Here is a 44,237-nt window from a genome sequence, read left to right as displayed (position 1 = left end):
TAGTGATTGAACTTCTGGAGCGACTCGATCATGAGATAATTGACCGGGTACCAGATGGGCCCCCGCCAATTGGAGTTGCCGCCAAAGAGATAGGTTTTTGATTCTGCCGGCTCATATTCTACTGAGTGAACATTGCCGTCAATATTTATCACAAACGGATTGTCTTCGTGCTCTTTCGAGAGCCCCCGGAGGCCGTAGTCTGAGAGGAATTGGTCCTCGTCTAGCATACGCTTTAGAATGCGCCGCAGCTGTTTCTCATTTACAAGCGAGAGCAGGCACCGCCCTTCATTTTTATGCGGATTCAGCAGAGTCAGGTTTTTCATCAGGTGCTTGCGGTGCTTGATGAACCACTCCATACGCCGGCGGAATCGTGGCAAGCGTTCGAGCACTTCCGGCTCGATGGTCTCAACTGCAAACAGCGGAATGAGGCCCACAAATGAATGAATCATGAGCGGGATGTGCTGGCCATTCGGGGTTTTCAGGGCGTCATAATAGAAGCCGTTTTCTTCGTGCCAGAGCCCGTTTTCTTCGTACTGGGCGTTGATAGCGTTGGCTATGTAGACAAAGTGTTCGAAGAACTTGGTTGCTACATCTTCATACGCCGGCCGGGTTTTGGCCAGTTCAAGTGATATCGTTAACATATTCAGGCAAAACATGCCCATCCATGCAGTGCCATCCGCCTGTTCGAGGTATCCGCCAGATGGTAGCGACGCGCTTCTGTCAAATACACCGATGTTATCCAGGCCGAGAAAACCACCCTGGAAAATGTTATTACCACTGTCATCTTTTCTGTTAATCCACCACGTAAAGTTGAGTAACATTTTGTGGAAGATCTTTTCCAGAAAGACCGTGTCGGCATGCCCCGTTGCTTTTTCTGTAATTTTATAGACGCGCCAGGCGGCCCATGCATGTACAGGTGGATTTACATCACCAAATGCCCACTCGTAAGCCGGCAGCTGCCCGTTGGGGTGCATGTACCATTCCCGTGTCATGAGAATCAACTGCCGCTTGGCCCATTCAGGGTCAATCATCGCAACCGGAATCATGTGGAATGCCAGGTCCCATGCCGCGTACCAGGGGTATTCCCACTTGTCAGGCATCGAGATGACGTCGAGGTTGTACAGGTGCTGCCAATCCGAATTACGGCCGCGTTTGCGGGCATCGGGCGGTTGCGGGAAGTTCTTGTCTCCTTCAAGCCATTTCTCAAGGCTGTAATGGTAGAATTGTTTACTCCACATCAGGCCGGCAAAAGCCTGGCGCTGGACCCGTAACTCATCTTCGTTCAAATTAGGACTCTGAACAGCGTGGTAAAACGCATTGGCTTCATCAATGCGTTTTTCCAGAATGTCGTCAAAATCGTCAAACGGGTTGGTGAGTCGCTTGCTGGCAAAGCGAACTGAAACGGTATAAGAGGCGCCTGGCTCAATTACCGTGGCCAGGTGCGCTGCTGCTTTGGTCCCGACACCGGCCTCGTTGGTTACGCCTTCTGCTTGTTCAATGACTGCGCTATGAAACGCATCTTTTACATAAGGCGAAGGATTGGTCGCACCAAACAGGCGTTCGGCGTTTGTGTCGTTTTCCGTAAACAGGAGGCGCGGTTTAGTGGTATCGCTTGCTTCCGCATACCACCACCGTTCACCCAGATGTCTGTGTGTAGCGCGGATACCCGAATTCCGCTTTGTTGACCGGTCTTCCAGTGTAGGCTTGGTGTCATTGTGACCCCAGGACCACGTATTTCTAAACCAAACATGGGGCAGAATGTGCAACTCAGCTGCTTCTGGTCCGCGATTTATTGCGGTTATTTTGCAGATAATGTCTTCCTCATCTGCTTTGGCGTACTCGATGTAAATATCAAAGTAGCGTTGCGCTTCAAAAGCCTCTTGCAATGCATCAATCAGCTCGTATTCACGGTCCGTTTTGCCGAGCGCATTGTTGGCTGCAATCAAATGCTCATAGGGGAATGCCACCTGCGGATACTTGTAGAGCATCTTTGCATAAGAATGCGTCGGCGTTGAGTCCAGGTAGAAGTAGTACTCTTTTACGTCTTCACCGTGGTTACCTTCGTTGCCATTGAGGCCAAAGAGGCGCTCTTTCAGGATGGGATCGTGCCCATTCCAGAATGCAACCCCAAGGCAAAGATTCTGCATGCGGTTGCAAAATCCGCCTATACCGTCTTCGTTCCAGCGATAGGCACGGCTTCTTGCGTGCTCATGCGGGAAAAAATCCCATGCCTTACCATCAGGGCTGTAGTCTTCCCTGACCGTTCCCCAGGCCCTGTCACTTACATACGGGCCCCAGTTCTTCCAGTCGGCTTTTCGCTTTTCGGAATCTGAAAGTCTTTTGTGTTCAGCTGTATTGAAGTCTGTCATTTTCTGCCCTGAATAGATCTTCCTGGTATCGACGCATATTATCAAATTGTAAAGCAGTATCCATGTGGAGATATGTCTGGGCCGAAATGGTACCGCTGCCCGCAATTACAAGCAGCTACCCGCTCAAAGGGCGCATGTTTCGTAGTGCGTTTTGGCGCGAGGTGGGGAGCTGAGAAAAAAACTATAAGCTTTGCAACATTAATGCACTTTGTGATGTAAAGTACTTTGATTATTGCCTCCATTCTTGAACTCATCACAGCACATCATCATGACGATCAAAAAATCTGAACTTGGAATTGAGGTATTTCTAGGCGCCCTTTTGCTGGGCATTATTGGCGAAAGGCTGCTTTTTGAAACCGGTTGGGGTGTTGGTGCCATGCTTTGGGTCGGGGCGGTGGCTGCGCTTGGTGTCTGGCTTGTAGCGCGCTGGGATGCTCCGCTGTTGAAATTTGAACGTTGGTTACTATTGCCGCTCGGGATGCTTGCGCTGTCGTTTATAGGCCGCGATGCAAGCATGTTGAAATTTGCTACAACAATGGGATTGTTTGCTGTGCTTGGGCTTTCCATGCAATCCAGGCAACTGCACAGGGTAGCCGGCCGCGTTCCAGGCTTGCTCTCAACAGGCTTTCATTCCTTGCTTGGCTACCCGCGCTTTTTGAGGAATACCGTACGCTGGGAGGTACTCTTTGCCGGCCTTGACAAAGAAACTGCACGGTCAATTGTCCGCGGCGTTTTGCTTGTTATGCCTGTACTGCTGGTGTTTGGATTGTTACTTTCTGCCGCAGATGCCGGGTTTGGCGACCTGATGTACAATTTGATTTCCGTTGATATGGGTTCGTTGCCAACGCGGCTGCTGGTTATTGGGGTGTATACTTTACTAGCTGGCGCGTACCTGCGTGGTATTATTACAGATGTTGTGACTGATCAGCGGAGTAAGCAGGCGAAAGGTAAAAAGCTCAAGTTGCTTATGCTGGAGGTAGGCATTGTTCTGGGGCTGGTCAATCTGATGTTTGCCACCTTCGTTATTATGCAACTTGGCTATCTGTTTGGCGGCGCTGAATACATCCAGGCCGCCAGCGGCATAACGCTTTCAAGCTATGCGCGCCACGGATTCTTTGAACTGATTGCAGTTGCCGCTATTTCTTTGGGTATGACGTTGATTTTGAAGCGGTGTTTTAAACCCACCCATCAGGGGCACACGGCTATATTCAACGCCCTGGTTGTAATTCAAGTGGGCTTATTGTTGGTGATGCTGGTATCAGCAGCGCAGCGCATGTGGTTGTATGCCGGGGCGTATGGGCTTACTGAACTAAGACTTTATGCAAGCGCATTTATAGTATGGCTCGCGTTTGTGCTGGGTTGGTTTAGCTGGTCTACAATCAAAAATGACACCCTAAACTTCATGCGCGGTGCAGTGGTGGCGGGTGCGGTTGTAGTGTTAGGGTTACACATAGTAAATCCCGAAGCACTCATTGTTAAAACAAATATGCAGCGCGCGATTGCTGGCGCCGAATTGGACCATGAATACCTGTTAACCCTGAGTGCAGACGCTGTCCCTGCAATGCTGGAGTTGCTACCAGAACTAAATATGGCAGATCAGCGCAAGCTTGCGGGAAGTCTGTATGCAGCCTGGCAGACGCAGCCGGAAAATGACTGGCGTTCCTGGAATTTATCACACTACCGGGCACGCGTGGCGATGGAAAAAAGCATGAGCCAGGGCGGTTTGATTGTCAGTCAATTGCCCTTGCCACTACAGCCGGCTGATCTTCCATAAATTAATCCGCCACGCTATTTGATAAACTCTGCTTTTAACGTACTCCACGAATCTGAGCTGCCCACTTCCCGGTCGGTCCATTCCGCAAGGCTCCAAAGTCCGTCTTCTCCCTGGCGGATGACCCAGACAAGCCGGCCCTGGACCGTTGTCGGGACATTGGGACGGTTGTGGTTGATCGTCAAGGTGTACGACGCGTCGAGGTCGAACCGATCTTCTGAAATAATCGAAAGGGTCTCGTCGTTCAGTTGGAGGTTGTGCCCGATACCAAATTCCGCTGCTGCAGCCATCGTACTGAAATACTGCTGTTCTTCAGTCTGGCTCCAGTTCTGCCAGATCGTGGGGTCCTGGGCTGTTGCGGTTGCGGTAGGCGTAAAGGCAATTTCCAGGTTAATGGAGCGGCCGTAGTTCGGGGTATTCAATTCTGCAATAGCAGCTTGAATGTTTTCAACCACCTGCTCGGGAGTGTCGGGTTGCAAAAAGGTACCGGCTTCGTCAACCGGTTCTTCAGGATCCCGGGTGGAAAACAGGCTACATGCCTGCAGCACCAGCAACAAGAGCAACAAGCCGGCGCTACGTAAACGGCCCGCGGATGCGATCATCTGTTGATCTGGATGTGGTGGGTTTGTTTGAACCGCATGCCCCACTGCTGCATTTCTATAAGCATGGGCAGCAGGGTCATGCCCTCTGGTGTAAGAGAGTATTCAACCTTGGGAGGCACAACCGGATAAACTTCGCGGTGCACAACACCATCTGCTTCAAGTTCTTTCAACTGTTGTGAAAGCATTTTATGCGTGATTCTGGGGAGCGCTTTGCGCAACTCGCTGTAGCGTAATGTATCGCCTCGCAGGTGCCAAAGTATCAAAATTTTCCACTTCCCTTGAATTACGCTGAGTGATAACTCTACCGGGCAAGAAAAAGACTTGCCGTTATGCGCAAATGTGGCCATATCTAACTAAAAGTATAGTATGCTACTTTTGGGTGTGTTCTTGACTAATATATACAATTGACCGAAAATTAAGCAACCCTAAAAAAACGGTCAATTATGAGTGCATCAATAGACATTTTACAGCCACGTCGCATCCTGATGGTTGCGTCTAATCCTGCTACATCTGCACAAACGGGATGGCTCATTGGATTCTGGTGGGCAGAATTAACGCATCCCTATTGGGTGTTTTCTGAAAACGGATATACGGTAGACATAGCCAGTCCCGAAGGGGGTGCTTTACGCGGTGATTCCTGGAGTGATCCACGCGATGATAGTGGGTATTCTGCTGATGATCTGATCAGTCTCGGATTTATCCATTCACCCGAACATATGGCACGCGTCGAGCAGTCCTTAAAACTCGCTACGGTTAATCTTGACGATTATGATGCCATTTTCATTTGTGGCGGTCAGGCGCCAATGTACACGTTCTACGACAACCAGGAACTGGCCGGCATGGTGGCGCGGTGTTACGAAGCCGGCAAGGTTGTCGCAGTAGTTTGTCATGCAACCTGCATTCTGCTGCACACGTACCTTTCAAATGGCTCATTACTGGTTGAGGGCAAAACATGGACGGGCTTCGCAGATGCAGAAGAGGCTTTTGCTGATCAGTATGTCGGCCAGAAAATCCAGCCCTTTTGGATTGAGACTGAAGCGAAAAAACTGGCCGACACCAATTTTATTGTGAACAGCGCTTTCAAGCCTCATGCTATACGTGACGGCAATTTGATTACGGGACAGCAGCAGTATTCAGGTACGGCTGCTGCTACCCTTATCGTTGAAGCGCTTGGGGTATAACTATGGAAATTGCAATTCTTGGTACTGGAAGAGTTGGCCGTGTGCTGGGCCGACGTTGGGCTGCTGCCGGGCATACGGTAGCTTTTGGGTCGCGTACCCCGGGTACAGCAGGAAATGCCGAGCTTGGTGCGCTAGAGGGTGTGTCGGTAATGACACCTCTAGAAGCTGTTGCGGGCGCTGACATCGCTGTACTTGCTACACCCTGGTCAGCAGCAGAAGATGTAATTGCATCGCTTGATTCACTGGATGGTAAAATTCTGATTGACTGTACCAATCCTGTTGGTCCAAATTTTACATTTGAAGGAAAGCTCGGTGCATCAGGTGCTGAGCGTATCGCTGCAAAGGCTACTGGTGCGCGGGTTGTCAAAGCGTTGAACACAACAGGTGCTCAAAATATGGCTGCCCCAATTGTTGTAGGTAAAAATCGACTCGTCATGTTCATTTGTGGTGACGATGATCATGCTAAACAGGTTGTTGCGGGCCTGGTAGAGCAACTCGGCTTTGAAGTTGCAGATGCTGGTGGGTTGGCACAGGCGTACTATCTGGAAACACTGGCCATGTTATGGATCTCCCAGGCTTTTGGCAGAGGTTGGGGATCTGATTTTGGATTTTCAATTTTGCGACGAGCCTGACTTCATGCTTTCATTATTGCAGCTATTCATTTTGCTGAGATAAAGTCTTCACCAGGTTGAATCTCGCGTGCATGGCCGCCGGGTGTTTTTAAAACGCAATTTAGTCAGTAGCGTTCACAAACGGTTGCAAGACTTCTGCTTCGCTACGTGCGTTTGGGAACCATGAGAGCAGTTTTCGCATGACTTCATCGAGCACGGCATCCGGGCAGGAGGCGCCGGCTGTTAGCACAATGTCTACCGGTTGTTTTTCTGGCAGCCAGTCTTGGGTTGCTACTACTTGTTTTCGATGGAGATCAAAGTGGGAGATCTCTTGTGGCGAACCAATGGCCTCCGCACCATTTACAAAATAGGCCGGCATATGCAGTTCTGCCAATTCCACAAGGTGGCTGGTGTTAGATGAGTTGTAGCCGCCAACAATAATTGCCAGATCACCGCCGGCTTCTATTAGCGCCTGGGTTGCCTGCTGGTTTTCGTTGGTTGCATAACAAAGCGTATCGCTTGTGTCTGCAAAGTGGTCTTTCAGGTTGTCTTCGCCGTACCTGTCGATGATGGCCCTGCGTAACAGGGCCGCAATGGCTGCAGTCTCCGAGGCGAGCATCGTCGTCTGATTTACCACGCCAATACGAGACAGGTGTAAATCGGGATCAAAGCCTTCAGAATATCTGTCAGCAAACCGGGTGTAGAAAAACGCACGATCCTTTTTGCCTGTGATTACGTCTGCAAGATCCTGCGCTTCTTCCATATTTAGCACCACAACAACCGGCGCTTTTTGTCGCGCATGCGAAAACGTTGCGCGTGTTTCTTCGTGGTACCGCTTGCCGTGCACAACAATTGCGTAGTCCTTGTTGCCGAGTTGGTCGCTTCGTTTCCAAACCTTCTCGACAAACGGACACGTCGTGTTGTAGCTGATTGTATCAATCCCGCGCGCCCTCAAATCCGCTTCAATCTCGACCGACGCGCCGAAGGCAGGAATGAGGACAACATCTTCCGGCGTGAGCGTGTCGAATGGAATCAATTGCTCACCGGACGTTGTGCGGAGAAATTGCATCCCCCGATCTTGTAAATCCCGGTTTACATGTGGGTTATGAATCATCTCGGAAAGCAGGAAAATTCGCTTGCCTTCGTTTTCCTCAAGTGCCCTGTATGCAATATCTACAGCTTGCTCTACGCCATAGCAAAAGCCAAAATGGCGTGCAATGTGGAATCGTATCGGTCCAAAATCGAGTGTGGAAGGAGTAAAATCTTTCTTCCGAGGATCCTGTATGCGCCGGGCTTCTTTTACCTTGGTAATGAAAGGGCTCCGGTAAAAAACAGGGACATCAAACTTACGCGCCATGGGTGGGGAATTTTGCTGAGGTTCAGCGGCTAATACGACGCGCAGCAGTATCGGTTCAGATGATTACCGGGGTAAATAGTGCCCACCTGCAGCCGTTCATTTGCTGCAGGTGGGGCAAACATATGTACGGTAGGGGTTGCGCCCCGTTTTACTGTTCGTAAACAATGTCGACCGGTATGCCGGCTTCCTGGGGGCGTGCCAGATCAGCTTTCAGGTCGTCGCCTTCTACTGCGTATTCTGCAACAAAAGCCGCTACGGCACAAAACATAAAAAAAGCACACCCGCCAGTGACACAGATGTGCTTTTTAAAGAAGACAAGTTGAAAGGGGATGCCTAACCCGTTGATCAGGTCAGGGCCGGGGCTTCAATTTTAAGGTCATGCATCACGCAGCCTGCAGTGGCTTCTGCAGACAGAATGACCCCGGGCACCCCAGCGCCTGGATGTGTGCCAGCGCCTACAAAGTAGAGGCCGTCAACATCTTCACTGCGGTTATGCGGCCTGAAATAAGCAGTCTGGGTTAGCTTGGGTTCGATGGCAAAAGCATTGCCTTGATAAGCATTCAGCTCGCTTTCAAATTCCAGCGGGGTGAAGATTTTCAACACTTCCAGATTCTCTTTTAGCCCATCCATGCCCCAGGCCTCGAGGAAATTGAGCACTTTGTCGGTAAACGCTGTGCGCTCCTTGTTCCAGTCCGTTTCTGAAGTAAGGTTGGAGACCGGGATCAGGATGTAGATACTCTCACATCCCGGAGGCGCCATATCCGGATCACTTTTGGTTGGCGCATGCACATACATGCTAAAGTCATCCGGGAGGGGGGCGTTGTCGAAAATATCGTCGACCAGCCCTTTGTATCGTTCACTGAGAATGAGGGTATGGTGCTCAAGCTCGGGGAATTGTTTTTTGACGCCAAGGTACAGCAGGAAGCAACTCATGCTGTACTTGATTTTATCCAGCTTTTTGTCGGTCCATTTCTTTCGCCAACGCGCGTCGATCAGATGTTTGTAGGTGTGGGCAAAGTCTGCATTGGAGACCACTACATCTGCCGGCATGTATTCGTTGTTAACTTTGACGCCAGATGTTTTACCGTTTTCAACCACAATTTCCGATACTTCAGCATCGGTTTGTAGTTTGCCGCCTTGCTCAATGAAAAGCCGCTTCAGCGCATCGACTACGGTATACATGCCGCCTTTGGTAAACCATACGCCTTCAACCCTTTCCAGGAAAGGAATCATCAAGTAGATGGAGGGAGCCCTGAACGGGTGTCCACCGATAAAGAGCGGGTGGAAGCTGAACATAAACCGGTGCCGAAAATCTTTGAAGTACCGGTTTACGTAAGCCGTTACAGGCAGGAATGCTTTAAGCTGGAGGGCGCGGGGAGTAAAACGCAGCATAGAACCCGGCGTATCAAAAGGTTGAGCGCCGAGTTTTTTGGTGATGACCTCGTCATAAATCGGGGCGATGGCAGCCATAAAATCATCGTAGCGATCTGCATCACCTGGATTGAATTTTCGCATTTGCGCCTTCATTTTCTCGGTATCACCCGAGTAATCGAAGTACGTGCCATCGTGGAAATAGACGCGGTAGTAAGGGTCAAGTGGGATGAGGCTGAAGAATTCAGATGCTGAACGCCCGGCTTGCTGGAAAATATCATCAATGAGGGCCGGCGCGGTAATAAGGCTGGGGCCCATGTCAAACAGATATCCTTTTTCTTCAAACTGGTAGGCGCGGCCCCCTACTTTAGGGCGTTTTTCCAGCAGGGTTACCTGCATGCCGGCTGATTGAAGTCGGTTAGCAATGGCAAGCCCGCCAAAGCCGGCGCCGATTACAACAGCATGCTTGTCTGCACCTTTATCTATATCATGGGAAGCAATCATGGGTATGTACGTGCTTAATCATTAACAGTAACAGCCACCTGGTAAGGCGTACCGTTAGCGAAGTTACCGTGAGGCAGTCGACATCCTGGGGGCTTCTTGCAAGATCACATGGAGTGATGATCGCTCTTCCTGGCTTAAATTGCTGTTGGATGCGACAAACTCAACCATATCGTAATACAGTTGTGAAGGGTAGGATGCGCGTGCGTCGGGTAACAGGTAGGCCAATGCTTTAAAATCCTGGGTTACTGTGTCGCTGCGGCCAAGGAAACGTGGCAGGTAATAGCAGCTCAGTAATCGCAGGTAGCGGATTTCAACTTCAACCGGATGCCTTGCAACCAATGCATCAAGCCTGGGCAAACCGTTCCGGAGGTGTTTCATTTTCTTTAGCGGCCAGAATGCGTGTTTTGCGCGGAGTACATCAAATGCGGCGGCATAAGCTTGAATGGCCGGCGTTTTGTCGTCGACCTTTTCAATAAGCGTCATGGCCTGAACAATCATCGCCTCGTTTTCGACGGCCGCAATATATTTTGCACGTAACTCCTCAATGACAGACTCGTGCATCAAAACCACCTGCTGTTGTAAAACTGTTAGGTTAGCGGTGTGGGTTCGACCGTGCGTGGCAAACGTAGCCTGGTTTATAAACAAGCTCTGGATAAATACCAGCAGGACAACAATAATCGAGAAAGGGATCTGCTTACCGTTTCCCATATTTTTGTCTGCTACGGGCAAAGACTGGTTTGCTGGTATAAACGGTCTTTTCTGCGTTTTTCTGAGCCGGTTGAGTGCGCGCGCGGCAAGGTAAATTTTCTCATACCACCGGGTGTAGGCCCTGCGCTGGAAATTATTGTATTTGTTACGTCGAATGGAGCGATGAATACCTTTGTACACCTCGGATGCAACAGCAGCTGCCCTGGCAAAAGAGGGTGGAATGGCAGAAAGGCCGCGGAAGGCAAAGTTGTAATCTGCCTCTGCGCGTTCGAGGAGGTCTTCAACAAGAATTTTGTAGGCTTCAGTTGGGCGGAGCGTGCCGGCTTCCATGGCCAGTAGTTCGTCTTTCGTTACGCCATGTCGCTTCATTAATTCGGCCGGCAAGTAGAGGCGGTGCATTCGCAAGTCCTCTCCTACGTCTCGCATGATGTTGGAAACCTGCATTGCACGACCAAGCGCAGCAGCCCGGTCGAGTACTTCTTGTTCACGTACACCAAACAGGTAGCACAACCAGATCCCAACAACAGAAGCTACGCAGTACGTATAGCGATCTAGCTGCGCCATGGTCTGCAGTTCTACTTTGTCGAGGTCTGAACGTACCCCTTCGATCAGGTCGCTGATAATTTGGTAAGGCACGCCCGATTGCACGGAGCGTGTCATCAATTCATCCAGCCAGGTGATATTGGATGGAATACCCTGGTAAGAAAGGTGCACCCGCCGTTCCCATTCTTCCAGTTGTTTCAGGGCCTCCTCTTTTCCATTGCGAACACCATAGATATCTGCAATATCATCTGTAGTCCGGCAAAAAGCATAGAGCCTCGTTACCAGGCGGTGTTGTTCAGGGGAGAAAAAGCGCGCTGCAAAAGAAAAGGAGCGGGAGTGGTGCATGAAATAATCGTTCAGCTCTTCCGTTTCGAGCGCTTCGTGTAATGGCTTGGGGCCATCGTTGTCGGCGCCGGGGAAACGCACCGCTTTGTGATTGATGTAAAGCGCACAAAGCCCCATTGAAACGACGGTAAGCCCAACGCTCCACCACAGGCCGGCCACAACCACCATAACCATCGGCATCATCAGCACGAGCAGGTAATACTTGACCATCCATGAAGCAGAAAGCCTGGAGATCCAATTGTCGACCTTTAACAAATAAAGTGCTGCCATGAGCACGATACCGGTGAGTAGCCAGCCGGCAAGATTGATCCACGGCATACCATAATAGGTGCCGGTTTCACCCCATTGCCAGTATGGGGTCAGGTAACTCATTGCCGGGTCGAGGGCGAGGTCCCATAACATGAGCAATAAGCCACCGAAGCCAATGCGCTGCAAAAATTGTTTGCTGTTCGGGAATGTGATGTAGGCCAGAAAATACGACGGCAACGCCATGGTGAACCAACTCAACGGAATGAGTACCGGGACAAGGTCGAGCCATTTGGGGCCAAGCAAGGAAGTATACGAATAAGGGCCAAAAGGCAGACCCGTTGCCGTGCCTGTAAGCTCACTGCCAAGGCTGATAAGATAAACTGCTGCAAATCCGCCCAACCACCGCAATTGCACGCGGTACGTCAGATAGATGCAAAGGCAAAGCGCCGTTAACAGAATGTGCGTCTGCGCAAAAAAGGTGAACGATATACTGAAAAATTCGGCAAACTGCGGGGTGTGTTGTAACAGCTGTGGGTGCCGGCCAAACGTCGCGTATCCGATGCCTGCAATGGCAGTAAATACGAAAAGAATGGCAAGGGGCCACCTGGTGGCCCAGGCGCTGCCAGAAATAGATCTTGGGGATTGCTTCATAAAAAAAGGGCTACCTGAATAACGCTATACAGTTACTGATTTCGCGTATTGATCGAGCCATTGCGTAAATGCATTGGTGGATCGATAGGTGTTGATTTCTATGAAAGGAGGCCGCTCCAACTGTAATCCGGCATTGGGAGGGAAATCGTATCCGCCAATGGCCAGGTGGTAAGGATGGCTTGGGTTGTAGAATCGACTCAATATCTCAATAAATCTTTCTGCTTCATTGATCATGCTAGCCGAGACAAACGAGATACACACCAAAGATGCATTATGCCTAGCCTGCAACTTTGCCAAATCGTCTGCCGGCACATTTGCGCCAACATAGATTGCTCTCCAGCCTCTTTCTTCGAGTATAATCCGAATGGCATGGGCGCCAAGGTCGTGCAAGTTGCCTGCGTTGCATCCAACCACTGCTACGGGTTGCGGATCGATCGTTTGTCTGCTTCTGCCGCCTTTCTTGCTACCAACACGTAGTTCAACAGGATTCAGACGAATCTCATGCAAAATATCACGGACAATTTCCGTCATATGGTGCTCAGTCCCGATATCAAGCACGTTCGACTGCCAGTCAACACCCATTTGTCTTAACGCCCGAGAAATCAACTCATCAAACAGCTCACTGAAAGAGATGCCCTGCTCCAGGCAAAATTTAACTAAATGTGTGAACAATTGCTGGTTCTCCTGGCGGAGCCACGTGTATCCCTTATTGAAGAGGATGTCATAATTCTTCTTATTTTGCGCATTCCTTAACCCACGCCACACAAGCTGTATTTCTGGAAGGAAATGGCTGAGTGAACAATGCAAGTTGCGGGTATCTGCAAATTCAAGCAGTTCGTGCAGGCTAATTCTGCGATGTCCGCCCTCGGTGACATCGCACGGAATTTTACCTTCTTTGCACCAACGCTTGACAGAAGACTCATGCACATCGATAAGTTGTGCAGCCTGCTTTGTGGTTAACAGGTTCTGTTCGGCTATTTTAGGCATGTGATCGAAAATTTATTTCCATTTATATGTGTGGCAGAAATAAAAAGTTCACTTTGCTATTTTGGTCGTAACGTGTGTTTTTTTGTAAAAATCTCAATGGAGCGGAAAAGAGGACGATATGGACTTTGATGTGATTGTTGTTGGGGCAGGACATAATGCCCTGATTACTGCAGCATATCTGGCAAAAACAGGTTATAGAGTGGGGGTATTTGAGCGACGGGATATTATTGGTGGCGCAGTGTCTACCAAAGAGCTTGTATCGGGCTATCAGTTTGATTTGGGAGGAAGTGCGCACATTCTAATCCGCCTCACGCCCATTATTGAAGAGCTAGAGCTGGAGAAATACGGCCTCAATTATCTCGAACTTGATCCCTTGTTTTTTGCGCCTTTCCCGGATGACGATGCCCTGTTTATTTATCGGGATGTCGACAAGACAGCCGCCGGCATTGATGCGAAGTTTCCGGGAGAAGGATCGGCATATCGTCATTTTGTTGATGAGTGGCGGCCTTTTGGTGAATCGGTGCGAGAGATGTTTTTGAGTGCGCCTGGACCCTTACAAATGGGGCGCATGATGATGAAAGGGCGGACCCCCAACTCTACGTGGCAGGAGGCCTTGCAGAAAATTCTGAAACCGTACGGCGATGTAGTCGATGACTATTTCAGCGAAGAAAAGCTGAAAGCAATGCTGGTATGGATGGCTGCCCAGTCTGGGCCGCCGCCAACGGAACCCATCACCGGTCCATTTGTGTTGTGGCAGGCGCTGTACCACGTGGGCGGCATTGCTCGGCCACGCGGTGGTTCGGGAATGTTAACACAAGCGCTTGGGAAGTTTATAGAGGCACATGGCGGTCAAATTTTTGTGAATGCGCCGGTTGATGAGATCCTGGTAAAGCATAGCCGTGCCGCCGGCATTCGGGTGAATAAACAGGTCTACACATCGCGTGCAATTGTGTCGGGAACCCACATTCTCGAAACCTTTGGCAAATTGCTCGATACCGCCCACCACCCTAAAGGTATAAATCGGTTACGGGTTGGGAATGGATTTGGCGCGATTCTGCGCCTGGCGCTGGATAAACCGGTCAGCTATAAAGCGAGTCCGGGTATTGAAGCACGCACGGCCTTGCAGCTAATTTGCCGCGATCGGCAGCAAATTAACGCCGCATACGGTGATTACCTCGCCGGGAAACCTGCATCCGATCCACCCATTGTAGCCATGACCTTTAGTGCGGTAGATGATACATTGGCACCACCAGGAGGAGAAGTGCTGTGGCTTTGGGGACAGTATTACCCATACGAATTGGCAGAAGGCGACTGGGATACGCGCGGGGATGCTGTGGCTGATCGGTTGCTGGATACTTTTGAGGCCTATGCACCGGGCACACGCGATTCGGTGGTAGGCTCTCTCTTTCAGCATCCCCTGTACCTCGAACGCGAGTTGGGCTTGTTTAAGGGCAATGTGATGCATCTTGAAATGAGTATAGACCAGATGTTTGCGTTGCGTCCACAACTTGGCATGGCCGGCTACAAGTCAAACATCAAAGGCCTTTACCTCACGGGGGCCAGTACCCATCCGGGTGGCGGCATCATGGGCGCTTCCGGCCGTAATGCCGCCACGGTAGTTTTAAAAGACCTCGAGAAAAAACGTGTTTAGCACCCTTTTACCCACCCAATTTTCGACAACATGACGTACCTCCAGTTTCACTTTGTATTTATTTTGCCGGTCATTTTTCTGCTGGCGCTAGTTTACCGCCGAACTGTTGCTGCTGCAATGAAGTCTTACTCACTAAAGTGGATGTTTGCGGTTGCCGGCATTGCACTTATATACACCACAGCGTGGGACAACTACCTGGTATATCGGGGTGTCTGGGGATATGGACCCGAACGCGTGATGGCTACCATCGGGTATGTACCCATCGAGGAATACATGTTTTTCCTCTTGCAGCCCCTACTGACGGGTTTATTCTTTTATATCCTCGTGTTGTGACGCCAGGAATCATTCACCGCCGGCCCTTCCAATATGCCTCGTATTGTCGGCGCCTTGATTTATCTCCTACTTGCTATTGCTGGTATCTTTCATTTCGCCCATGATTCGGGTTTGTACATGGGGTTGATTCTGGTGTGGGCGCTTCCTGTACTGGCCGGACAGTGGGCTTATGCGGGCAACTGGATTTGGGCAGAACGCAAGCTATGGTTCTGGAGCACTATCATCCCAACCATTTATTTATGGATAGCTGATCGGGTAGCGCTCGAACTGGGCATTTGGTATATCGCTGAGGAATACACCACCGGTTGGCACTTGTTTGGGTTGCCTATTGAAGAAGCCACTTTTTTTCTGGTTACCAACCTGCTCGTTACGCAGGGATTGTTTCTTTTTCTGCATATCGGTGATCCGGCAAGGAAGTCGGCTGAACCCGTTGCTCAGGTATGATTATGCGTAGCTATTTAAGGTTTGGTTTAGGCTGATGTATGTAAAGCCGTCTCTTTACTGAATACGGTGAGCCCCTGGGTGTCAGGTAGTGTTTTTGCAGGAAATATCAGGCTGCTGATCCAGCCGGCGATAAAACATATAAGCGTACCTACAGCGCCAAAAAGCAGGCCGTTTATCGATGTGGCAAAAGTCAGGTATCCGAGGCAGGCCACAGAAAATGCGGCTCCAATCCATGCATGCCGAGCGGTTGTTCTTGCGGTGAAAATACCGAGCGAAAACAAGCCTCCCAGGGTGCCTAGAAAGAGTCCGGTAATATCGAGGAAAATCCGCCACATCAAACCGAGGTCCCAGGTTGCAATTAGCATGGCACTGGCGGTGCCAAGTACGCCGAGCAGCACGGTGATCCAGCGCGCGAGGGTTAACCAGTTGATATTGTTATCAACTGGTTTAAATCGCTGAATGAAGTCGGTTGTAACTGCTGTCGAGATTGCATGCATGGACGAGTCGAGGCTGGACATCGCCGCGGCAAATACGCCGGCGATTACGAGCCCGCCAAGTCCTGCCGGCATTTCCTGCACAATAAACCACGGCAGCAGTTGATCTATTTTTTCGATGGGGGCAAGACTGGCTGGAAAGTCGATATAAAAGACAAAAAGTGCTGTGCCAAGGAAAAAGAACAACACTGAAGCGGGTACAGCTACCAACGCACCCGTCCATATCGCCCGCCGTGCTGCTTTTTCAGATGCTGTTGTCATGTAGCGTTGTACAACAGCTTGGTCGGTTGTATAAGGAAGCAGATTGGCAAACAGCATCCCGAGAATAATGACAAACAAGGAATCTGTCGTCAGGTCCCAGCCCGGATTGACAACAGTGAACTTGTTGCGCGCTTCAGCCACTTCGATGATTTGTGCAAAGCCATCAGGAAGCGCGTTGCCAATAATGAAGAGCGCTGCTATGGCGCCTCCAAGGAGCACAAAGACCTGGATAACATCTGTCCATATAACCGCCTCCATGCCACCAAGTACGGTGTAGAGGGTACTGAGCAAGCCCATCAAGCCAATGCATAAAAATAAGTTGAGTCCGGTGACCGCACTCAGCGCGAGTGCCGGCAGGAGCAGTACAATGCCCATGCGGCCGAGTTGAAAGAGGATAAAAGAAAGTGAACCCAGCAAGCGTAAGGAGACGTCGAATCTTTTTTCCAGGTATTCATACGCGCTGGTAACATCCAGCTTTCTATAAAATGGCAGGAAGAAAAGAATGACAATGGGTGCGACGAGTGGGATGCCCATGTTTAGCAGAAAGCGGGTCCAGTCGGTTGCATAGACTGTGGCCGGGATAGAAAGGTAGGTGATGGCAGATAGCATGGTTGCAAAAATACTCAGGCCGGCTGCCCACCACGGCATTTGTTGTCCGGCCAGGAAATACGCGCGGGCAGACGTAGTTTTTGTGGCGAAATAGACGCCCATTCCGACAAGCAGCAGCAGATATACGCCAAGCACAGCTGCGTTTGTAGTGCCAAATGCACTACCCACTGTACGCCAGTTGCCGGCCCAAACGAGGGGCGTCCGTACACCTGGCCTGATTTCGCCGGTAGGTAAAACGTAAGCATCTTTCCACAATACAATCGGCGTTGTTACGGGTGGGTAGAAACCGGCATTGCGGTTTGGCCCGAGGTTTTCTGGGATCTCTTTTGGAAACGTGCCTTGCTGATGCCAGGTGTCTGTTGAATGGTTGTATGCATATAAGGCAGGAGAAAATCCGGGGTGATTGTCGCGCAATATGGCGGCCTGTGCAGCATGTTGACCATCGTCTCCCGGTAGAAAGAATAGATGGGACGCCCCAACAGGTATTGCCGGCCCCGGGGCTGCTACCATGGCCTGTGGTGTGTCTCCCAATTGCTCCCAGGTCTTTAGCGCCGGATTGTATCGGTAGCCATCAGTGAGTAACTGGCGGGCTGGATTGCCGGCCTGGTCTGTTGTGAGTGCTGTGCCACTGAAGAGGTAAAGATGTTGCGAGGTTTTTGCCATTACGGGCAGCATTCTGCCCGGCCCCGGCCACGCCGGCAACGTTTCCCATTCAGGCTGCGGTTTTGAGAGGTCTAACGCCCAAAACGTGTGCATGGCTGCTGTTGCATCGGGGGTACTGATGCCGCCGGCGACATAAATGGTTTCCCCGAGCAGCACGCCGGCGCCAAATGCCATTGGGCCGGGCAAGTCTGGCAGGTCCGTTTGCTGGATTTGGTTGCCATCCCATTCGAGCAGGAAAACGCTGTTGAAGTGCTGGTTGGCGTCCCCCCCTCCAATGCACACGACCCCATTTTGCCAGGTTATGGAGACGCCGTATGCAGATGGTGTTGCCAACGAGAATCCGGTTTGCCATTCGCCGTTTGGTTCGGGCAAGAGGTAGATCTGGTTGTGCCACACTTTTGGGTGTCCATCAAAATTGGAGCCGGCTGGGAAGTTGGCACCGCCGGCTACCAGGAGGGCATCATGGGTTACGCCAGCAAAAACGCCGGCAAAACCAAAGGCATCTGGCAAAGGTGTGAGTTGTTGCCATTGTAGTGAATCAGAGGAGATCCCAACCGTAAATGCATCGGCTTGCGGTGTCAGAAAGAAGAGAATGCCCGAAAACAGGGCAAGCAGCGTCGATTTCATTTTTCCGGCGGGGTAAGCTGTACAGATTTAAAAATACCGAGCTGACGCACTTCTTCGAACAGTTGCCCTTTTTGAGTTGAAGAAAGGGGCTTTAGCGGAAGCCGGACTGGGCCGCAGTTAACACCCCGCATCTGCATGATGGCTTTGCCGGCCTGCATTACCCCATATTTAATGAGGACTTCAACAAGCGCAACCGCATGGCCTGCGTATTTCCCAGCTTTTTCTATGTCTCCCTCCTCATATGCTTGGATCATGCGCACATAGTTTGGCGCTGCGTAATTGTAAGTGCTGCCTACTGCGCCCGTTGCGCCCATCGCCATCGCTCCGAGCAGCATTTCATCCGAACCGAAAAACATGGTGTAACGGCTGTTATCGAGTGTCAGGCAGCTTCGAAATTGCATGAGGTCACTCGTGGAGAACTTGATGCCGGCAAGATTCGGTATGCGCGGGCCGGCTACACGAAGAAAATCGGGCATCGATAGCGCGACGCCAGTCATTGAAGGGATGTGGTAATAGTAAAACGGGAGGTCCGGGGTAACACGCGCGATGGTTGCGCAAACATCAACAAGGGTGGTAATGTCGGCCGGTTTGAAGAAAGATGGGGCTAACGCGGCTGTTGCGTGGGCTCCTGATGCTTTGGCATGTTCCGCGAGGGCGCAAGCTTCATGAAGTGCATTGTGTCCCACGTGTACAATAAGCGCAAGGTCTGAATCAGTAACCGAGGCCCAGGCTTCGGTAAGCGCCTTGCGTTCGGTGAAGGTTAAGGAGGCACCTTCACCGGTGGTCCCCCCAATGAAAACCCCGCGGACGCCTTCTTTCCGGAGCAGCGCGGCCTGTGCTTTTACGACATCAAGATGCAGACGGCCATCGGAATGCATAGGGGTATGGGGAGCTGCAATCAGCCCGGTAAGTTTCTCGACCATAGCAAGTAAAAGCAGGTGTTTTCACTGATATTACTTGCTGAATATAGTCGAAAATGCCTAATCGCGTATAACGTGGCTATGGGATATCACAGGTAACGTGAAAACCAGCGCGCCATAAACTGCATATTCCAACTCTCATCGTCGCTTTTCTTGCCTTCGAGCAAAATCCTGGTGCAAGGGTGCGGTGCTTGGCGCAGGAAATTGAGTCCAGCTGCAAGGTTTTTGCTTTCATGGCCGGTAACTGTGCGGTGGGGTGTGCCGCCACTGAGTAACAAAGTGGGCAAAGTTTCACCCCTGTTGGTCATGTGAATGGAAATGGGCCACCAGTATTTATCCGGGAAAATACGGTCGAGCCGTTTCAGGTTGTTGGTATCGATGGGGAGGAGGCCGGCTTCCGGCGGGTGTAATTCCCCTTCCGGGAAATAGATCAGAAAGCTGTCCTGATCGGTTGCGAGGCGTCGTGCTGTTTTGCGAATTGTTGCGAGCAGGCGAGCCGGGTCTTCGGATGGGAAAGGATATGCGCCAACCGCTGCAAAAAACGGAAATCGGTCCCAATCCTCCATCCACAGTAGCGTATCCCTTCCTAAAAGTCGCTGGGCCAGCAGCCACATCACGTACCCGTCATAAAAGGTGTGATGGTTGGCATAAGCAACAATGGGTAGATTTTCTTCAAAGGAAGGCTCAGGGCCAACCCAGCATATCCTGCGAAAGCCTTTTTTGAGGCTAGACAGCATAATGCGCGCAACAAGTTCCTTAACCATTTACCTGTAACAGAGCTGAATAACAAACCTTAAGGTAAGGTATTCTTGCGGCTAGAATGTGGCTGCTGCGACAGGAGGCGAGATTAATCGCTAAACGGCGTAGGATCTTCTATTTCTACGATAGCTTCCCCCTCAACATCTTCGTCGAACGGTATATCATCGCAAAAGTAATCGAGAAGCGCCTGTTCGAATGTAAGGCGGAATGTGGTGCCTACTTCAATGGAACTGTCAACTTCGATTGCACCGTTCATGGTACGAATAAACTCCAGGGCGACGGCCAGCCCGATGCCGGCCCCTTGCTCGATGAGACGAGCCATACGCTCGTCCCGCGAATACCTGTCGAACATGATGGCTTTGAACTCCTCGGTAATGCCACGGCCCGTATCGATGATTTCGATTGTGTAGGCCTCTTGTTCTTTGAGGGTTGAGGCAACAATTTGGATGGTAATGCTGCCTTCCTCGGTGTACTTGATGGCATTGAGGATAAGGTTGATCAGGACCTGCCGTAGCCGCACTTCATCAGCAGCGATATAACAAATCTCTTCGTTCAGATCTGCAGACAGGGTGATCTTTTTTTCGAGGGCAAAAGGGTACAGTTGGTCAATGACCTGTGTAATGAGCGGTTGCAGCGCCACAGGAGATGGCTGAATAGCTAGTTGACCCGCATCGAGTCTTGCGAAGTCGAGGAGGTCAGTCACGAGCTCGAGGGAAAGCTCGACATTGGTCAGGATTGTCTGGAAGAATTCTCGGTGATGCGGCGCCAGCACGGTGCCGAGTTCGTCGTAAAGTATTTGTGTATAACCGAGAATTGAAGCCAGCGGTGTACGTAATTCGTGGCTAATGGTACCCATAAACTGAATATTGGAAAGACGCGGGCGTTCAGGGGCCGGCTGTGCAGCTTTGACGGCTTTCAGCGCTTCTTCAGCAGCTTTGAGCGCATCCAAAGTTGCATCGCTGGCTGATGCCACTTCTGCAAAAGGATCGTGTGCAGGTGTTTCTTTCACTTCAGTCTCCACGGATTAGGTACCTTTAAAATTTCGACGCACCGTGGGCATCCTTAAGCATCTGATATGTTAAGTTTTGTCCGTTTGCACAAGAAGGCTACAGGCGCCGGCTTACGCGGGGTTGGATCTCGTTTTTCCATGAAAGAAAGCGGCCCTCCATAATGGCTTTGCGCGCCTCTTTCATGAGCCAGAGGTAGAAAGAGAGGTTTTGAATTGAAGCAATTTGTAATCCCAGAAGTTCACGCGCGACAAAAAGATGGCGCAGATATGCTTTTGTGAACGTCTGTGCGTGATAGGTATGCAGGCCCGGATCAATAACCGAAAAATCCTCCTGCCATTTTTTGTTTTTAATGTTGATGATGCCTTCAGTGGTGAACAACATGCCGTTTCTACCATTGCGCGTTGGCATTACACAATCAAACATGTCAATTCCGCGCGCCACGTTTTCGAGCAGGTTAGCCGGGGTACCTACACCCATCAAGTAACGGGGTTTTTCTGGAGGGAGAAACTGATTTACAACCTCAACCATCGCATACATTTGCGGTGCAGGTTCTCCTACAGAGAGGCCGCCGATGGCATAGCCCGGGAAGTCCATTTCAACAAGCCTGCGCGCTGAATCCTTGCGCACTTCTTCGAAGATGCCGCCCTGCACAATGGCAAACAGATGTTGTTTGTGGCCGTATTTACCTTCAGTTGCCGCAGCATGTTTTTGGCATCGTGCGGCCCAGCGCATGGTTAGCTCATGCGATTTTTTTACGTATTCCAGGGAGGCGTCAGCAGCAGGGCACTCATCCAACACCATCATGATGTCTGATCCGATAGACCGCTGCATATCTACAACAGACTCTGGCGTAAACTGATGCCGTGAGCCGTCAATGTGGCTTTGAAAGAGGGCACCTTCTTCTGTGAGCTTGCGCCGGCTGGCCAGTGAATAAATCTGAAATCCACCAGAATCTGTGAGAATCGGGCCGTTCCACTGCATAAACTTGTGGAGCCCTCCTGCCTGTTCGAGCAAGTCAGCCCCCGGGCGCAAATAGAGGTGGTAGGTGTTGCCCAGTATAATCTGGGCGGTTATTTCCTTTTCCAATTCCTGGGGAGTAACACCTTTAACCGAGCCAACAGTCCCGACCGGCATAAAGATGGGTGTTTCAATGGGGCCGTGATTTGTGTGTACTATGCCGGCGCGAGCTTCCGTAGAAGGATCGCGCTGCTCCAGGTCAAAACGCATGCTGCGAAGGGGGAAATTGCAAAGGGGACAGCCTAAAGGGTAGGACTAAGGCTCGGAAAAACGATCTTTTCCGACTGAGGTTGCAATGCGTTGAGTAATTCTTTCTGGTCTTGATCGGAAAGGCCGAGTATAACGGGGCCACCTTTTGTAGAAATGAGGACCAATGCTGCTGGCATTTTCACTAAGAAAGCGCGGGTACCAAGGTACTTGGCGTAATGCCGGTGATACCGCTTTGCCGGGATCAAGGTGGCAGAGGTGATGTCTTCTGTTGGGACAACCGCCTCCCGTTTCCCTTGTTTGATGTAAAGCCCGCGTCCTGCTTCGTGTTTTACCATTAACGCCGGCTTAAATCCGAGCAGGCAGCCAAATAGGAAAAGGGCGCCCAGAGCCAGTTGCCCTATCCAAAAGCCCATGGTTACGGATTCCGGATTGGTAATGTCGTTCGATGGATTTATCAGGATTGCCTGCATGACTGCCCAACCGAGATAGTTGGCGATCACAAGGCTGAAAAACACTGCAGCAAACGTCAGGATAAATACCCCTTCTGCATAGTGCTGATCAGTGATCCGGTTCCTGATTTGTCGACCGAGTAGCGAATAACCGATGTGGAATCGGCGTTTTACAAAGTAGGTTTGTGACAAAGCGTTTTATTCCTCTCCTAAGCCTGCGTGCGTAGGGTAATACTGCTCATGCTCTTTGCGTTGATCGGGGAATGAAAATGTTACGCGCTCAAGATCAGGAGGGTTCTCTGCCGGCGGAGGTCCATGCTGAAACAGATCCACGGAGGCAATAGGCGGGTCGAGGAATCCGGATAAGTCCAGTGTGGTTTGCTGCCGCATCGCATCGTAGGCGGTGATAATAAGCGCCATCAGGGGAACGGCGATGAAGAGGCCAAAGAAGCCAAAAAAGAAGCCAAATACAAAGAGTGACAGCAAGATTACCACGGGGTGCAACCCTACGTGGTGGCTCAATATTTTCGGGACGAGGATGGCTTGCTCTAGCAGCCCCTGGCCGAGCAATACCGTAACAACAATAATTATGTCGACCAGGCCACGTTCTCCGAAGACCAGCGCAATGCCGATAGCGGTAAGCATGGTGATGATTGCGCCGAGGCTTGGGATCAGGTTGAGCAGGCCGGCAAGAATCCCGATTAGCAGCGCAAATGGGATGTCGCCCAGCATCAACGCTACTGAAACGATACAGGCAGTGATGGCGCTGATGGTCAGTTGACCGCGCAGATACCGCCCTACTATTTGGCCGGCCTGAGTAAGGTAATTTTGCTGGCCGTCTATGGTAGGCAGCAGATACTTGATACCGTTCTTGATGATGCGGTAATCTTTCAGCGTATAAAACAGGATGACCGGGGTGATGACGATAATGGTCATGAACCCGAAAATAGATCCAACCGAAAACAGCAGATGCTCAAGGCCGCGTGGTATGCTACTGGTCAGGTAGTTTAGAAAGCTCTGAATCGATGCCATGGTTTGGCTGATGAGTTCTTCTTTCTGTTCGGCACTGCCCACCAATTCATCGAGCAGCGTAGACGCCAACAACCATTCATGGAATACTTCGATGCTCATCAACGCGCGCGTTCCAAGCGCATCTAATTCCCCAATAAGATGGGGAGCAAGCAGAAGTACGAAAAGGCCGATAACGCTGATCAGCAACAGCGTAACCACCAGCGATGAAATACCTCGCGGGACTCCTTTGCGATGGTGTAGAAATGCCACGAGTGGGTCGAAAAGGTAAGCAACCAGGTAAATACTCCCGAATGGGATTAGAATTGCACGGAGCTTGTGCAAAAACCAGATCGCCAGTAAAAACCCACCGGCCAATAAAATAGCTTGCACAGACCGGTGGTGGCGTACCGGCCACAGTAAAATAATTCCTGCGCCGGCAATTATTGGGGGATTAAGCATACCCTGCATTAAAAACAGGAATGCTATAAACAACAGGGCACCACAGACGGTCAGCGTAATTTCAAGCGCCGTATAGCCAAGAATAAAGGCTGGTTCAGGGCCTTTGTGTTCATGGGGCGTTGATGACGACATCCGTGCAACGAGGAGTTGAATGGGTTGATGAGAGCTTTCCCATCACGGATCGAAAATCATACCCCCTTTAAAGGCTTGTTACATTCTTAATATGAATGGTGCCACAGGAGGTTAATTTGCAGGACAGATTCACCGCCCAGGAGCCGGAGGAGTAGTGAATCAATTAATTCCAATTCAAGGGTGATTACGGTGCCTTCTTCCCGGGTTGACGTACCGTCGCTATCCGCTGCGCCAATAGGCTGGCTTACGGCTGTGAATATGCGCGGGGTGACGTATTTGCCGGCTGTAATGGTTGCGCCACGCGCATTGTCCTGCGGTTCAATCTGGATCACATCCAGTTCAAGGCCTGAATCCTGGAGCAGGGACTCAATGGCGCCCGTTAACAGGCCAACGCCCTGGTTGAGTGCAAAGCCGGCACCGGTTGACGCAAGCGATTGTGAGTTGATACCGCCGAGTTGAAGCGCTTCACTGGCTGGCTGGCCGGTTGCGATATACGACAGGATGTCTGTTAACTCCATCGTCGGCTCTGCTCGCAGCGTAAGGTTCAGGTCTTCTACTTTGCCGTCAGCATCCAGATAGATGGTTACTGCATTCTCATTGCTTCGCCGGGCAGGGACTTCGTATCGCGCTTCAAAATCGAGTTGTGGATCAGTAGCTGGCCCGTTGAACGTCAGGTTGCCCAGCGTTATTTCAAAGCGTTTGCCGAACTGGTTGATGTAGCTACGATCAGGAATGATTTCAATATTGCCAAACGCGCTGTATTCTTCATAAGGCACTTTGCTTACGTCGAGCTCTCCGGAGAACTGGATATTCATCTCAGGATTTTTGTTGGAGCGTATCCATACATCCCGGCCAAACAGAATTTCCACGTCCATTTCCAGTGCATCAAGGAAGTCAAACGTTGTTGTATCTGCGGCACTCGCCCGAATACCAAAATTCCGTTCGAGCATCAGCAAATCTTCTTTGGTGAGCTGCACGTTGAGATCAGCCAGTTCGGAAGACGTGGATTCATTGAGAAATAGGTCTGCGCTGAGTACTGTTACATCTCCATTGAGTACCGGCGCCTGGAGTGTACCTGTCAGGTCCATTGCACCTGAAGCTGTCGCCCGGTATTCCCGCGTATCAATGGCCAGAAAATCTGATGCCGTCACATCTATGTTAAGGATGGCGCTGGTGAGATCACTCAACTCAATTGAGCCGTTGCCCGATACAAAGCCCTCCCCGGATCGCATGGAAGCGTTTGTAAGCTGGATGATGTTGTCATTCAGGGCAATATCTGACGAAAAGTCTTCGTAGGTGACACCCAGGATTGGTGATCTGATTTTTCCATTGACGAGCCGGCCAGCGCCTTCCAGGGTCGGGTCCTGTGCAGTACCCTCAATCTTGATGTCAGCCGTCAGGGAGCCTTCGAGCCGGTTGAGCAAGGTTGGGTCAATGAAAGGCAAAAGCCAGTCTATGGCCATTGAATCAGCTGCAATCGCAAAATCGACGCCTCCTTCCATCGCGACGTTCTGGGAAATGCCGGCGCCCGTTGTGGATGCTTCCGGCGTTGTCAGCGACAGGTCGACAGGAAGCACCCCGTTTACGCTGCCCACCTGTTTGCCTGTCTGCGTTAACGAGGCGTCCAGGTTTAACTGCAAGCTGTCATAGTCAACTTCAATCGACAGGTCGCCGGCGGGTTGATCAAACGCAACCAGCGCCATGTTGAGCGTACCCTCGAGTATAGGTGCCGCAGCAGGCCCCTTGAGGTCAAGCTGGCTGGTGACCGGTCCATCCAGTCCGGTGAAGCCGAGCAGGTCGGCCACAGTGCCTACGCCGAAATTTTTGATATCCAGCCGCAGGTCCTGCTCCCCTTCCAGATCGATCACGCCATCCAGTTCGATATGCTGGTCGCCGCTTTGCATCAGGAAGTTCTCAACGGCATAATAGGGGCCAAGCGTGATGCGCGCAGACTCATTCAGCGACCACTGGTCTTCATCAAGATTAAGGTTGATGAGGTCCAGTTGAACTTCCTGACCTTCTTTATTTTGCATCAAGCGCCCCGAAACCTCGACGCGCCGGTCTTTATCGAGCCGGCCATTGGTTGCAAAACGGATTGCCGTTGTATCGTACGTTGCTTCCAGGTTGATTTCCTCAAAGACAAACCCCGGAATAGAAACGGCTGTGATTTGCCCCGTTACATCGGTGTATGAAAGGGACTGCGCTGCGTCAAACTCGCTGGTGACGCGTGCATCGAGCTCTCCAAGATGAAAAGTGTTGAATACAAACCCATTCCCATCGATGCGGGTGTCCATGCGCAGGTTGTCTGCTTCGCCAAAAATCCGTGTGCGCAATGTGCCTTCTTGTGCCGAGATGAGTGATGCCCCAATCAACGGGGCAAGCGGAGCGAGATCCTGTAAGGTTGTCACCATGTTGAACGCTGAAGCACGCGCATCGGGTGGTAGATTGCCGTTGTTATCCAGGACAATAGGGCCGCTGCCATTTGCCAACGCTACATTGGAAACGGCCAGCAAGGTGTCAACCATTAGCCGGCCATCATCAAGCGAGAGGTCCAGCGCAAGGGTATCGATGTTGACCTCGCCATAGTGGCTCTCTGTGGCTGTAATTTTGCTGTTCAGGGAAAGGTGCTTTACTGAAATGCTATCCGCATTGTCAAACTGTCCGCTTCCCTCCATATGCAGATTGAGGCCCGAGGCAACCGAGTCTGCTCCGATTAGGCCGGCGAGATCGAAGGCCGTTGTTTTACCAGTGAACGTGAATGCGGGTGCTTCTGCAACTTGCTGTAATGCGCCTTTAACGTCAAACAAGCCCTCTTCAAACACAAATGATGATGACACAGCCGCTTCGTTTTTGAAAAGACTGAGGGTGGATCTGCTCTCGCTAAAGCTAAAGTTGTTGATTTGTGAAGGCGTCAAGACCAGGTCGACGCGGGCTGTCATGTCTGCCAGTTTTGTGCCCTGGCCCGATAGCAACAGCGCGCCGTTGAGGTCTGTTGAGAGGGAATCGATGCCGGCCAACGCTCCGACGTTGATGCCTTGCATTTCGCCGCGCGAAATCTGATATGTCGGCGAAGATTGTAGGGAAGAGATCCGACCACCCAATGAAGATTTGCCTTCTGGCAGGTTGAGGGCAAGGTCAATATCAAGTGTGTCTGCATGCATGGCAATCCATACACTGGCGTCGTTGATTTCCTGTCTGTTTAAACGCGACGCTTGCAATTCTACCTGCCCGGAAACTGTGCGCACAGCAGGCGCAGTGCCATTGCCAACCAAAAAGAAAGAACCGTTTAATGCAGATGTCTGTGCAGATTGCGGTGCAAATTGCCCAATGTCGAGGTTGCTGAATTGCCCTTCTGTAATTTCATAAGACAGGTTATCCTCTCCCAGTTGTACCTGGCCGGCGATATTAAACGACCCTGGCCCCAGATTTCCATCACCCACCACGCTAATCTGATCTTTGGCCCAGGTGGCGTTTAGCGCTGTATTGGTAACTGAAATTGAGTTGTAGGCGATTTCGGTAAAGGTTGATCGAAGAATTACATCAATGCCTCCATCTTTAGCGACTGTACCAGCTAGCGCTGCTGTTGCTGTAATTGCAGATGACGTAGTGTCTCCAAGTACAGCCATCAAATCAAAATTATCAAGGGAAAGACGTAGCGTATCTACCTCGATTTCGCTTCCCAATTGGGCAATGCCTTCAGATGAAACCTGACTTGCCGGGCCGTACAGTTGCAGTCCGAGTGTTAGCTGCTGATCAGATAAATCGGCGTTGAGGGTGCCGTTGGATACCTGGTAATCGTTAATCCGCGATGGTGCCAGCTCAAGTGTGAGGCTTGTCGCGGCATCTGCCAAAGAAAAGCCGTTGCCTTCAAGTTTTATCGCCCCATTGAGGTTGGTGTCCATGGTCTGTTCAGGGAGAAATGGACTGAGGTCTAATTGTGCGACATCACCGGTTAAGTTGTATGCGGGTTGCGTGCTGAATGGGGCGAGGGTGCCGGCAATTTTTAAGGAAGATGTCTCTAATCCCGTAACGACATCAAGGGTAGCTACCCCGTTGTCAAACGTCAGATTGACGGCCGTGCTGTCGAGTGAATAGGTCTGTATAGTCGACTCAACCAGCGTCAGGTTGCCGGTGCCATCAATGGTTTTGAACGTTTCGCCTGACAATAACGCCTTGAGGTCTGCGTTTAGATCGGCAGCCAGATTCGGATTCGTCGTCAGGATTTTAGGATTGAGGCCGCGGATGTTACTTGTAAGTGCGATGTTACCAATACCGCTTTCCTGTTTCTGCCACGTGCCGGCCAGCTGAATATTCGCGCCGTCGGAGAAGCTTACGTCGGCATCAGCGATCAACTGGTTGCCTGCGCCGGCAACTGATCTGCCATCAACAGCGATTGTCATCTCAACCTCTGCACCAGGTTGTAGCGAGGGTGCAAAAAGGCGAATGTCATCAAAAGAAAGCGGATCTGCAGAAAGGGACAGCGTATTCTGGTAAAGTAACGAGTCCGCCGTCGTTAGATAAAGCGTACCCTCGCCTACTACGTTGCTTCGCGAAGAACTTAGTTGCAGACTGTCGAGCGCTAAGGCCGCGCCGTCATATTGTGCAGCAAGCCACAAATCCACCGGCTCGTGTGTGTCTGGTACCCAAATTTCGCCGGCCAGGTGTTCGAGCGACATTGTGAGGCCCTCATCCAACGTGAGTGGCGCAAGCAAGAGCTTGAGGTCCCGGATGTAGTAAGTTGAATCGGTGCCGGCGGTATACGTATGTGCTGCAACTGTGCCCCTGGTTATCGAGAGGTGGTCGAATTGCACATAAGGTGTTGCTGCTGTGGTGTCGCTTTCCGGAAGAACGTTCATCAAATCCCATGATGCATCTTCGATCTGTGTCATCCGGATCTGCGGTGAGGTGATGGCCAGTTTCTCAAAGACGTATGTGCCGCGGAGTATTTGGCGCAGGCTGTATTCCAGGTCAACGTGCTCAATATCTGCCAGTAGTGAGTCGTTCTCAGCTGTCAGTTCAATGGATTCAATGCTGAGACTGCCAAACGGACTGCCGGAGATTTTGTCGATGGTGAGCGTCGCACCGGGGAAGATATCCAGTTGCCTCAATACCGTTTTGCCAACCAGCGTTAACCCCCAACTGGTATGCAGCAAAAAGAGCAAGAGCAGGCAAACCCCCAGGAGGCCGAGGGTTGGGCGCACGAGATATTTATAGAGTTGCGGTTTCACAGTCTAAAATCAGAAAGCCTGTCCTATGCTGATGTGAAGCCCAAATCGGCGTAAAAACTTTTCTTCGGGTGGCGTAGTGCTGAACCCGTTCTCAAAGAGGAACGCATCCTCCGGATTTGTAAGGTCGGCTGTAGTGGGGTTGAGCTTATAGGCGAGGTCCACCCGAATGAAACCCACAACGGTCTGATACCGCAAGCCGGCTCCCACGTTGTAGCGGAAGTCACTGAATCGGATGGCGCCGTTACTGACCTGTCCGAAATCAAAAAAGGTAGCGCCCTGCCACGCTGGCCCGAAGCCGGGAATACGCATACGGGCCTCCAGGTTGCCGATGAGTTTGGAGGTGCCACCGGTGCGTTCATAAAAGAAGTTGTTGAATTCCGGGTTGCCGTTGGCATCTGTTTGCACGACGCCGTTGACAACGCTGGTATCTGCACGGGCAATTTTGGGCCCAAGCAACTGGAAGTCCCAGCCGCGTACATCGTTGCTGCCGCCAGCGTAAAAGAATATGGGATCAAACCTGTTTTCATAGAGCAGGCACCGATCAGCCACCGCACCGGATAACGCAGCATCTTCGATACAAATACGATCTGAAAGTGCCTCGCGGCTATTGCCAAAGGTCCAGAGTTTACCGCCGAAGAGCCGGCCACTAAGCATGAGTTTGCGGTTGATCGGGATATATCCTGTGGTCTCAAATCCTACTTTATTATACTGAACACCTGAGGAAAATAGCCGTCCGGCTGTTTCAATGACGGGTTTGAACAGAAAGCCCCGGCGCGGATTGAGGTAATTGTCGGTCTTGCCAAACGTTGCACTTACTGCAAGCACGCTTTTGCTATAGATGTCGCGAGAGAGCGTACTGAGGCTAGACAGATCCAACCGGCTCAGCGACTGGCTGAGGGTATACTGAATACTGATAGGGCGAAAAGGGAGGACTTCGTAGATCAGTGTAGCATTGAGCCCCAGTTCTCGTCGGTTGATGTCGAGGAATTCGTTGCTTGCAGCCAGTTGTGGGTCGTTCTGGAATTCGATGAACGGCGCAAAAATACCTGAAAGGCGCGTTGTAAACAGATAAGGTTGACGGAGTGCTACGGAGGTCCGGAAAAGCCGCGCCGGCAGTTTGCCTACAACATTGTTTGCGGTAAAAGAGGTCGTATTCCCCAAAAGGCCTGTATTGGCCCGCAGGTTGATTGATAAGTTGCGTGCGCTGCCGAGGAAATTTCTGTGGGTCCATTCACCTTCGAGCCCGAGGCCTTCCTGCCGTGAGTATCCTGTTTCGGCAGAGAGGTAGCGCCTGTTGGCTTCATTTACCCTGAGCCTTACCTGTACCGTGCTGTCTTCTGGTTGCTCTGGTACATCGGCAAGGGCAACGCGGAACAGGTTGAGTCCGAATAGTTGTTGCTGCCCTTCTCTTAGTTTTGTGACGGAGTAGCGTTCGCCAATTTCAAAGGGAAGCTCCCTGAGCAATACCTGGTTCGAAACGGTTTCATTGCCCTGTACCTCAATGGATGAGAAAAATCCCATCGGGCCGGCATCAACAAGGTAGGTGAGTTGAATGTCTTGCCGTTCGCCTGTGGCCTGCGACTGCGCTTCTACGCGGGCAAAAGCATAGCCATGATTTTGAAACCACTTCAAGATCAGGTCCTGTATCCGAATCTGTTCGACCTGGGTAAACCTTTTGCCTGTATTCGAGGAGAGTGATCGGCTAAACTTTCGCCAGTTGGACTGCAGGGATTCGGGTATTTGGGTGATGATACTGGCGCTGTCTGTCGCAAGCACATCAATGGTTTCCAGGTACTGCGGTTCTCCTTCCCATACAGCAAATATGACATGGATTTGGTTTTCTTCAGCGTCATATTGTGATGCTGAGTAAGCCACACGCGGAAAAGGGAATCCGTTTCTTTGGTAATACTGCCGTAGCCGCACAACATCTTTTTGTAGCTCGATAGGATTGAACGGATAGGCTTGTTTGCGGCGAAAAGGGTTGAGTCCGTTGAACCTGTCCCAAAAAGTTGGTGCAGAGGTTACCAGTTGTGGCAAAAGGGTTGCCGGCTCGAAGGTGCTGTTGCCTTCGGGAAACTTAAACGAGATTTTGCGAACCGTTGTCTCGTTATTCACCAGATACAACGCGTCCTGCGCATAGACCTGCAACTGACCAGCAAAGTGAACGCTGATCAGCAGCATCAGAAGTATAAAAGGCTGCTTTAAGGTCATTTTTGTGGGGACGGCGGTGCCTGGGCGGCTATTTTGCGTACGTAGCGGTAAGCCCGAGTTTGGGTTCTACGCATTAATGCAATGATGGAGCCAAAGGCCGGCCGGATAGGCAGCAGCGCAGCGTTGCGTGGGTAAATGGGATTAGGGCATGTGGACTATTAGCTTGTAAAATGCATAATGTGTCCCCTTTTGCCAGCTGATTGTCCACACGCCCTAAGCAGAAGCTTTTCTTTTCTCAAAAATTGGGGCCGTACCTTTTACAACGGTATCATGCGAAATCCGGCAGGTACCAATATCCTGGTGATGGTGCATGTCGAACATGATGTCGAGCATCGTGTCTTCCATCACAGAGCGTAAGCCGCGCGCACCGGTGCCGAGGTTTCGTGCCCTGGCAACAATGGCGTCCAGTGCATCATCTTCAATCACAAGATCAACCCCGTCCATTGCAAACAGTTTTTGGTACTGCTTGAGCAATGCATTTCGCGGGTTCAGCAGAATGCTTTTCATGGCTTCATCAGACAGGGCATTGAGCGGTGCAACAACCGGGATACGCCCAACCATTTCCGGGATAAGACCAAATTTCAGCAGGTCATTAGGTTCAATATGCTGGAAGATTTCCGGATCGTCGCGATCGAATTTCCGCTGCGATTCTGTGAGGAAGCCGATGGTGTTGGTTGACATACGGTGAGAGATGAGCTCAGAAAGGCCATCAAAAGCACCGCCGCAGATAAAGAGGATGTTGCGCGTATCGATATTAATGAGGCTTTGCTCGGGATGTTTACGTCCACCTTTGGGCGGGACACCGGCAATTGTACCCTCAAGTATTTTTAGTAACGCCTGTTGCACCCCTTCCCCGGATACATCGCGGGTGATGGATGCATTGTCGGCTTTGCGCGCAATTTTATCGATTTCATCGATATAGATGATGCCGCGTTCTGCCCGCTCGACGTTAAAGTCGGCTGCGTGAAGCAGGTGCGCCAGGATGCTCTCTACATCTTCGCCAACATAGCCGGCTTCTGTCAGGGCTGTGGCATCAGAAATCGAAAACGGAACGTTTAGGGTACGTGCAAGTGTTCTTGCGAGCAGCGTTTTGCCCGTCCCAGTTGGACCTACAAGCAGGATGTTAGACTTTTCGAGCTCAACGTCTGCATAGTCAGGCAGGAAGTTTTCGTTATCGATCCGCTTGTAGTGGTTGTATACGGCAATCGAGAGGGCTTTTTTTGCGCGCTCCTGGCCAATTACATATTCGTCGAGGGATGCTTTGATCTCAAGGGGAGAACACTGGACGTGTAGCGAAGTTTTTCGGCGTGCCGTGTTGTTGGTGTTGGTGTTTGTTGGCTCTGCCTGGTAGGTCGACATGTCACTGCGGACAATGCCGGCTGCATCGTTAATGCATCGGTCACAAATGTACACGTCCGGCCCGGCAACCATGGAGGATACCTCGTGGGCGGACCTGCCGCAAAATGAACACGTTATGACGTTGTCGCCGCGTCGGTTACTCATTCCTTTTAAAAGCTTGGATGTGCCAGAAAGCTCGCGTCTTGCAGCGTTTCTCCACGCAAGATATAGACCGTTGGTACAAAATGCACGTGCCATCGCTGTATTCGCGGACCAACGTGTTCTTTTATTGCGAGCTTGCTGTGCGGATCCATATTATTTAGAATTCTCTGGCTTTTGTACCGGGATGTACAGATGATACCCACCGAATTTATCGAACGCCTAAAAGCAATTGTGTCGCCGGCGCAATACAGCGCCGTTGAAGCCGCGCTTTCAAGCCCGCGTGCAACCAGTTTTCGCGTAAACACGTTACGGGGATCGCAGCGAGAGGTACACGGCATGCTACAGGCAGCGGGCCTCGATGCTACACCGCTTTCATGGTTCGAAAACGGCTTCTGGATTTCGCATGATCAGCGCGAAGCCTTGCTGGGGTCTATATTGTTTTCGGAGCAAAAAATTTATGTGCAGAATCAATCGAGTATGGTGCCGCCGCTCGTACTGGATCCGCAACCCGATGAGCGGGTGCTCGACCTTGCCGCTGCGCCAGGTAGCAAAACGCTGCAAATGGCTTGTCTGATGCAAAATACGGGTGAGCTTGCTGCCGTTGAGGTAGTAAAGAAAAGGTTTTTCAAGCTGCGTGATAATCTTGCTGCACAGGGGGCTGAGCACGTTCGTACCTTTTTGAAAGATGGCCGGGCCGTCTGGAAAAACCGCCCAGAGTATTTTGATCGTGTTTTGCTGGATGCGCCCTGTTCTAGTGAGGGCCGGTTTCACACCAGCAATCCTGAAACCTATGCCTACTGGAGTCCACGAAAAATCAAGGAAATGGCGCACAAACAACGGCGTCTGCTATATTCCGCGCTGCATGCCGTAAGGCCTGGTGGGACCGTTGTGTATTCAACCTGTTCTTTTGCACCTGAAGAGAACGAAGGGGTGGTCTCTTCCTTGCTCAAACGCTTTGATGGTGTAGTTGAAGCGGTGCCTTTTGTACTCGATTTTGATCAACTCGCCGCACCGTGTATGACATGGGCCGGCAAAGATTTTCATCCTCAGGTGCAACATGCACGCCGTATACTACCCGGTTACCATACAGATGGGTTCTTCATCTGCAAACTGGTAAAACACGCGTCCACGTCGCCTGGTACTGGCCGGAGAAAGTAATAGGGATGCGAGAACCCGCATCCCTATTACACGCAAAACAACTAAGCAACGTATTGATCTAAACCAGCAGGTTAGGCTGCCTGGTTGTGTGGTGAATCGTCGTCAGATCCGATAAAATCGCGTAGTACCCAGGCGTAGCGGCGTGCCTGACGTTGCTCAGGCGTAAGGCTGCTGCCGGCTTCCACTGTATGAATCTTTGCGCGACGAGGCTGTGGTGTAGCCTGGTAGATTTTGAGATCTACTGTCGGGTACGGAGAGACAAAAGAGGATGCCATGGCTTTTTGCCGAATGTCATTCGGTAAGGTTTCGAGCACGCGTTGCCACACGCCCGTTTTTCTCCACTTGTCGAAATAGTAATAAACTGTTTGCCACGGTGCATAGCTTTTGGGTAGCATCCGCCAGTGGATGTCGTTATGCACCACGTAAAGAATCGCATTGATAATGCCCCGGATGGCGTGTTTGCGTTTGCGCCGGCAATCAAACAGGTCTTTGATGGCATCCCATTGACTATCCGTAAGGGCGGTCTGTTTTTCTGTCAAAACTAGAGGTTCAATCATTGCAGCTTGCGTAAGGTGATGAAGAAAGTTAGCAGCGTATATATCTGCGTGATGTGTATACATATGATAACATATGTATATTATATGTGCAAGTTCCACGTGGAAGAATCTCTTTTTTGAAACGAGTTTGTTACAAAGGCGCGTAAGCTGGGCTGTTTAGCGCTGCTGGGTGTTGTGTTTGCCGTATTTGGCGAAGAGAAAACGCTCGCGATAGAGGTGGTATGCGACGTCACATACAGTATGTGTGTAGAGGCTGTTGTAGCCACCGGCAACCACTGCGCCGGCAACGGGCAACACCTGGGCCAACTTGCTTTTTGTGACTTTCAGGGCCAGGGATTTGGCAACGGTTTTGACGGTGCCGCTGACGGTGAGTTGTCTAATGGTACTCAACGTTTTACGGCGTGCAACGGTATTGGGCGCGTGGTGTAGTTGTTTTTGAAGTGCCGGACCTAGTTCTGATTTGGATTTTGCAGCGACATCCAAAATTTGCAAGGCAAACAGGCGTTCCTGTTCTTCGGATATATCAAAGCCACAATAGGTAGCGTATTCTCCAGCAGCCCGGAGGTTCATCGTAATCAGGGCCAGAATATCGGTCAAAATGCCAGCAGCGCCCGCTAATCCAGTTGCAACCCCTTCTACTGCGGCAATGCTTTTGTATTTAATGGGCAGCCCGACGAGGCGCTCGTCGACAGCAGCCAGGTCTAACATGGGGATATGATGGAAAGCTTCGACATGATGGTGGCCGGCATCTCTGAATTCCTCAAAAATAGCGTCCCGCCATACAAGATCTTGTGCAATTTCATTGGTTACCGTCACAAGTCCGGTTACCACGTTGTCAATGGTCCAATCGACACCTGGCACCTTGCGGAGGTGCTCGGTAAGGTTACTCAATCCGCTTTGTAGGCTGTTGGAGGTACGGGTAAACCAATCAGATTCAGGCGTACGCCATTTCAGAATGTCGTCCAGCGCCTGTTTCTCGTATGCAGAGGGATAGCGAATAGCCGGTAAATGTCGTTCTTGCATCGTCTCAGGAAATTAACTCATTTTTTTACGGGTTAATTGGTTGAAGGTTACTCGGGTAATTGGTTGAGGTTTAAGGTTACTGGTTTAAGGTTGGTTCAGGCGGTGAACCCCAAGAACCTTAAACTTACAATATTAAACCCGTTTTCAATCCTAATCGATTAGAAGCCGATTTTTATGAGGGTATAGGGGTTGGGTAGGCGTCGTGTTGTAGAAAATTCAGTGCAGAAAAATTGGTTTAAGGTTGGTTCAAGCGATGACCTCCAAGAACCTTAAACTTCCAACCTTAAACCAGTTTTCAATCCTGTATAGGCCAGTAGACGCCGAAGCGAAAGCGTTGGGCAGGGAGGGGGTAGTCGGGGACGAGGAGGTTACCTACGATGAGAGACGGGTTGCTGAGGACGTTTTCGAAAGCGAGGAATAGCGTAGCGGTTCGGATGCCGGCTTCGATAACAACATCCATGGCAACAGAGGCATCAACGGGCCGGCTGCCGATGGGACGGAGTACAAGTACGCCTGTTTCTGCGTGCAGGGTTCTGCTGTCAAAGTCCGACCATAGCCTTGCCTTTGTATACAGGTCGAGGTCGAGATCGCCTCGGAATATCACATAACGCATGCCCAGCCGGCCCTGGAGATACAGTTCTGGTAAGCTGGCCCCAAGGGTAGAGTGGGCGCTTGACGAATTGGCATTTTGCAGGGTGTAGAGGGTTGGGCTTATAGTAAGATAGAATCCGCGTCGCGCCAGTTTTCGCAATCCCAGTTCTCCTGAAAGGCTCACCCAGTTAACGTCTGTTGAGAAGAGTTGGATATCGATGGAGTCGGCGTCTGACCGTGCAAAGAAGTCTGTGTAATTCTCTGTATTGTTTGTGGAGATTTTGCCTTCTAGGGTGAGCGGTCCTGTGGCGAACGATATGCCGGCCTGCAGCTGCGCCATGCGGCTTGTCGCACGGAACGGCTGAATACTCCCTTCCCAGCCATATTCTTCTATCCACGAACCATTCTGGGTGGTATACGCTGCCTGAAGGAAGCCGCCGAGCATCCCGCCAGAAAAAGAGAGCCTGCTTGAGCCGCCCAAAAAGGTGTCGTCGAGCCTGTCGTTTTTGCTTGAATAAAGCGTGGGGGATATGTCGAGCTGTGCTGGTCCCAGGGGCAGGGTTGTGTGGAGCGTCAATTGCAACGCAGATCGGGCTGGGTCAAGCGAGTCGGGCAGGGCCGTGCTGTTTTTACGCAGGTGTTCGCGCCAGCCTTCGAGGGTAACGTTGACCTCTCCTTTGCCAACTTTCAGGGCCTGTGATAGCTGGTAGCCAAATCTGCTGCTACGCGCCTGGAGTGTATCGCCGTCGACGTATCGGAATGTGCCAGCGGTCCAGTACCCCATCGTTGTAAATGGCCGTGTGGTATCGGGGAGCACATTGGTTCTTATTGTTAGTGCCAGATCGTTGCGCAGGCTTTGTCGCTGTGCGCTGGCGTTGATGACGCTTGCCCCAAATCGTGCATAAATGGCTTCGTAGTTGTTTTCATTTACGACAACGCCGGCATGGGCACCCAGCCTGCGGCGATTTGACAAGTTCATCAGTTCAACCGATCCCCAGGGGTGCTGGTAGCGCAGGCGGGTAAGTAATTGGCGGGCGCCTTCGAGCCGGCTACCCGGATATTCGCCATTGGCGCCGTGCCCACCATAGGCTAGCAAAATGCCAAGTATACCGCTGCGCTGGCGTAGCGGTATGCTGCGGCGCTGGCTATGAAAAACAAGGACGCTTTTGAGCCCATTGTTCGACTGCCTGTAGCGAATTTCTGTGATCGGCCGGCTTTCATTCAGGCTCCGCAACCGCGTATTGACTGTGAGAGGTGCGCCAAAGCGACCGGGTTGCAAACGGAACGGTTGCAACAAGGCAAAAGGTAATAGCTCGTAATTTGCTATCCCGGTTACGCTGTTGTCAAAAGGAATGCCGTTGTAACTGAGGGCTACATCATGGGGTGCGATGCCGTATGGGCTCCAGCCATCTGGCCATCCGGAGGCACCAAAATCATACAAAAAAGAGCCGGCGTAGCCAGCCAGTAAATCAGCCGGCCCGAGCGCTGCGCTGATGGTTGGTAGGGAGTCACCAACAGTGATCCCTGTATCCAGGTCAAGGAATGGAACCGGTGTTTTGAAAATAATGGTTTGCTGAGGTGGCGAGGGCTGATTTAGAGAATCAGCCGGTGGCATGGCCAGCGAATCGCGCGGCGGTGGTGCAATGGTCGTATCGGCTTCCTGTGCAAACACGGGAAGGGTGCTGCACAGGAGAAGCACGAGGCATGCCACCAGGAAGGCAACGCATGACGAAGCAAGGCAAGAAAAGAGGCGCAAAGCAATCATGTGCAATTGGTGCATGATCGAATGGGCCGGCAACTTTAGTCAGCAAACAGACCGAACAAGCGGCTCTCGATGCGACCAACAATGTCGTTGCGGTCGTCCGGGTTGTTTACAAAGTCGTATGAATCAACATCAATGATGAGTTTCGGGCCGGCAGTATATCGTTCAATCCATTCATCATACAAAACATTGAGGCGCTCGAGGTACTCAATGCGAATCGTGTTTTCAAAATCTCGCCCGCGAGACTGAATATGGCGGACCAGCGTTGGTACAGATGCGCGCAGGTAAACCAGCAGGTCGGGTGGACGGAGGAAAGATACCATGATCTGGAACAGCTCCGTGTAATTCTGATAGTCCCGGCCAGACATCAAATCCATTTCGTACAAGTTACGTGCAAAGATCTCGGCATCCTCATAAATCGAACGATCCTGCGCAACGGAATACGGACTATTTTCTATGGCTTGCTGCTGGTTGAAACGGCTCGATAGAAAGAAAATCTGCAAATTAAACGACCATCGCCGCATGTCTTTGTAGAAATCTTCCAGATACGGGTTGTCGTCTACGCGCTCATAGTAAGAGTTCCAGCCGAAGTAGTCGCTGGTTATTTGCGTCAATGAGCTTTTCCCAGCGCCGATGTTGCCGGCGATGGCGACGTGTTTCTTTTCTTTGTACTTCGTCTGCTTGTCGAGATTATTCAAATCCATCACAACACGTGTCGTGTCTTTTTCCTGGTAAGTGTGGGTCAGTTGCCGCGTCGATGGAAGGCGTGACCAAGAACGATGTATCCCAAACTCCGCAAGCACGCGTGAAGTTCTCAGCGCACCGCAATTAGATGCTGCTTAATGAGGGAAAAAGCTGTGATTTTCCTGAATTCCCTGTTCATGCCGCCGTAGCACGGCCTTTTTGCAGGTAGGTCAGATTTGCAGCAGTAAACGGTACGCGCTCCAGTTCAAAATCTCGATAGAATGCTGTAGGATCACACGTATTGCCTTCAATCAGCATTTCAAACTGATCCGGTGTGATGGGGAGTACACCAAGTTTACCAACAGTGTGGATCAGCGGGCGAACCAACCAAAGGGGTTGTTTTAACTGTGGTTTGGGTGATATGCCGGCTCCTTCTGCAAGAATATCCAGTATTTCTGTATAGGCGTAAGCCACGGGGCCGGCAACAGGATAGATCTGGTTTTTGGCTGTTTCGAGGGTTAATGCTTGCACAAAAGCATTGGCTACGTCCGTCACAGCTACCGGCTGCATTTGATAGGCGCCGTCTCCAAACACAGGCAGGATAGGAAAGGCCAATACCAGCGTTTCGGTTAACTGTGAGGTGAATTCCGGTTGGCCCGGCATTGGGGCGCCAAAAATTACAGAAGGCCGAAAAATAGTCCAGTGACCAAAATTGGCTTTCTGGACATATTGCTCTGCCTGCCACTTGGTGGTTTGGTATCCTGAAACGCCGGATGCGCGTGCACCGTTGGCGCTCATCTGGATAAAATAATCAATTTCGGAAGCTTTGGCTTCGTCAACCACGTTTTTGGTTGCATCCAAATGCATACGCTCGAAGGTGATGCCGGCACGCGAGTTTTCCTGGATAATACCTACAAGGTGTATCACCGCATCGCATCCACGCAACAGCCCGGTGAGGGTTTTGGGTTTGGTGACATCCCCTTTGACCTTTTCAATCCCGTCATGTGAGATTTTGAGCGGTGCTGTTGTGTCGCGCATGAGACAGCGCACTGTGTGACCGGCTTCGATGAGTGCTTCGAGCACATAGGAGCCAACAAAACCTGTTGCGCCTGTCAAGAATACATGCATGATTTATAGCAGTTTGGCCGGGGATTACTGCACACGCCGGCGCAATATGAATCAGTTAGTTCAAGTGACTGCCGTCGAGATTTCTGTCCCGAGGAAACGGCTATCAAGATTAGATACACCAAAAGAGGTCCCAACAGCCATTGCCGTGATTAACATGGCTGCGTCATGCGGGATGGTGCGTACTTTACCCGCAATGTTTTCGAGGGCTACGGTTGTCAGGCGGTTTTGTTGGAGTGCGACCATTCTGCCGTACTCGCCGGCAGCAACCATAGATGCTGCATAGGCACCAAAAGCAGTGGCTAAATTGCGGTCAAACGGTGTTGGTGTACCGCCTCGCTGCGTGTGCCCCAGAATGGTGGTCCTGATTTCGCTTCGTAAATGGACCTCCAGCTGATTTTCCAGCATATTCCCGATGCCGCCAAGGCGAATGGGGTCCGGACTGTCTTCAATCAGTTCGCGTACCACCATCGATCCGCCTACAGGCTTGCTGCCTTCAGCAACCACAATGATGGTGAATTTCTGCCCACCAACTTCCCGCTCCTTACAGACACGGACAATTTCGTCAATCTCGTATTCAAATTCGGGCACAAGGATAACATCAGCGCCGCCGGCTACGCCTGCATACAGGGCAATCCAGCCGGCATATCTGCCCATTGTTTCTACAATCATAACCCGGTGATGGCTCTGCGCTGTTGTGTGTAGCCGGTCAATTGCCTCCGTGGCCACGGCTACTGCAGAATCAAATCCAAAGGTACGCTCTGTAGCAACAAGGTCGTTGTCGATGGTTTTGGGTACCCCGACAATGTTGATGCCCAACTGCTGCAGCCGATGTGATATCGACATGGTGCCATCCCCGCCAATCACAACCAGGCCATCAAGGCCGAGGGTGCGTACAAACTTGGTGACTTGCGAAGATACATCTGCATCACCCCGGCGGTAATAGCTGAACGGATTGGCTTTGTTGCTTGTGCCGAGAATGGTGCCGCCTCGTGTAAGGATGCCGCTTACATCCTGATAGTCCAACGGGCGAATACGTTCTTCTATGAGCCCTTGAAACCCATCTTCAAACCCGAGAACTTCTGCGTTATGCTGCACAATCAGACTTTTGGCCACAGCACGGATCACGGCATTGAGTCCTGGACAATCACCGCCTCCTGTAATCACCCCTACGCGTAAACGTTTTGCCATTTTTGGTTTATCGATGCTTTTGTGAGCTGTTTTACTTGCCGGCATCCCTGGTTCGGATGCCGGGTGTAAAACAATCTAACAAGAAAGCGTGCAACGATAAACGAAGAAACCGTCAACTTGCGTCTTCAGTAGCTGGCGTAAGGCGCCCCTGCATCACTTCGACGCGCTTGATTAAATCCCGGTATGGTAGATACGAAGCTTGCGCTGGTGTCTCCTGTGCTTTCAGGTCAGCCATCACTTCATCCCACAACTCATCGTTTCTAATCTCACCGTTGATGTGCCGGCGCAGGTTGTCCAGCCGTTCTTCCACCATATGCTGGATTTGTTTGTAGATCCGTTCTGTCTGAATGGCACTGCCCGACTCATACATCCGGTCGATCAACCGTTTGATTAGCATGCCGGTAACGCCGACATAGGGCAATGCAATTACAGAGAAGGCAATCAGGCTGACGTTGCTGGTGCCAAACATCATAATCCATAACAGCGAAAAGCCAAAGAGAATGCCGAGGGCCTGGGTAGTTCGCCGGCGCACTTTTTTGCGGAGTGGCAGCGCAATCATGATTGGCTTTTTGTTGCGCCAGATGTGTTTGGCTGACTTACGGATTTTCTTCTGAATCAGGTCGACCATATACTGATCTGGCGTCAGTGGTTTGTCAACCGGCCGGTCAATTGGCTGAAGGAATTCGCTGTTGTTTTTGTGCAAGAAGAAAGAAACGGGATACTCATAAGGCGCACGGATATTGAGGCGCGTGCGGGTCAGGTGCTGTACAGGGTCCATCAGGCGGTCTCGCATTAGCGTGGATACCCAGGGGATAGACCATTTTACAGCGCTTTTCATGGCTAGCCGCCGGCCATATTTCTTCCAAACAATGTCAATGCGCTTGTGGATGGATTCTTTAGAGCCTTGCCATTGCTCCGTCATCTCATCGCGGGCATATTCTATATCCTGGATCAGTTGCCGCTCCATGCGAGGGATCACGTAGTCGAAACAACGCTGAATCAATTGGCGATTCCATAGGTCGATGAACTCTGGTTCTTGCATCCTGCACAGGAATAACACAGGTGAAAGGGAGTCTCCTGGCAGGTGTGGCGTTGGGATTTGGGACGGGAGGTTGTTCAGGTAGCTGTACGTTTGCTCCAGCGGCATAAGCACAACGGGTACTTCGTTGGGCAGGTAGCCATGTATTGAGCGGAAAGTTTGTTCAGCGGACCGGTTCAGGTTTTGTTTTAGCTGTTTGAGGGTGGCGTTGAGCCACGTGTTTAGCTCCTCTTCAGCTTTTAAAGCAATACCCGGTAGCCATTCGTTAGCAGTTACCCACTGGTCGGCCTGCACAGGTGCACTGCTGAGGCCTTCCTTGGGGTCGAAAATGGCTGCTTCACTTTCTGTGGTAATACCCTGCTTTTTTAATTCAAGGCCCAACAGGTCTTCCTGTTCGCCTCCATCAGCCCAGGCGATAACTTCACGCGGTTTCTGCGCCGGCATGGGGAGGATGTCGCGTTCTATCTCTCCGCAAAGCTGCGCAAGATAGTTTACAGGTACCTGGGGGAGCCGGAATGAAATGGCCGGCAGGTCTGCGTCTGTTTGTGTGTTTTGTGTAGGAATTGTTGGCCGGATTTTGAGATCGTCTGCAATATCATTGTCAAACGAAAGGCCTGCAAAGAGGTCTTGCGTTGCGTTGAAAATGTACTGGTAAACGCTTTTGCCGAACGTAGCTGAAGGGGAGGTGCCATCGCTTGCTGCTTTACGCTTTTGCTTGTTGAACCCATCAAGGGCAGCTGCACGCGCCAGGGCGACGTGTTTCTGCTCGTCAATAAACCGATGAATCTTGACTTCCAGTTCGGAAGCAACATGCTGCAGTTTTTCGTCGACCTGCATTTTGAATTTCTGATACACCCACCGGTTGTTTAACACGCGGTCGACATAACTTTCAAACTGCGTAGCCAATGCATCGCGCATAGCAGTTGCAAAAAGCACCTGGTTTTGCTTTTTCAATGACGGTGCACTGGAGAAAAATCGATTCCTGATTTCGCGGTGTAACAGGGCGTTTGATCCTTCGAGTACCACATCGAGTTCATCCGGGTCTTTGCTGCAAGGCACCACCACATCCAGGTATTGCCCAACCGTGGTCCGCGCAAGCTGCAAAATCTGTATCCATCGTTTTCTGGGGATGGATTCCATATGCGAAATAACGCCCATTGACGTTACGGGCAGTGTAAGCCGGCTTTTGAAGTTCTTCGCCAGTTCAAGAGAGGATTCTTCATTAACCTGATCTGCCCGAAAGACCAGAATTACACCGTCTGCATGCCATAGCGACTGCTCTACATCAGTATGTCCGATGTCGGGCATTTCAGAGATGGCCATGTTCTTTGGCAGGGCCGGTGCATTGAGGTGCCAGTAAATGCGTTGGATATGTGTAGAATGGTTGGGCGAAAGATTTTTCTGATTTCGCGCCAGTGCCTGCGCCTGTGCAATGGGCATTCGGCGGATAGGCTCATTTTCCAGGTTGGTGTGGATCTCGGCATATTCCCGTTTATCTTCGGCCCTGAGGAAGATGTTGGTCCAATTGTTGGGCGCGTCGGGGGTAGCAATGTTGCGTCCGAGCAACATGTTGACCACAGTAGATTTGCCGGCGCCGCGCTGGCCGATAATGAGGAGCGAAAACTGCTCTTCTTGCTCATTGGCCTTCTGGGCAATCAGGGCTGCCTCATTGTGGAAGCCGAATGTTTCTGCGGCGTTCCGAAGGGTATCGTATTCTGGTGTAGAATTTGGAATGGGTAAAGTCATAGCGTCACGATCGTCGACAAGGGTTGACTTCGTGGTTTATCAAAAACCCATCCCAATAGAAAAAGCCTCTTTTTGGCTAAAAAAGAGGCTTTCTTTAAGAAAAGCTACCATAAAACATTGCGCG

At 51.1% G+C, this 44,237-nt stretch carries 32 protein-coding genes; 7 read left to right on the top strand and 25 right to left on the bottom strand.

The window, feature by feature from the left end; genetic code table 11:
• A partial coding sequence (locus AAF564_06170; GenBank protein MEM8485114.1) for a glucosidase occupies positions 1-2,369 on the bottom strand: 2,369 nt, incomplete at its 3' end.
• A gap of 268 nt (positions 2,370-2,637) precedes the next feature.
• Between AAF564_06170 and AAF564_06165 the strand changes: the two genes are divergently transcribed.
• Positions 2,638-4,143, top strand: coding sequence for a DUF4173 domain-containing protein (locus AAF564_06165; GenBank protein MEM8485113.1), 1,506 nt, complete (start codon positions 2,638-2,640; stop codon positions 4,141-4,143).
• A gap of 14 nt (positions 4,144-4,157) precedes the next feature.
• Here the strand turns inward: AAF564_06165 and AAF564_06160 are convergent, their stop codons facing one another.
• Together AAF564_06160 and AAF564_06155 are read right to left on the bottom strand one after the other, a co-directional pair.
• Complete coding sequence (locus AAF564_06160) at positions 4,158-4,742, bottom strand: hypothetical protein (protein ID MEM8485112.1); 585 nt, start codon at positions 4,740-4,742, stop codon at positions 4,158-4,160.
• Positions 4,739-5,089 carry a helix-turn-helix domain-containing protein gene (locus AAF564_06155; protein ID MEM8485111.1) on the bottom strand — a complete coding sequence of 117 codons (351 nt, stop codon included), beginning with the start codon at positions 5,087-5,089 and terminating at the stop codon, positions 4,739-4,741. The genes AAF564_06160 and AAF564_06155 overlap by 4 nt, the downstream gene beginning before the upstream one ends.
• A gap of 96 nt (positions 5,090-5,185) precedes the next feature.
• Here AAF564_06155 and AAF564_06150 point away from each other — a divergent pair, with 96 nt between their 5' ends.
• The gene (locus tag AAF564_06150) at positions 5,186-5,923 is read left to right on the top strand and encodes a type 1 glutamine amidotransferase domain-containing protein (protein ID MEM8485110.1); all 738 of its coding nucleotides are present in this window, start codon (positions 5,186-5,188) and stop codon (positions 5,921-5,923) included.
• Positions 5,924-5,925: 2 nt separating this feature from the next.
• Positions 5,926-6,555: an NADPH-dependent F420 reductase gene (locus AAF564_06145; protein ID MEM8485109.1), complete on the top strand. Its 630-nt coding sequence runs from the start codon at positions 5,926-5,928 to the stop codon at positions 6,553-6,555.
• Between the two features lie 100 nt (positions 6,556-6,655).
• On the opposite strand, the gene AAF564_06140 is transcribed toward AAF564_06145, so the two are convergent.
• The 4 genes from AAF564_06140 to AAF564_06125 all read right to left on the bottom strand — a co-directional run bounded on the left by AAF564_06140 (position 6,656) and on the right by AAF564_06125 (position 13,249).
• Positions 6,656-7,891 carry a 4-hydroxy-3-methylbut-2-enyl diphosphate reductase gene (locus AAF564_06140; protein MEM8485108.1) on the bottom strand — a complete coding sequence of 412 codons (1,236 nt, stop codon included), beginning with the start codon at positions 7,889-7,891 and terminating at the stop codon, positions 6,656-6,658.
• Between the two features lie 345 nt (positions 7,892-8,236).
• Positions 8,237-9,766 (bottom strand): phytoene desaturase, encoded by a 1,530-nt coding sequence (locus AAF564_06135; GenBank protein ID MEM8485107.1) that lies wholly within the window; start codon positions 9,764-9,766, stop codon positions 8,237-8,239.
• A gap of 63 nt (positions 9,767-9,829) precedes the next feature.
• A complete protein-coding gene (locus AAF564_06130; GenBank protein MEM8485106.1) occupies positions 9,830-12,262 on the bottom strand; it encodes a carotenoid biosynthesis protein in 2,433 nt (810 codons plus the stop codon).
• A 24-nt stretch (positions 12,263-12,286) separates the two neighbouring features.
• Complete coding sequence (locus tag AAF564_06125) at positions 12,287-13,249, bottom strand: helix-turn-helix domain-containing protein (GenBank protein MEM8485105.1); 963 nt, start codon at positions 13,247-13,249, stop codon at positions 12,287-12,289.
• Positions 13,250-13,367: 118 nt separating this feature from the next.
• Here AAF564_06125 and AAF564_06120 point away from each other — a divergent pair, with 118 nt between their 5' ends.
• From AAF564_06120 to AAF564_06110, 3 genes are read left to right on the top strand one after another with little or no spacing between them, the layout of a single operon-like run.
• On the top strand, positions 13,368-14,900 hold the full coding sequence (locus AAF564_06120; GenBank protein ID MEM8485104.1) for an NAD(P)/FAD-dependent oxidoreductase: 1,533 nt from the start codon (positions 13,368-13,370) through the stop codon (positions 14,898-14,900).
• A 30-nt stretch (positions 14,901-14,930) separates the two neighbouring features.
• Positions 14,931-15,233 (top strand): lycopene cyclase domain-containing protein, encoded by a 303-nt coding sequence (locus AAF564_06115; GenBank protein MEM8485103.1) that lies wholly within the window; start codon positions 14,931-14,933, stop codon positions 15,231-15,233.
• 33 nt (positions 15,234-15,266) lie between these two features.
• Positions 15,267-15,677, top strand: coding sequence for a lycopene cyclase domain-containing protein (locus tag AAF564_06110; protein MEM8485102.1), 411 nt, complete (start codon positions 15,267-15,269; stop codon positions 15,675-15,677).
• A gap of 26 nt (positions 15,678-15,703) precedes the next feature.
• Here the strand turns inward: AAF564_06110 and AAF564_06105 are convergent, their stop codons facing one another.
• The 11 genes from AAF564_06105 to AAF564_06055 form a co-directional block, all read right to left on the bottom strand.
• Positions 15,704-18,331: a sodium/solute symporter gene (locus tag AAF564_06105; protein ID MEM8485101.1), complete on the bottom strand. Its 2,628-nt coding sequence runs from the start codon at positions 18,329-18,331 to the stop codon at positions 15,704-15,706.
• Positions 18,328-19,254 (bottom strand): dihydrodipicolinate synthase family protein, encoded by a 927-nt coding sequence (locus AAF564_06100; GenBank protein ID MEM8485100.1) that lies wholly within the window; start codon positions 19,252-19,254, stop codon positions 18,328-18,330. Before AAF564_06100 ends, AAF564_06105 begins: the two co-directional genes overlap by 4 nt.
• Positions 19,255-19,340: 86 nt before the next feature.
• Positions 19,341-20,015: an acyltransferase gene (locus tag AAF564_06095; GenBank protein ID MEM8485099.1), complete on the bottom strand. Its 675-nt coding sequence runs from the start codon at positions 20,013-20,015 to the stop codon at positions 19,341-19,343.
• An 83-nt stretch (positions 20,016-20,098) separates the two neighbouring features.
• Positions 20,099-21,019, bottom strand: a complete 921-nt coding sequence (locus tag AAF564_06090; GenBank protein ID MEM8485098.1) for an ATP-binding protein — start codon at positions 21,017-21,019, stop codon at positions 20,099-20,101.
• A gap of 97 nt (positions 21,020-21,116) precedes the next feature.
• Positions 21,117-22,247: a tRNA guanosine(34) transglycosylase Tgt gene (gene tgt / locus AAF564_06085; GenBank protein MEM8485097.1), complete on the bottom strand. Its 1,131-nt coding sequence runs from the start codon at positions 22,245-22,247 to the stop codon at positions 21,117-21,119.
• 32 nt (positions 22,248-22,279) lie between these two features.
• Positions 22,280-22,888, bottom strand: coding sequence for a hypothetical protein (locus AAF564_06080; GenBank protein MEM8485096.1), 609 nt, complete (start codon positions 22,886-22,888; stop codon positions 22,280-22,282).
• 6 nt (positions 22,889-22,894) lie between these two features.
• Positions 22,895-24,298 carry an AI-2E family transporter gene (locus AAF564_06075; protein ID MEM8485095.1) on the bottom strand — a complete coding sequence of 468 codons (1,404 nt, stop codon included), beginning with the start codon at positions 24,296-24,298 and terminating at the stop codon, positions 22,895-22,897.
• A gap of 86 nt (positions 24,299-24,384) precedes the next feature.
• Positions 24,385-29,526, bottom strand: coding sequence for a translocation/assembly module TamB domain-containing protein (locus AAF564_06070; protein ID MEM8485094.1), 5,142 nt, complete (start codon positions 29,524-29,526; stop codon positions 24,385-24,387).
• A 9-nt stretch (positions 29,527-29,535) separates the two neighbouring features.
• A complete protein-coding gene (locus AAF564_06065) occupies positions 29,536-31,737 on the bottom strand; it encodes a BamA/TamA family outer membrane protein (protein ID MEM8485093.1) in 2,202 nt (733 codons plus the stop codon).
• A gap of 213 nt (positions 31,738-31,950) precedes the next feature.
• On the bottom strand, positions 31,951-33,240 hold the full coding sequence (clpX, locus tag AAF564_06060; GenBank protein ID MEM8485092.1) for an ATP-dependent Clp protease ATP-binding subunit ClpX: 1,290 nt from the start codon (positions 33,238-33,240) through the stop codon (positions 31,951-31,953).
• A gap of 5 nt (positions 33,241-33,245) precedes the next feature.
• Positions 33,246-33,389: a hypothetical protein gene (locus AAF564_06055; GenBank protein MEM8485091.1), complete on the bottom strand. Its 144-nt coding sequence runs from the start codon at positions 33,387-33,389 to the stop codon at positions 33,246-33,248.
• 40 nt (positions 33,390-33,429) lie between these two features.
• Here AAF564_06055 and AAF564_06050 point away from each other — a divergent pair, with 40 nt between their 5' ends.
• The gene (locus AAF564_06050; protein ID MEM8485090.1) at positions 33,430-34,395 is read left to right on the top strand and encodes an RsmB/NOP family class I SAM-dependent RNA methyltransferase; all 966 of its coding nucleotides are present in this window, start codon (positions 33,430-33,432) and stop codon (positions 34,393-34,395) included.
• A 71-nt stretch (positions 34,396-34,466) separates the two neighbouring features.
• On the opposite strand, the gene AAF564_06045 is transcribed toward AAF564_06050, so the two are convergent.
• The 7 genes from AAF564_06045 to AAF564_06015 all read right to left on the bottom strand — a co-directional run bounded on the left by AAF564_06045 (position 34,467) and on the right by AAF564_06015 (position 44,113).
• The gene (locus AAF564_06045) at positions 34,467-34,952 is read right to left on the bottom strand and encodes a transposase (GenBank protein MEM8485089.1); all 486 of its coding nucleotides are present in this window, start codon (positions 34,950-34,952) and stop codon (positions 34,467-34,469) included.
• Positions 34,953-35,108: 156 nt separating this feature from the next.
• On the bottom strand, positions 35,109-35,975 hold the full coding sequence (locus AAF564_06040) for an EcsC family protein (protein MEM8485088.1): 867 nt from the start codon (positions 35,973-35,975) through the stop codon (positions 35,109-35,111).
• 295 nt (positions 35,976-36,270) lie between these two features.
• On the bottom strand, positions 36,271-38,331 hold the full coding sequence (locus AAF564_06035; GenBank protein MEM8485087.1) for a hypothetical protein: 2,061 nt from the start codon (positions 38,329-38,331) through the stop codon (positions 36,271-36,273).
• A gap of 35 nt (positions 38,332-38,366) precedes the next feature.
• Positions 38,367-39,032 (bottom strand): deoxynucleoside kinase, encoded by a 666-nt coding sequence (locus AAF564_06030; protein ID MEM8485086.1) that lies wholly within the window; start codon positions 39,030-39,032, stop codon positions 38,367-38,369.
• Positions 39,033-39,207: 175 nt separating this feature from the next.
• Positions 39,208-40,140 (bottom strand): NAD-dependent epimerase/dehydratase family protein, encoded by a 933-nt coding sequence (locus AAF564_06025; protein ID MEM8485085.1) that lies wholly within the window; start codon positions 40,138-40,140, stop codon positions 39,208-39,210.
• 60 nt (positions 40,141-40,200) lie between these two features.
• Positions 40,201-41,328 carry an ATP-dependent 6-phosphofructokinase gene (locus AAF564_06020; GenBank protein ID MEM8485084.1) on the bottom strand — a complete coding sequence of 376 codons (1,128 nt, stop codon included), beginning with the start codon at positions 41,326-41,328 and terminating at the stop codon, positions 40,201-40,203.
• Positions 41,329-41,440: 112 nt separating this feature from the next.
• Complete coding sequence (locus AAF564_06015) at positions 41,441-44,113, bottom strand: hypothetical protein (protein ID MEM8485083.1); 2,673 nt, start codon at positions 44,111-44,113, stop codon at positions 41,441-41,443.
• Between the last annotated feature and the right edge of the window lie 124 nt (positions 44,114-44,237).

It is taken from the genome of Bacteroidota bacterium (assembly GCA_039111535.1).
In the GTDB taxonomy this organism is placed as follows: Bacteria; Bacteroidota; Rhodothermia; order Rhodothermales; family JAHQVL01; genus JBCCIM01.
Note: the sequence above shows the minus strand (reverse complement) of the source record. Positions and strands in the feature narration are given on the sequence as shown.

Coding starts and splice junctions, on each gene's coding strand:
- AAF564_06165 (MEM8485113.1), top strand. CDS start 2,638: ATGACGATCAAAAAATCTGAACTTGGAATTGAGGTATTTCTAGGCGCC.
- AAF564_06160 (MEM8485112.1), bottom strand. CDS start 4,742: ATGATCGCATCCGCGGGCCGTTTACGTAGCGCCGGCTTGTTGCTCTTG.
- AAF564_06155 (MEM8485111.1), bottom strand. CDS start 5,089: ATGGCCACATTTGCGCATAACGGCAAGTCTTTTTCTTGCCCGGTAGAG.
- AAF564_06150 (MEM8485110.1), top strand. CDS start 5,186: ATGAGTGCATCAATAGACATTTTACAGCCACGTCGCATCCTGATGGTT.
- AAF564_06145 (MEM8485109.1), top strand. CDS start 5,926: ATGGAAATTGCAATTCTTGGTACTGGAAGAGTTGGCCGTGTGCTGGGC.
- AAF564_06140 (MEM8485108.1), bottom strand. CDS start 7,891: ATGGCGCGTAAGTTTGATGTCCCTGTTTTTTACCGGAGCCCTTTCATT.
- AAF564_06135 (MEM8485107.1), bottom strand. CDS start 9,766: ATGATTGCTTCCCATGATATAGATAAAGGTGCAGACAAGCATGCTGTT.
- AAF564_06130 (MEM8485106.1), bottom strand. CDS start 12,262: ATGAAGCAATCCCCAAGATCTATTTCTGGCAGCGCCTGGGCCACCAGG.
- AAF564_06125 (MEM8485105.1), bottom strand. CDS start 13,249: ATGCCTAAAATAGCCGAACAGAACCTGTTAACCACAAAGCAGGCTGCA.
- AAF564_06120 (MEM8485104.1), top strand. CDS start 13,368: ATGGACTTTGATGTGATTGTTGTTGGGGCAGGACATAATGCCCTGATT.
- AAF564_06115 (MEM8485103.1), top strand. CDS start 14,931: ATGACGTACCTCCAGTTTCACTTTGTATTTATTTTGCCGGTCATTTTT.
- AAF564_06110 (MEM8485102.1), top strand. CDS start 15,267: ATGCCTCGTATTGTCGGCGCCTTGATTTATCTCCTACTTGCTATTGCT.
- AAF564_06105 (MEM8485101.1), bottom strand. CDS start 18,331: ATGAAATCGACGCTGCTTGCCCTGTTTTCGGGCATTCTCTTCTTTCTG.
- AAF564_06100 (MEM8485100.1), bottom strand. CDS start 19,254: ATGGTCGAGAAACTTACCGGGCTGATTGCAGCTCCCCATACCCCTATG.
- AAF564_06095 (MEM8485099.1), bottom strand. CDS start 20,015: ATGGTTAAGGAACTTGTTGCGCGCATTATGCTGTCTAGCCTCAAAAAA.
- tgt (MEM8485097.1), bottom strand. CDS start 22,247: ATGCGTTTTGACCTGGAGCAGCGCGATCCTTCTACGGAAGCTCGCGCC.
- AAF564_06075 (MEM8485095.1), bottom strand. CDS start 24,298: ATGTCGTCATCAACGCCCCATGAACACAAAGGCCCTGAACCAGCCTTT.
- AAF564_06065 (MEM8485093.1), bottom strand. CDS start 31,737: ATGACCTTAAAGCAGCCTTTTATACTTCTGATGCTGCTGATCAGCGTT.
- clpX (MEM8485092.1), bottom strand. CDS start 33,240: ATGAGTAACCGACGCGGCGACAACGTCATAACGTGTTCATTTTGCGGC.
- AAF564_06055 (MEM8485091.1), bottom strand. CDS start 33,389: ATGGATCCGCACAGCAAGCTCGCAATAAAAGAACACGTTGGTCCGCGA.
- AAF564_06050 (MEM8485090.1), top strand. CDS start 33,430: ATGATACCCACCGAATTTATCGAACGCCTAAAAGCAATTGTGTCGCCG.
- AAF564_06045 (MEM8485089.1), bottom strand. CDS start 34,952: ATGATTGAACCTCTAGTTTTGACAGAAAAACAGACCGCCCTTACGGAT.
- AAF564_06040 (MEM8485088.1), bottom strand. CDS start 35,975: ATGCAAGAACGACATTTACCGGCTATTCGCTATCCCTCTGCATACGAG.
- AAF564_06035 (MEM8485087.1), bottom strand. CDS start 38,331: ATGATTGCTTTGCGCCTCTTTTCTTGCCTTGCTTCGTCATGCGTTGCC.
- AAF564_06030 (MEM8485086.1), bottom strand. CDS start 39,032: ATGGATTTGAATAATCTCGACAAGCAGACGAAGTACAAAGAAAAGAAA.
- AAF564_06025 (MEM8485085.1), bottom strand. CDS start 40,140: ATGCATGTATTCTTGACAGGCGCAACAGGTTTTGTTGGCTCCTATGTG.
- AAF564_06020 (MEM8485084.1), bottom strand. CDS start 41,328: ATGGCAAAACGTTTACGCGTAGGGGTGATTACAGGAGGCGGTGATTGT.
- AAF564_06015 (MEM8485083.1), bottom strand. CDS start 44,113: ATGACTTTACCCATTCCAAATTCTACACCAGAATACGATACCCTTCGG.